This is a genomic window from Halomonas faecis (assembly GCF_010993975.1).
Taxonomy (GTDB): Bacteria; Pseudomonadota; Gammaproteobacteria; order Pseudomonadales; family Halomonadaceae; genus Halomonas; species Halomonas faecis.
In genome coordinates, this window is record NZ_JAACZO010000022.1 from 171,075 (window position 1) to 226,237 (window position 55,163).

Below are 55,163 nucleotides of genomic sequence, written 5' to 3' on the forward strand. Positions count from 1 at the left end.
TTCACGTGCCAGCGCACGCGTGAACCCCTCCATGCCTGCCTTGGCAGCCGCATAGTTGGTCTGCCCCAGGTTGCCCATCGTGGCCACTACCGAACTGATGTTGACGATACGCCCGAAGCGCGCCCGGGTCATCCCACGCAGACACGCCTTGGTAACGCGGTAGACCGACTTGAGGTTGGTGTCGAGCACCGCATCCCACTCGTCTTCCTTCATGCGCATCAGCAGGTTGTCGCGAGTGATGCCGGCATTGTTGACCAGAATGGCGGGAGCGCCGAACTCGTCGCCAATGCCCTTGATCAGCGCATCCACACTGGCCGGGTCGGTGACGTCCAGGGCACGCCCCGCCCCCTCGATGCCCTGGGCGCGCAGATATTCATCGATCTTCGCCGCACCGTCTTCGGTGGTGGCGGTACCGATCACCACGCGCCCCTGGCGTCCCAGCTCGTGGGCAATGGCGCGACCGATGCCACGACTGGCACCGGTGACCAGGGCGATTCTGCGTTCGCTCGTCATAGGTGTTTCCAATGGTTGTTTGGTTCCATGCCGGACTCCTGAGCCCAGCCTACTGATCCAGCGTCTCGCGGGCGAGCTCCAGGGCCGCCTCGAGGCTGTCCGGATCATTGACCGCCAGCCCCTTGCTGCCCCGCGCGATGCGTTTGCTCAGCCCGGTCAGTACCTTACCCGGCCCGCACTCGATGAAGACCTCGGCGCCATCGGCAGCCATCGCCTCGACGCAGGCCGTCCAGCGCACCGGCTGGTAAAGCTGCTCGATCAGGCGCGTGCGTAGCGTCTCCACGTCGGCATGCGCCTGAGCATCGACGTTCTGATAAACGGTGTAGCGCGGCGGACGCATGTCGAGCTCGGCCATGGCCGCTTCGAGCCGCTCGGCGGCGGGCCGCATCAGCTTGCAGTGCGAGGGTACCGATACCGGTAGCGGCATGGCTCGCTTGGCACCGGCTTCCTGGCAGGCTGCGATGGCGCGCTCCACGGCATCCGCGCTGCCGGCGATGACCACCTGACCGGGAGCATTGTAGTTGACGGCGGCAACCACATCACCCTGCGCCGACGCGGCACAGGCCGCCTCCACCTGCGCATCGTCGAGTCCCAGGATCGCCGCCATGGCACCCTCACCCTCCGGCACGGCCGCCTGCATCGCTTCCCCGCGAAGCCTCACCAGGCGAACCCCGTCGGCGAACCCCAGCACGCCGGCACTCACCATGGCACTGTACTCACCCAGACTGTGACCGGCCATGGCAGTGGGTCGCGGCCCTTCCAGTTCCTGCCACACGCGCCAGATCGACACGCTGGCCGTGAGCAATGCGGGCTGGGTGCAGGCCGTGGCGTTGAGACGTGTCTCCGGCCCTTCCTGGACCACTTTCCAGAGGTCGTAGCCCAGCGCATCGGACGCCTCCTCGAAGGTGGTGCGTACCACGCTATAGCGCTCGGCCAGCTCACGCAGCATGCCGACTTGCTGGGAGCCCTGCCCGGGAAAGACGAGGGCGAGGGGTTGAGTCATGTCATTCACCTTTACTCTTGTTGAGTGCTGTCCTGCCATTGGGACCGACCGCCGGCCAGCTCGCTGGCCAGATGCGACGGCAGATCCTGGTTCACCTCGCGAACGGCGCGCTGCACCGCATAGGCGAAACCGGTGGCCTCGGCGCTGCCGTGGCTCTTGATGACGATTCCGGCGAGCCCCAGCAGGCTGGCGCCATTGTAGCGGACCGGGTCGAGCTCGCTCTTGAGGCGACGCAACGCCGGCCGCGCCAGCAGCCCCAGCAGGCGACCGCTCCAGCGGGCCTCGAAGGTAGCCTGCACCCGCTCGATGAGCATGCGCGCCAACCCTTCACTGGCCTTGAGCACCGCATTGCCGACGAAGCCGTCGCAGACGATGACGTCGGCGGCACCGGCGAACACGTCGTCACCCTCGACGAAGCCGCAGTAATTCAGTGCCGCCCTGTCACGCAACCGCGCATCGGCCTCACGAACGACGGCACTGCCCTTGGTCCCTTCACTACCGACGTTGAGCAGGGCCACGCGAGGGGCGGCCAAACCATCCACATGCCGTGCCATGGCCTCGCCCATGAACGCGAAATCGACCAAGCGAGCGGCATTCACGTCAACGTTGGCGCCCAGATCGAGAAGGTAGCAGCGCCCTTCATTCCGGGTGGGAATCGCCGTGCTGATAGCAGGGCGGGGCATGTCCGCCACCATGCCGAGCTCGCGGCGCGACAGCGCCATCAGGGCAGCGGTGTTGCCGGCACTGACCCCAGCGTCCGCCCGCCCTCCGGCCAGATGCGCCAGCATGCGAGCCATGCTGGTATCCGCACCGCGACGCAGCGCTTCGGAGAGACGCTGATCCTGACGAATCACGTCGGGAGCATGATAGACGGACAAGCGCGACTCTGCCGCAGCGAAGTGCCGCGGCAGATTGGCGAGTTCGACTGCAAGCTGGTCATGCGGGCCGAACAGATCGACATGCAGACCCGGATGGTTCAGCGCGGCCAGCGCCGCACCCTGCACCACCGCACGGGGCCCTGAATCCCCCCCCATGACATCGATGGCGATCCGCACGCAGCACGACCCGGCGTTATCAACGAAACGTCAGCTCAGGCGTCCACGACCTTGCGGCCACGATAGAAGCCATCGGGAGAGACGTGATGGCGCAGGTGAGTGGTACCGGTCTCCTTGTCCTGGGACAGGGTCGGCGCACTCAGGGCGTCGTGGCTACGACGCATGCCGCGCTTGGAACGGGTCTTGCGGTTCTGTTGAACTGCCATGGGATCACACTCCAGAGTGAATCGATCAAGAAATCAGGTTTTGTCCTTGAGGCGCCGCAGCACCTCGAAGGGGCTGACGGCAGCCGGCGCCGGTGACTCCGCCGCCTTACCGCTGCTCAGCTGGTCGCGCGAAACGCTGCACTGCGCCTCGTCGTGGTAGACCGACTGGGGCAGGCTGAGGATCAACTCATCCTCCACCGTCGCCAGCAGGTCCAGCTGTTCGTTTTCCACCAGCACCGGTTCGTGGGTACTCGGCAGGTCGGCCGCCAGCGCATCGCTGGTTACCATGCCCAGCAAGAATTCGCTCTCGACCTGCTGAGCCATGGGCACTAGGCAGCGCCGACAAGGCAGCTGCAACTCGGCCTTGAGGCGACCGTGAATCTCACGCCGCCCCTGGGCATCGATGGCGAAGTCGAGCCACACCGAACAGTCGCCTCTCTGCTCTCCCACCTGTTCAGCCAGACGCACGAACCCACCCAGGGCCACCAAGCCCTCGAGGCGTTCGGCACGGGCAGCGAGCTTGTAAGGCTCGACCCAGTCGGGAAGTCGTGAGGTCAACATAGGCGCGCAATGATAGGCACTCCCCCCGCCCCTGTCAAAGCCGCTGCGTCGGCAGCGTAACATGGCATACTGACTCGCCACTCGAGCGTTTCGCTCACCCACTTACCGTTTCAGGAGCCATGCATGTCGCGCCTCGTTCTCGCTTCCGGCTCGCCTTTCCGCCGCCAGCTACTCGACCGCCTTGGTCTGTCCTATGCATGGGCCAGTCCGAACATCGACGAGACGCCCCGGTCCGGAGAGTCGCCACAAGCCTTGGTACACCGCCTGGCGCTGGCCAAGGCCAGCCACCTGGCCGACGACTATCCGGCCCACTTGATCATCGGCTCCGATCAGGTTGCCGCGTTCGATGGCGACATCCTCGGCAAACCCGGCGACACCGAGAGCGCATGCGCCCAGCTAATGCGTTTCTCGGGGCAGCGGGTACGCTTCCTTACCGGACTGGCGCTGCTCGACACAGCCAGCGGCCGGCATTGGGTATGCCACGAGCGTTTCGACGTGGTGTTCCGCGAGCTGAGCGAGGCCGAGATCGCCGCCTACGTCGAGCGCGAACAGCCGCTGGACAGCGCCGGCAGCTTCCGCATGGAGGGGCTGGGCATCGCCCTGTTCGAACGCCTGGAGGGAGACGACCCCAATGCCTTGATCGGCCTCCCCTTGATCCGCCTGTGCGCCCTGCTGCGCGAAGCGGGGCTGGACCCCCTCAAGCCATAAGCTGGAAGCTGGCAGCTGGAAAACAGCATGTTGCCTCCGCAACCAGAGCCCGGGGTTTTCTTCCAGCTTCAAGCTTAAGCCTGCGAAGCAGGCGTGCTTCCAACTCCAGCTCGCCCTAGGGGGCGAGCTGGTAACGTACCGGCGAACCACTTTCCGGCACGCCCAGCCACTCCAAGGCCACCCGACCGAAGCGCCGGCCCAACCGCTCGAACGGATCGAGCTTGGGCGTGTAGTCGTGCAGCCGCACTTCGCCGAGACGGCTTCGCGCCACGCCTTCGATGCTGTCCAGACCATCGATCAGCCCCAACGACAGCGCCTGCTCACCGCTCCAGATGAGCCCGCTGAACAGCGCCTCGTCATCCGCCAGGCGATCTCCTCGGCCTTCGCGCACGGCGTCGATGAACTGCCGATGCGTGGTCTCGAGCACCGACTGCCAGAAACGACGCTGATCCGGGGCCACCTCGGAGAAAGGGTCGAGAAAGGCCTTGTTTTCGCCGGCGGTATAGACGCGGCGCTCCACGCCGAGGCGATCGATGGCCTCCTCGAAGCCGAAGCCGGAGAAGATGACCCCGATGGAGCCCACCAGGCTGGCCGGTGAAGCGACGATCTCATCGGCCGCCGCGGCAACATAGTAGGCCCCGCTGGCACCCACGTCCTCGATCACCGCGATGATCGGCTTGTCGCCCTGCTCGCGCAGTCGCATGATCTCGTCGAACACCCGCTGCGACTGCACCGGACTGCCACCGGGGCTATCGATGTACAGCACCACCGCCTCTGCACCCGGCGACTCCCAGGCCCGGTTGAGCCCGGCGATGAGCCGCTCGGCGCTGGCCGGCGCTTCCGCGTCGATGGCTCCCCTCAACTCCACCACCCCCAGGTGCGGGCGCTCGGGCTCACCGGTCATCGCCCCAGCGAAGAGGAGACCGTACAGCGTGGCGGAGAGCGCGCCCAGAATCAGCACGACGAAGACGAAACGGAAGAAGAGTTTCCAGCGACGACTGCGACGCTGCTCGGCCAGCACGCCGCCCACCCAGCGGTCGAGCATCTCCACCTGAGCCAGCCGCTCGCGAGCCTGCAGCGTCTCGGCGTCTTCGCGGCCGGACTCCGTCTCCGCCGAGGACGGTAGTGGCTCGCGCCCCCCACTCGGTGGCGATGCCTCGCCTTGGGTCCAGGGATCGTTGCGCTTGTCGTCGCTCATTTCAACGCGTACTCCTGTTGACGAATTGCCAGGTCATGGCGAACCGAAGGGACAGGCTCAACGATCCAGCCAATCGAACAGTGCCGCAACGCTCTCGGCCGTGTAAACGGGGCGACTCGCCTCGAGCCGCGCCGGTGCGTGCACACCCCAGGTAACGGCTACCCGGTCCATGTCCATTGCCCGCGCCATTTCCAGGTCGTACTCGGTATCGCCCACCATCACCGCCGCGCCGACATCGACGCCCAGCTCGGCCAGAAGCTCCTCGAGCATCAGCGGATGGGGCTTGGAGCGTGTCTCGTCGGCGGTTCGACTGGCATGGAACCAGTGGCCGCTATCGCTTTCACGGAAGCCGCGATCGAGCCCTTTGCGACTCTTGCCGGTGGCCACTGCCAAACGCCGCCCGGGCGGGACGCGCAAACGCGCGACCCCCTCGTTCACACCGGGGAAGAAGCGCATGGGAGTGGTATCGCCCTGCACGAAATGGAACGCGTAACGGCTGCGCAGCAGCTCCGCGCGTTCGGCATCGATGCCGGGACAGAGACGTGCAATCGCCTCGGGCAGCCCCAAGCCGATGATGTCGCGCACCGCCTCGTCGGACAGCGCTCCCCAGCCCGCCTCGTGGGCAGCTGCCTGCATGCTGGACACGATGCGAGCGGCAGAGTCCATCAGGGTGCCGTCCCAGTCGAAGATCACCAGTCGGTAACGCATCGCCTCTCCGCTTTGTCATCGGCAGTCGTGTATTGGCTGACCCGGCGCCTAACCGAGCGTCCTGGCGCGCATGAGCACGCCCTCCAGATCATCGGGCAGCGGCGCGCGAATCTGCACCGGCCGACCGCTGGTCGGCTCCGGAAAGGTGAGTGCCGCCGCATGCAGGAAGAGTCGCGACAGACCCAGTTGCCTGGCCAGCGCCTTGCCCTCGCGGGAACCGTACTTGTCATCGCCCAGCAAGGCATGCCCGGCATGCACGGCATGGACGCGAATCTGGTGGGTGCGACCGGTGAGCGGCTCCGCCTGCACCAGGGTGACCTGGGGCATGGCCTCACGCACCGCGAAGCGAGTGCGCGCCACTTTTCCCGCGGGGTCGACCCGAACGCGACGCTCGCCGTTCCCCAGGGTATAGCGGTCCAGGCGTGCGCTGACGAAGTCGCGACGGGTCGGCCAGCGCCCCGCCACCAGGGCGAGATACTGCTTGTCCATGCGCTGCTGCTTGAGCGACTCGTTCAGCGCCAGCAACGCCGGGCGCGATTTGGCCAGCAGCAGGCAACCGGAGGTATCGCGATCGAGACGATGCACGAGTTCCAGAAAATCGAGATCCTCGCGCACCTGACGCAGCGCCTCGATCAGTCCGATCTTGACGCCGCTGCCACCATGCACGGCCAGCCCCGCCGGCTTATTGATCACCAGCCAGTCCCGTCCTTCGAGCAGGACGCTGCCGGCCAGCAGGTTGCGCAGATTGTCGCTGACTTCGCGGACCGCCTCACGAGGCGACAGCCTGAGCGGAGGAATGCGCACCATGTCGCCGGTCGCCAGACGCGTATCGGCCTTGACGCGTTTCTTGTTCACCCGCACCTCACCCTTGCGCACGATACGGTAGACAAGCGCACGCGGCACGCCCTTGAGACGCGTGACCAGGAAGTTGTCGATACGCTGGCCGGCCTGGCCCTCGCCCACTTCCACCCACTGCACATCGCGTCCTTCGGTCATGGCTCTCCCGCTCGAGAAGTCGTTGTGAATCGGCATTCTATCGCACTGCAGTACATTCTGCGCCAATTGCCGCTCCCCCCCATTGCTGCTATATTGCCAGCTCGCTCGGATGGATCCCTTCGGTCCCCTAGCGCCTGCCCGACAGACACGCAGGCCGGAGCGACGAAATCGGGCCGCGACGACCCACCCGAAGATGCTGCACATATCGACGAATGAGACGAGTCGCAACGCCGCCATTCGCTCATGCAGGCATTTGTGCCGCGTTTCCGGGACGGTCCCGCCGCCGACGAGTGGACCCAGAAACAGACAAGCAGTAACGCCACGCCCGGATCCCGCTTGCCCCCACGGGCGCGAGCAGTGGCCACGGGAATCGTTCAACATCGTGTCGGTGGCCGGCGTTGGCGAATCGATGAATGCCAGGTGTCTGGTGGAGACCGCAGGGCCGGATGGGCATAGAACCCCACCGAGACACGTCTTGCCTCCACCGCGTACTCAACAGGATCATGTCGTATCGGGCTCAAGCGACCCGGTACCGATCGGGCGCCACTGCGCATCCGCGACATGCGCTGAGCACAAGCACGCAGCACCAGCGGTTCGCCGTCGCCAAGGCTCGCCGACGCATTCAGTTTGCGAGACGACATGAAACGCATGCTCATCAATGCGACCCAGCCGGAAGAGCTGCGGGTCGCCCTGGTCGATGGACAACGCCTCTACGACCTGGACATCGAGTCCGGTGCCCGGGAGCAGAAGAAAGCCAACATCTACCGCGGCCGCATTACCCGCGTCGAACCCTCCCTGGAAGCCGCCTTCGTCGATTTCGGCGCCGAACGCCACGGCTTTCTGCCCCTCAAGGAAGTGGCCCGTGAGTACTTCCTCAAAGAGACCTCCGGGCGACCCAGCATCAAGGAGGTGCTCAAGGAAGGCCAGGAAGTCATCGTGCAGGTGGACAAGGAAGAGCGCGGCAACAAGGGAGCGGCGCTGACCACTTTCATCAGCCTGGCCGGACGCTTCCTGGTGCTGATGCCCAACAATCCCCGCGCCGGCGGCATCTCGCGGCGCATCGAGGGTGAGGAGCGCAGCCAGCTCAAGGACGCCATGGGTCAGCTCACGGTGCCCGACAAGATGGGCGTCATCGTACGCACCGCCGGCATCGGCCGCTCCCCCGAAGAGCTGCAGTGGGATCTCGACTACCTCGTGCAGGTGTGGGAAGCGATCACCGAGGAGGCCGGCAAGCGCCCGGCCCCCTTCCTGATCTACCGCGAATCCAACGTCATCATTCGTGCCATGCGCGACTACCTGCGCCAGGACATCGGCGAGGTACTGATCGATAGCGAACAGGTGCATCAGGACGCGCTCTCTTTCATCCGCCAGGTGATGCCCTCCTACCAGCAGAAAATCAAGCTCTACGCCGACGAGGTACCGCTGTTCTCGCGATTCCAGATCGAGTCGCAGATCGAGACCGCCTACGAGCGCGAGGTCAAGCTGCCCTCCGGCGGCTCCATCGTCATCGACCACACCGAAGCGCTGGTTTCCATCGACATCAACTCGGCGCGCGCCACCCGCGGCAGCGACATCGAGGAGACGGCCCTACAGACCAACGTGGAGGCCGCCGACGAGATCGCCCGTCAGCTGCGCCTGCGCGACATCGGCGGTCTCGTGGTTATCGACTTCATCGACATGAGCCCCGCGCGCAACCAGCGCGAGGTCGAGAACCGCATGCGCGACGCGCTCAAGCTCGACCGCGCTCGGGTTCAGATCGGCCGCATCTCGCGCTTCGGCCTGATGGAGATGTCGCGTCAGCGGCTGCGCCCTTCGCTGGGCGAGACCAGCGGCGTGGTCTGCCCGCGCTGCAACGGCCAGGGCACCATTCGCGACGTGCGCTCCATCTCGCTGTCCATCATGCGCCTGATCGAAGAAGAGGCCATGAAGGAGCGCAGCGCCCAGATTCGCGCGATCCTGCCGGTACCCGTCGCCACCTATCTGCTCAATGAAAAGCGCAACGTGCTGGCCGACATCGAGCGCCGCCAGGAAGTGCGTCTGCTGGTGCTGCCGAGCCCCGACATGCACACACCGCACTACGACGTGCAGCGCCTGCGCGACGACCACGTCGAGGAAGAAGGCATCCTCGACAAGTCGAGCTTCGAGCTCTCCACCGACAGCGAAGTCGGCAAGGAACCGGATACCGGCACCGCCAAACCCGCCGCGCGTGCCGAAGCCGCGGTCAAGACGGTGATCCACAACGAGCCGGCTCCCGCCTCGCTGCAGCAGCAGCCCCCCAGTCCGCCAGCGACGTCCCCCTCTCTGCCGGCTCCCGCCGGCGTACTCGGTCGTCTGGTGAAAGGCGTCGCCAAATGGCTCGGCAGCGACGAGGCCAGCGAAGCCGAAGCCCCGGCCGCGAGTCCCAAGCCGAGCGACAAATCCACCCAAGACACGCGTGGCAGCAGAGAGTCGCGCAGCGACCGTGGCCGAAACCGTCCGCCGCGCAACGATGCACGCAATGAAGGCCGTCATCAGGGCAATCAGAGCCGCTCTTCGGAAGCCGGCCGTGGCGATGCGCGCAGCGATGGTGACGAAGGACGGCGCGGCAGCCGTGGTGGCCGTGGACGCGACACGCCCCAGACGGACAAACCGTCAGCACGAGACAACAATCGCGGACGCGATGCCACCCGCAAGACACCAGTCGACAAAACGGCTGACAAGCCCTCCGGCAACGGCAAAGCGAGCGAAAAGCCAACCCGCGAAAAAGCGGCAGACACTGCCAAGGGCGACAGCGGCAAACCCAAGCGCACGCGCAATAACCCGCGCAGCCGCACTCGCCAGCACGCCATCAAGCCCGAGGCAGAAGCCGAGCAGCAGCGCCTGCAGGCAGAGGCCGACGAGGCCAAGGCAGCGGACCCCACCACCGAAATAACGGCAGAGGTCGCCGAGGCCAGGCCGGCAAACAAGCCCGCCGAGCCCAAGGCCGACGCACCCAAAGCCGAGGCCAAACCGGCAGACAAGACCGCCGAGCCCAAGGCCGATGCGCCCAAGCCTCAGGCCAAGCCGGCAGACAAGCCCGCCGAGCCCAAGGCCGAAACGCCCAAGCCCGAGGCCAAGTCGGAAGACAAGCCCGCCGAGCCCAAGGCCGATGCGCCCAAGCCCGAGGCCAAGCCGGCAGACAAGCCCGCCGAGCCCAAGGCCGACGCGCCCAAGCCCGAGGCCAAGCCGGCAGACAAGCCCGCCGAGCCCAAGGCCGAAACGCCCAAGCCCGAGGCCAAGCCGGCAGACAAGCCCGCCGAGCCCAAGGCCGACGCGCCCAAGCCCGAGGCCAAGCCGGCAGACAAGCCCGCCGAGCCCAAGGCCGACGCGCCCAAGCCCGAGGCCAAGCCGGCAGACAAGCCGGCAGACAAGCCCGCCGAGCCCAAGGCCGACGCGCCCAAGCCCGAGGCCAAGCCGGCAGACAAGCCCGCCGAGTCCAAGGCGGAGGGCACCAAGAAAACCGCAACGGAGTCCCCCGAGTCCAACCGCCGTCGGCGGCGCCGGGCACACAATGACCCGCGCGAGATCCGTCGCCGCGAACAGGAAGCCAAAGCGCAGCAAGGCAACCAGGGGTAAGGCTCCGCGCGTCACCCACCATCGCCCGCTTGCCAGCGGGCGATGGTGTTTTAGGGGGCTATCAAACGCGGCTCGCGCTGCAGGGTCACACCGAAACGAGCCTGCACTCGCTCGATGATCCGTTCGGCAAAGGCCAGCAGCTCCACGGCACTCCCCCCACCGAAGTGCACCAGTACCAAGGCCTGACGGTCGTGGACGCCGAAGTGCCCTTCACGCCAGCCCTTCAGGCCGCACTGGTCGATTAGCCAGGCGGCGGCGAGCTTCACCCGGCCATCAGCCTGAGAAAAGTGTGGCAGCGCCGGATATTCGTCCAACAGGCGCTGAGCCAGCTCTGCCGGCACCACGGGATTGTGGAAGAAGCTGCCGGCATTGCTGAGCTCGGCAGGATCGGGAAGCTTCTCGCGACGCACGGCGCACACCGCCCGGGCCACTGCCATCGGCGTGGGTTTTTTCACCACGCGGCTCGCCAGATCGCCATAGTCGAGGCGCGGCCGAGGCGTGCGGGACAGGCGTAGTACCAGACGCACGATCACCACCCGGCCACTCAGCTCACGCTTGAAGATGCTGTCACGATAGCCGAAGCCGCACTCGCCAGCCCTCAATACCGCCTCATGCCCATCATCGAGATGCAGCAGATGAACCGACTCGAGTACCTCGCCGAGCTCCACGCCATAGGCGCCAATGTTCTGGATCGGCGCTGCCCCGCAATGGCCGGGAATCAGCGCCAGGTTCTCGGTTCCCCACAGGCCACGTTCGGCCAGCGCCATCACCAGATCATGCCAGCCGACGCCAGCTTCGGCAGTCACTCGCACCGTATCGCCTGCCCCGGCCTCCACCCACCAGCGGTCCATGGCCGGCTGGATCACCAGGCCCGGCAGACGTTGCGGCAATATTAGATTGCTGCCGCCACCCAGCAGGGTCAGCGGCCAGCCCTGCACACGCCCCTCGGTCAACGCCTCACGAAGCTCACCGAGATCCCGCGGGGCGGCAAAATGCTCGGCCAAGCACGGCAGCCCCAGCGTATTGGCACCGCTCAGATCATGCTCGGCGTGGATCGCAACGCTCAAGACCGCTGTGCCTCCAGGCGTTCGCGCAGGGTTTCGACGAGCCCGCGGGAGGCCTCCTCGACCAAGTCGATCACCTCCTCGAAACCGGGCTCTCCACCATAGTAAGGATCGGGTACGGCACGCTCGGAATAGCCGGCATAGGTCAGGAACAGTACCGCCTCGGCCCGGCTGTCGGCCGGCCGCTGTGCTTCGATGGCCGCCAGGTTGTCATGATCCATGGCCAGCAGATAATCGAAGCGGTAGAAGTCCTCGACGGCCAACTGGCGAGCCCGCTGAGCGGAAAGATCGATGCCGCGGCGCAGCGCCGCCGCCTGGGCGCGTGAATCCGGAGCCTTGCCCACGTGCCAGGACCCGATGCCGCAGGAATCCACGCCGACGATGTCTTCCAGACCGTCCTTGGCCAGTTGGCGGCGAAACACCCCTTCGGCGGTGGGCGAACGGCAGATGTTGCCAAGACACACGAACAGCACTCGCATCATCCTTCTCCTTCCGGTGCTCCAAACAGCTTGCGGAGTCGCGCCAGGTCCTCTTCGGTATCGACGCCGCCCGGGTTGGGCTCGGCAGCCATGGCCACCTGGATGGCGTGACCATGGTGCAGCGCGCGCAACTGCTCGAGCTGCTCGAGCTGCTCCAGCGGCGCCGGCGCCCAGTCGCGATAGTCGGTGAGAAAGCTCGCCCGGTAGGCATAGAGGCCGATATGGCGCAACCAGGCATCGGTCGCCAGCATCTCGGGGCGCGCGACGAAGTGCTCGCGATCCCAGGGGATAGGCGCGCGGGAGAAGTAGAGCGCCCGCCCGGACAGGGCGCGCACCACCTTGACCACATTGGGATTGAATAGCGTCTCGACGTCCATGATCGGCTCGGCCAGGGTGGCAATGGACGCCTCGGGATCATCATGCAGGCGCGCCGCTACCTGATTGACCAGGGCCGGCGGAATCAGCGGCTCGTCGCCCTGAACGTTGACTAGCACGGCCTCGTCGGCCAGCGCCAGCGTCTCGGCCACTTCGGCGAGACGGTCGGTGCCCGAGGCATGATCGGGGCGCGTCATCACCACCTCGGCACCATAAGGGGCCAGGGCCTCGCGGATACGCTCGTCATCGGTGGCCACTACCACGCGAGAGGCCGAACTGCCACAAGCGCGACGCCACACGTGGGCTATCATGGGTTCGCCGGCGATCTCGGCCAGAGGCTTGCCGGGCAGCCGCGAGGAGGCGTAGCGGGCGGGAATGACCGCCAGAAAGGAACGCTTCGACACCTCCATCACCCCTCCCCGAGGCGCCCGGGAGACTCGGGCAGCTTCTCGTCGGCATCCATGCGCCGCGCCTCTTCGGGCAGCATCACCGGAATGCCGTCGCGCACCGGGTAAGCCAGGCCATCGAAGTGGCACCGCAGTTCATGGGTCTCGCGGTCGTACTTCAGCTTGCCTTTGCACAGCGGGCAAACCAGCATCGCCAGCAATTCCTTGTCCATCTTCTACCTCCGCCATTCAAAAGGGAGCGTCTCTTCATCCATTGGCACCGGGCCGGCAGCACGCATTCAGTCGCTGGTCGAGCCAGGCGACGAAGCCGGCGTCCGGCTCGGCTTCCACTTCCAGCACCCAGGTGTCGGCGGGCGCCAGGTCGTCACACTTTTCGGCATCCTTGGCCGTCATCACCACTGGCCGGCCGTCGTCAAAGGTCAGATCCGCAGCGGTATAGCGATGGTGATCCCCCAGGGCATGAGGCACGCTCGTCACGCCCAGAGCCTTCAGCGTGGCGAAGAAGCGCTGAGGGTGGCCTATGCCGGCCACCGCATGCACCGGGCCGACGAAGGGCAGCGGTGCCAACCCTCGAACTTCCCCGTCCGCGAGGCGTCGCCAGCGTGCCGGCTGTAGACGAAACGTCCATGCGCCAGGCGGCGACGTGAAGGCCGGTTCGCCGTTGACCAGCACCGCATCCACCGTATCCAACCGCGACAGCGGCTCGCGCAGCGGTCCGGCGGGCAGGCAGCGACCGTTACCGAACCCCCACCGGCCATCGACCACCACCAGTTCCAGATCGCGCCCCAACGCCAGGTGCTGCAAGCCATCATCGCTGATCAGAATATCGCAGCCGGCCTCGATCAACGCCCGGGCGCCACGCGGTCGATCCGGATCGACCACCACCGGTGCACCGGTCTGCCGCGCCAGCATGCGCGGTTCGTCGCCACACTCGGCAACCGGTGTCTCACGAGTCACCGCCAACGGATAGTGCAGCGCACGGCCACCATAGCCGCGCGACACGATGCCAGGCCGCCATCCGCGGGCAGTGAGATGCCCCACCAGCCAGGCAGTGAGCGGCGACTTGCCGCTGCCACCCAGCGTCAGATTGCCGACCACGATCACCGGCACGCCAGCCTGCCACACCGCACGCCGACCGGCATGGAAGCTCGCGGCGCGATGCGTTACTCCCCAGCGATAGAGCGCTTCCAGCGGGCACAGCAGGTTGAGCCATGGGGCCCCGCGGTAAGCAGCCTTTAGCCAACGCTCGCCCAGCGAACCGCTCATGTCGCGTTCGCCTCCTGAAACTGCAGCCGATGCAGAGCGGCATAGGCGCCATCGTGGGCCAGCAACTCGGCATGGGTACCCTGCTCGATGATGGCCCCCTGCTCCATCACCAGAATGCGATCGGCACGCTCGATGGTGGAGAGGCGGTGGGCGATCACCAGGGTGGTTCGCCCACGGCACACCTCTTCCAGTGCCGCTTGGATATAGCGTTCCGATTCGGTATCCAGCGCCGAGGTAGCCTCGTCGAGCACGAGTAGCGGCGCATCCTTGAAGATTGCCCGGGCAATGGCCAGACGCTGGCGCTGGCCGCCGGAGAGCATCACGCCGTTATCGCCCACTACCGTATCGTAGCCGTTCGGCAGCCGCTCGATGAACTCATCGGCATGGGCCGCGCGTGCCGCGGCACGAATATCGGCCAACTCGGCATCGGTCTCGCCATAGGCGATATTGTCGGCGATGCTGGCATTGAACAGGGTGACCTGCTGGGAGACCAGCGCGATCTGGCGACGCAACGGTGCCAGGCGGTACTCATCCAGGGGCACGTCGTCGATGAGCACGCGCCCGGCAGTCGGCCGGTAGAACCGCGGCAGCAGTCCCACCAGGGTCGACTTGCCGCTTCCCGAGCGGCCGACGATGGCGATCATTTCGCCCTCGTGCACGCGCAGGTCGATGCCCTTGAGCACCTCGGGCTGGTCGGCGCCATAGCGAAAGCGGACTCCCTCGAAGCACACCCGGCCAGCCAGGCGGCCCGGAACGTACCGACCTTCATCCGGCTCGGCGGGCTCATCGAGCAGGCCGAACAACTCGCCGGTGGCTGCGATACCCTTCTGAACCTCGCTGTTGATCTCGGTGAGCTGGCGTACCGGCTTGGCCATCAGCGAGGCCGCCGTGATGAAGGCCACGAACTCGCCAGGGGTCATCTCGGCCATCAGCGTCGGCGACATGGCAAACCACACCAGCACGGCCAGCGCCAGGGCCACCAGCAGTTGGATTACCGGCGTGCTAACTGCCTTGGTCAGGGCCTCCTTCATGCTCTGCTGGCGGTTGTAGTCGCTGGCGGCAGCGAAGCGTGCCTTCTCGAACGCCTCGGCACCGTGAGTGCGCACCACGCGATAGCCGGAGAGGGCCTCGGAAGCAACGTGGGTGACGTCGCCCATGGAGTGCTGGATGCGCTGCGACAAGCGTCGAAAGCGCTTGCTGGCATAGCTGACCACGCCGGCGATCAACGGCGTTACCGCCAGGAACAGCAGCGTCAACATCCAGTTGGTCCATATCAGATAGCTGATCAGCCCGATCACGAAGAGCCCCTCGCGCAGCAGAATGGTCACCGCCTTGGTGGCCGCCCCGGTCACCTGTTCCACGTGGTAAGTAACCCGCGAGATGAGATGACCGCTGGAATGGGCATCGAAGAAGCGCCCCGGCAGGTGCAGCATATGATCGAAGACGTTGCAGCGCAGCGCGTGGACCACGTTGCGCGCCACGCTGCTCATGAAGTACGTGCCCAGAAAGGTACCGAGCCCGCGAGCGGCGAACATGCCGACCACGAAGAGCGGCAGGAAGAGGCGAAAGGTGGCATCCGGATTCTGGATGCCGTCGATGAGCCGTTTCATCATCTCCGCCAGAGCGGTGCTCGAAGCGGCATAGATGGCGTAGCCCAGAATGGCCAGCGCAAACGCACGCCAGTAGGGCTTCACGTAGCCGAGCAGGCGCTTGTAGAGGCTCCAGCCGGAGTGAGAATTCACGGACGCTCCGCTTGGGTGGTTGATGACTGTATTTCCCGGGTGGCGATGCGCACCTGACGAATGTCCAATGCCCCTGCCCTGTCGAGCGCCCGCACCACGTCGGCATGGGCGGCACGCGCATCGGCCTCGAGCACCAGGCCGTGCTCTCGGGCCTGGGAGGCCCGTTCGTCCATCGCTCCGGCAAGGGCATCGGCCGACAGGGTCCTCTCACCGAGACGATAGTCGCCCTTGGCGGTGACCACCAGCGTCACCGGCGCCGTCTCCAGGGCCGCACCGGTCTCGCTCTCGGGAAGCGTGAGCTCGAGAGCCTGGCGGGTCTCGAACGTCGTGGAAACCATGAAGAAGATCAGCAGCAGGAAGACGACGTCGATCAACGGGGTGAGGTTCACCTCCACCGGATCACGGCGCCGGCGCACGAACTTCACGGGCGCTTCGCTCCCGCCGCGCGGCCATCGTCCACGGTTGCCGAGACGTCGGCTGACGGTGCAGGCGCCGCTGTCTGGCGTTCGGCAAGATCGAGGCGGTCCGGGTGATGGGCGAGAAACTCCACCACCTGGCTCGCCTGTTCCTCCATGCGCACGGTGATGTCCTCCACGCGACGCAGGAAGTAGCGATGGAACATCAACGCAGGAACGGCCACGGTGAGCCCCGCCGCCGTGGTCACCAGTGCGCGCGAGATACCGCCGGCCAGGTCGGCGGTGCGTCCGGCTCCGTCTCCGGCAACGATCACCGAGAACACCTCGATCATCCCCACGACGGTACCCAACAAGCCGATCAAGGGAGCGATGGCCGCAATGGTGCCCAACGGGCTCAGGAAACGCTCCATATCGTGAATCACTGCCGTGGCGGCTTCCTGTAGCCGTGCGCGGACCTGCTCGTGCCCCAGCCGCACGTTGCGCAGGCCCACCGCCAACACGCCGCCCAGCGGCGAGTGCGCCTCCAGCCAGTAAAGGTTGACCTGGCCTCGCGATACCAGCGAGCACACTTCCTGGCCCAGTCCATAGGGGGCGATTCGAGCGGAACGCAGGGTCCACAGCCGCTCGATGATGATCACCGTGGCCACCAGCGAGCAGCCCAGCAGGGGCACCATCAGCCACCCCCCGGCAACGAGCGCCTCGATCATGTCCATGGTCAACTCTCCTCATGGCCGCGGCGGCAGCCGGGCGAATTCAGTGAGGCGATTCTACCGCATGGCAGACGCCTTCGACACCGCCGCGCCGCGACACCGCCGGGCGCGAGGCGCTGACGACATCGCCCTGACCCCGCCCCAGCCAGACGGTCAGCGCCCCGTCCAGCGCCGTGCTCCACAGGCAACTGCCGGAACGTCTGAAACGCCGCACCACCTCATCGGCAGGGTGTCCGTAACCGTTGAAGCGCCCGGCACTGAACACCGTATGACGCAGGGAGAGGGTCTGCACGAACTGGGCCCCCGAGCTGGTCGCGCTGCCATGGTGACCGGCCACCAGCAGCGTCACCGCCCCCCCGACGTCTTCGACGAAAGCACGCTCCCACTGACGCCCCACATCGCCGGTGATCAGCAACCGCTCGTCTCCGGCAGTGACCTCCAGGACGCAGGAACGGTCGTTGCTGGACAGGTGGGCGGCCCGCGGTGGCGGCCACAACACGCGATAATGCACGTCGTCGCGCTGCCAACTCAGGCCACGCCGACAGGGCCTCACCGGCACACCCAGCACCGCATCGACGGGCGCCAGGTAAGCATCGACGGAGTGACGTTCGACCAGTGCTCCCAGCCCGCCGGCATGGTCTCGATCGGCATGGCTGACGAGCACGGTGTCGAAGTGCTGCCCCGGCGGCCACAGGGCCTGGATTGGCGCGAAGCCCGAGCCGAAGCGTGGGCCAGTGTCGTAGAGCAGACGATAACCGGCACTGCGCAGCTCGATCAGTTGCCCCTGCCCCACGTCCTGCACTCGCACCCGCAGCACACCGGGTGGAATGTCCGGCGTCTCCAGACCGATGAGCGCCATGCCCAGTAGCAGCGTGCCCAACCAGCGAAGGCTGGCGGCAACTCCCGGCAACGCCCACAGCACGGCGATCGCCCCCAGCAGCAAAGCCAGCGGCAGCACCGTTTCGGGCTCGGGCCACCACAGCGGCAGCCAGGCGACGGCCATCTTCAGCAGGTGAGCCAACCCCTGCGCCAACCAATCGAAGCTCTGCCAGCACAGGCTCGACAGCGGCTCGATGGGCAGCAGCAGCCATCCAGCCAGCCCGAGCGGCACCATCAGCGTGCTGACCAGTGGCACTGCCAGCAGGTTGACCAGCGGTGCCGCCGGCGCCATTCGTGAAAAGGCGAGCAGCACGGCCGCAGCCATCAGTGGCGCCAGCAGAAGCTGTGTGCGCACCAGCGCCCAGACCCAGCCGCTCAGACCTCCAGGCCGAGGTCGCCCTTGCCAGATGAGGATGAGCAGCGCCACAGCCAGGAAGGAGAGCCACAACCCGGGGCGCCATGCCGCCAGCGGATCGCACAGCACCACCAGCCCTAGCGCCAACCACCAGCCCTGCCAGGGACCCGGGGCATGTCTACCGCTGGCGACCCACAATCCGACCAGCGTCATCAGCATGGCTCGCAGCGCCGGTGGCTCCATTCCGGCCAGAGCGGCATAGCCGACGGCAGCCGCTCCGGCCAGCCACCAGGGCCACACGGCCAGCCGCCAGCGACCCGGCGCGAGCATTCGTGCGATCCCGCGCGCTATCAGCAACGCGACGGTGGCCACCAGTCCCACATGGAGTCCGGAAATCACCATCAGGTGAGTGGTGCCGCTGGCATTGAGAAGGTCCCAATCGTCACTGGCCAATTGCTCGTCGGCGCCCAGCGTCAGCGCCGCCAGCCAGCGCGAACCCAACGGCGACAAGGCGTGCGACTCCAGTTGCTCCAGAGCGCGGGATGACAGCGACGCGCTCGCCGCGACCAACCGCCGAGGGGCCGGGTCACGCCGCACGTAACCGGTCGCATGAATGCCTTCGCGCCATAGCCAGGCGCGATAGTCGAAGGTTCCGGGGTTGGCGAAACCGCTCGGCGGGCGCAGGCGCACCGTCAATGCCCAGCGCTCGCCAGGCTGCATGGGTGGCGCCGCATAGTGGTTCAGCCGAATCCGCCCCAGGGAGTCGCAAGAGGGGCGTTCGGCTACCAGAGGCCGACAGGAGTCGACGTGCAGCGTCAGTCGGGTGAGCTCACTCTCGCGACTCACTGTCTCCAGGCGCCCCTCGACGGCCAGGTCATCACCCAGCAGCCCCTGCGGCAGCTCTGCCGCTCTGGCCGACAATACGCCATGGGCCGTCGTGGCCATCGCCAGGGCCAGGAACAGGCAGCGCCAGCGCCCCGCTGCTGCCATCATCAACACCGCCAAGGCCCAACCGATGGCCAGCCCGGGCGGCGCCAGCCAACCCAGGCCCACGCCAGAGAGGGCCGCCAACGCCAGAGGCATCGCCATGCCGGTCTCCCATACCGGCTCAGACGCGCACGCATCCTTGTGCATCGTGGCCTCTCCCAATCGCTCTATGGAGATCGGTGGCCAAGCCGTGACATGGCGAGGCCCCCGCCATCCATGGATAATAGCGCGAATCCCGTCAGTCGCGAGCCGAGTCGCCATGCCGCGCCGATTCCTGCAGCGCTACTTGCCCCACCCCGAAACGCTGCGACGCCAACGCTCGCTGCGTTTGCTCGGCGGCCTGACCGCCGACCCGGGCCTATGGGTGCTTTCGCGACGTAGCGTGGCCAACGCGTTTTCGGTGGGGTTGTTCAGCGCCATGCTGCCGATCCCCTTTCAGATGGCACTGGCCGCCTTCGGCGCCTGGCTGATCCGCTGCAATCTGCCCCTCTCGGTAGGCCTGGTCTGGATCACCAATCCATTGACCATGCCGCTGATCTTCTATGGCAACTATCGGGTCGGCACCTGGGTGATGGGAACGCGGGCCAGCGAAGCGCCGGCGCGACTATCGACGCGCTGGATCGCCGAACGCATGGCCGACATCCTGCCCGCTCTTGCCGTCGGATCCGTGATCATGGCCTGCGTAGCCGCCCTGCTTGGCAACGTGATGATCCGGCTGATCTGGCGCTGGCAGGTCTCACGCAGTTGGAAACGGCGCCGTCTGCGCCGCCGCCGGCCTCGTCGCGACGAGGCCGACGAGTGACGAGGCTACACCGTCGCCAGCGCCCCTCAGCTGCCCTGGCACTGTTCGGTCAGCCGTCCGCCGTCCAGCTTCAGCACGCGATCCTGATGGGCGGCCAGCGCCGTATCGTGGGTCACCACCACGAAGGCGCAGGCAGTGGTGCGGGCCAGTTCATCCATCATCGCCAGGATGCTCGCCGCCGTGGCCTGATCGAGATTGCCGGTGGGCTCGTCCATCAGCACCAGGCTGGGATCGGTGACCAGCGCCCGGGCAATGGCCACCCGCTGGCGCTCACCGCCGGAGAGCTCCCCGGGCTTGTGATCGGCGCGTGCTGCCATGCCCACTTTGTCCAGCAGCTCGAGAGCGCGTGACTCAGCGGCCTTCTTGCGCAGACCGCGCACGATCAGCGGCAGAGCCGCATTCTCCACGGCCGTGAACTCCGCCAGCAGATGGTGAAACTGATAGACGAAACCGATGTGGCGGTTGCGGAAGCTTCCCAGCTCGGCACTGCCGAGGTCGAGCAGTGTCTCTCCGGCGATGCGCACGTCACCGCGGCTCGGGCGGTCGAGTCCGCCCAGCAGGTTGAGTAATGTCGTCTTGCCGGAGCCGGAACTGCCCACCACGGCCACCCGCTCGCCGGCATGCACCTCGAGCGACAAACCATCCAGCACGGTAACGTCCTGGGGGCCTTCGCGATAGATGCGCGTCAGGTCGTGGCAGGCCAGCATCACGGTCCGTTCGCCGTCGGTCTCAGGGGGTGCCATGGCATGAGCCTCCTTGGGAATGGCGCGATCATTCATAGCGCAGCACCTCCGCCGGCTGGACTCGCGCCGCGCGCCATGCCGGATAGAGCGTCGACAGGAAGGTGAGGCCGAAGGCCGCGGCGACGATGTTGCGGACGTCCTCCCAATGCAGACGCGACGGCAAATCGCTGATGAAGTACACCCCGGCATCGAGGAACTGGAAACCCAGCACCGACTCCACCCAGCCGATCACATCGGCAATGCTCAGTGCCAGCACGACACCCAGTCCAACGCCCACGGCGATACCGATGGTGCCGATGGCCAGTCCCTGGACGATGAAGATGCCCATGATCGAGCGCGGCGTGGCGCCGATGGTGCGCAGGATGGCAATGTCGGCATGCTTGTCGGTCACCACCATCACCAGCGTCGAAACGATGTTGAACGCCGCCACGGCGATGATCACGGTGAGCAGCAGACCGATCATGCGCTTCTCCATCTGGATGGCTTGGAAGAGATTGCCGTGGGAATAGGTCCAGTCCAGCCCGCGAAAATCCGGCCCCAGCTCGTTGACGATGGCCCGCGTCTCGCTGCTCGCGGCGAACAGGTCGTCGAGCTCCAGACGCAGGCCGCCCACGGTATTGCCCAACCGGGCCAGCGACTGCATGTCCTCGATATGGGCATAAGCCAGGCTGGCATCCAGATCGGCGCCCACGCTGAAGATACCGCTGACGGTAAAGCGCTTGAGACGCGGAAAGACGCCCGCCGGCGTAATCGAGGCCTCGGGCACCAGCAAGGTCACCCGGTCGCCGACGCCGACCCCCAGACGGCGAGCCAGGATCGAACCCAACACTACGTTCCATTCGCCGGCGACGAGATCGTCGAGGCTGCCCTGGCGCATGTGCTCGTCGATGATCGAGACGCGCCCCTCCCAACTGGGTACGACGCCGTTGACCATGGCGCCTTCGTTGCGCCCGCCGACCGAGAACATACCTTGCTGTTCCACATAGGGAGCCGCGCCGATCACTCGCTCGCGCTCCATCAGTTGCTCAGCGAGCCCCTCCCACTCGACCAAGCCGGTACGCGACTCGATCTTGGTGTGCGGCACCATCCCCAGAATGCGGGTGCGCAGCTCGTGATCGAAGCCGTTCATTACCGAGAGCACCAGAATCAGCACCGCCACGCCGAGCATCAGCCCCAGCATGGAAGTCAGCGAAATGAAGGAAATGAAATGGTTGCGACGCTTGGCCCGCACGTAGCGCAACCCGATCAGTAAAGGTAGGCGGTCTAGCATGGTGGCGTTCCTTGTCAGCGGGAGCTCATGGTACGGTTTTTTCTCCGCGGCTGCATCGGTACGCAGTGCCTTGCGCAATGCTTGCAAGATACTCGCTGTCGACCTACATTTCGCCAGCACCGCTGCCTCCGCTCCACGCCGACCACGAGAATCTCCCCATGGCCAATCGCCTGCTACCCGAGTGGCATCCCCAGGATGCCGTGCAACTGACCTGGCCGAGCCCCCATGGCGACTGGGCACCACTGCTCGAACGCATCGAGGGAACGCTGGAAGCGCTGGTGGTGGCTACTGCCCGCTATCAACACGTGCTGATCAGCGTGCCCGATGCGGCGACCCGTACCCACTTGGCACGGCGTTTCGCGAACCTGGGGGTCGACGCCGCGCGCCTCCATCTGGTGGTGCTCGAGGCCGACGACACCTGGACCCGCGACCACGGCCCACTGGGCGCCGAGTGCGACGGCGCACTGACCCTCCTCGACTACGTCTTCACCGGCTGGGGGGACAAGTACCCGGCCCGCCGCGACGACACTCTGACCCAGCGCCTGGTCGAGGCCGGCACCTTCGCCTGCCCGGTGATCTCCCACGACCTGGTGCTGGAAGGCGGCGCCATCGATACCGACGGCGAGGGTACCCTGCTCACCACCGAATCGTGCTTGCTCAACGACAACCGCAACCCGGGCCTGGGGCGCGAGGCGCTGGAGACTCGCCTGCGCGAGGAGCTCGGCATCGAGCGTGTGCTGTGGCTTAGCCAGGGGCATCTGGAGGGAGACGACACCGATGGCCACATCGACACTCTGGCCCGGTTCGTCGACCCCGAGACCATTGCCTACGTCCGTTGCGACGACGATAGCGACCCGCATTACCCGGCCCTGGCGGCCATGGAAGTCGAGCTCAAGGCACTACGGCGCCGGGTTGGCGAACCGTATCGCCTGCTACCGCTACCCTGGCCGCGCCCCGTCTACGACCCGGTGGACGGTCACCGCTTGCCGGCCACCTATGCCAACTTCTTGATCATCAACGGCGCCGTGCTGGTGCCCACCTATGGCGATGCCGCCGATGGCCGTGCCCTGGCCGCTCTGGGCGACGCCTTCCCGGACCGCGACATCGTACCCATCGAGTGCACCAGCGTGCTGCGTCAGCACGGCAGCCTGCACTGCCTGACCATGCAGCTACCGGCCGGCAGCCTGGCCCGCAATGCCGCCACCGTTGCCTGATGCGATAGGCACAAGCCACGGAAGGGCTCCTGCACCAGGGGTGAGGCGGATTCCGCCGAACGGATTGGCCATGAATGGCCAGCACCGGCCCTGCCAGCGGAGCCGGCTGCGAGAGCGTCCCTTCGGAGGCCTGTCGCCGGATACGCCTTGAGCATTGAAACATACGAGGAGACTGTCTATGTCCCGTCATCTCGAGGTCGGCCTGGTGCAACAAGCCGCCTGGCCCGACAAGGAGAAGAGCCTGGCCGAGAGCGAAGCCGGCATCCGCGAGCTGGCTGCGTCCGGTGCCCGGCTGGTGATGCTGCAGGAACTGCACGCCACCCACTACTTCTGCCAGAGCGAGGATCCGGCGATCTTCGATCTCGCCGAGCCGCTGGACGGCCCCACGGGCCGCCGCCTGGCAGCGCTCGCCGCCGAGCTCGACATCGTGCTGGTGGGCTCGCTGTTCGAACGCCGCGCTCCCGGGCTCTACCACAATACCGCCGTGGTCTACGACGGCGACCGCGGCAGAGTCGGCCACTATCGCAAGATGCACATCCCCGACGACCCGGCCTTCTATGAAAAATTCTACTTCACGCCTGGCGATGTGGACGACGCCCGCGGCGACGGTTTCACGCCCATCGACACCTCGGTGGGGCGACTCGGCGTGCTGGTCTGCTGGGATCAGTGGTATCCCGAAGCGGCACGACTGATGGCGCTGGCGGGCGCCGAGATACTGCTCTACCCCACCGCCATCGGCTGGCACCCACCGGACGACAAGCCGGAAAAGACCCGCCAGAAGGATGCCTGGACGCTGATCCAACGCAGCCATGCCGTGGCCAACGGCATCCCGGTGCTGGTCGCCAATCGCGTCGGCCACGAGCCGGATCCCTCGGCCACCGGCCCCGGTATCGACTTCTGGGGCGGCAGCTTCATCTGCGGGCCCCAAGGGGAACTGCTGGCCCACGCCGGCGGCGAATCCGAGCGAATGCGGGCCACCCTCGACATGGGCCGCAGCGAGGCAATCCGGCGCATATGGCCCTATCTACGCGACCGCCGCATCGACGCCTACGGCGACCTGACTCGACGCTACCGGGACTGAGCGCGCTTTGCGCGCTCAAGCTGGAAGCTGGAAGCTGGAAGCTGGAAGCTGGAAGCTGGAAGCTGGAAGCTGGAAGCTGGAAGCTGGAAGCTGGAAGCTGGAAGCTGGAAGGCAGCATGTTGCCACCGGTCCTGGCATCAAGGTCTTTCTTCAAGCTTCCAGCTTAAGCCCGCGGAGCGGGCACTCTTCCAGCTTCCGGCAAAGCCGGTCACTTCCAGAAATCGCGGATCGAGGCGATTCCCTGGGCGCCCACGGCGCGGGCATGATTGGCGTCGAAGCGGGTCATGCCACCCAGCGCGAAGACCGGCATGGCCGCACGTTCGACCAGTTGCTGGAAATCGTGCCAACCCAGCGGCGCCACCTCGGGATGCGAGGGTGTAGTGCGCAGCGGCGAGAGGGTCACGAAATCGCAGCCGATGAGGCCGGCCTGGGCCAACTGACGGCTGTCGTGGGTCGACGCCGACAGCCACTTCTCCTCGGCAATGGGACGCCGCTCCAGCTTCATCAGCCGCTCGCTGGTGAGGTGAATGCCATCGGCATCGATGCGCTCCAACCGCTCGGGGTCGCCGTTGAGCAGCAGTCGCGCTCCGTGTTCCCGGCACAGCGCCAGCGCCCGTTCGGCGCGGGCCAGGTAGGCACCTTCGTCGAGCAGCTTGGCGCGTAGCTGCACCATGCGTACGCCATCCTCGACCAGCGCCCGGGTCAGGCTGGCCTCGAAGCGCGCCTCGTCGTCTTCCTCGCCGGTAATCAGATATTCGGTGGGCAACATGACGGCACGCAGGATCGGCAGGTTGGCCGCCGGGAAGGGGTATCCCGCCAGCTCGTCCATGGGCACCCAGCGTACCGCTTGGCCTTCGCGCCCGAAAGGCTCGCCGGCAAAGGCGTGCACCTGCCAGACATCGAGCAGGATGTGCTTTTCGGGATATTCGTGATGCACGCGAATCAGCGGCTGGGCACGCTGTATCTCCACGCCCAGTTCCTCGTGCAACTCACGCTTAAGGCCTTCGAGCCCCGTTTCGTAGGGCGCCAGCTTGCCGCCCGGAAACTCCCACAACCCGCCATGGTCGACGTTGGACGGCCGACGCGCGATCAGCACCTTGCGGCCATCCTCATTGATGATGGCGGCCGCTGCCACATGCACCCTTCTCTTCACCATTGCGTTCATTAACCTCTATCCCGCTGTGACCGCGCCTCGCGGAGCGCGGGGCTGATTCATCCGTCGCAACCGCCGTCAGCTACGATAGTCGGCGTTGATGCTCACGTAGTCGTGCGAGAGATCGGAGGTCCACACCGTGGCATTCTCCGCGCCTCTCCCTAGGGCAATACGGATCGTGATTTCCTCGCTCGCCATCACCTCGCTGCCGGCTTCCTCGGTGTAGCCAGGGGCGCGCCCGCCGTTCTCCACCAGCCGCACATTGCCCAGATCGATGGTCACCCTGTCCACATCGAACTCCGTCACCGGCGCCCTTCCCACGGCGGCAAGTATCCGCCCCCAGTTAGCGTCCGATGCATACAATGCCGTCTTGACCAGCGGCGAATGGGCCACGGTGAATGCCACCGCCAGCGCCTCTTCACGGCTCGTCGCCTCGTTGACCTGCAGGGTGACGAACTTGGTCGCCCCTTCGCCGTCACGGATGATGGCCTGGGCCAACTCGGTCATCACCCGCTGCAGGCCGTTGCGAAACACCGCCACCTGCTCGTCGTCGTCCACCCTGGCCCCGCGCCCGGTGGCGACGAGCATACAGGCATCATTGGTGGAGGTATCGCCGTCCACGGTGATGCAGTTGAAGGAGCGCTCGACGGTGTCGCGCAGCAGCGACTCGAGCAGCGGTTGCTCGATGTCGGCATCCGTGGCCACGTAGGCGAGCATGGTAGCCATGTTGGGCTGGATCATCCCCGAGCCCTTGCTGATTCCGTTGATGGTCACGGACCGCTCGCCGAGCTCCACTGTCACGCTCGCCCCCTTGGGGCGGGTGTCCGTGGTGAGGATGCCTTCACCGGCCAGCTGCCAGGCCTCGGCGCTGTCGTCCAGGGCGGCAAGCGCCGCCGGCAAGCCTCCCAGCAAGCGCTCCATGGGCAGTGCCTCGCCGATCACCCCGGTCGAGAATGGCAGCACGCTCTCCTCTTCCACGCCCGCCAGCCGAGCCAGCTCGGCACAGGTCGCGCGTGCATCGCGCAGGCCGGTTTCGCCGGTACCGGCATTGGCATTGCCAGTGTTGATCACCAGATAGCGCGGCGCCGATGAGCGGGCCGTGCAGGCCGCCAGATGCGTGCGCGCTACGGTGACGGGGGCTGCACAGAAGGCGTTGCGCGTGAAGGTGCCGGCCACCCGGGCGCCCTCGGGCACCTCGATCACCACCAGATCGCGCCGGTCGGGCTTCTTGATGCCCGCCATGGCGGTGCCCAGGCGCAAGCCTTCGATCACCGGCATCACCGGAAAGCGTGATTCACCCACTGCCATGCTTGTCTCTCCTGGTTGGAATCAGCTTCGAGCTTCGAGCTTCGAGCTTCGAGCTTCGAGCTTCGAGCTTCGAGCTTCGAGCAGGATGCTACCCCCTGGCAAAGGGGGCGCAACCGGTAGCCCGTAGCCCGTAGCCCGTAGCCCGTCAGTTGAGCTTGCCGCAGCACTGCTTGTACTTCTTCCCCGAGCCACACGGACAGGGATCGTTGCGGCCCACCTTCGGCCCTTCGCGGCGCATCGGGCGACCATCGGCACCCGGCGGCAGCGGTGCCGACTCGTCCTCCTCCCCGGCAGTGGCCATCGCCGGAGCATCATGACGACTCGCCGCAGATGCCTTCTCGCGCTCCAGAGCCTCACGACGCTTGCGCTCCAGCGCCTCGACCTCTTCGGGCTGACGCACATGAACGTGGCTGAGAATCCGCGTGATGTCCGACTTGATGTTGGCCAGCAGGGTCTGGAACAGCTCGAAGGCCTCGCGCTTGTATTCCTGCTTGGGGTTCTTCTGCGCATAGCCGCGCAGGTGAATTCCCCGACGCAGGTGATCCATGGCCTGCAGATGCTCCTTCCAGCGCGTATCGAGCACTTGAAGCATGACCTGCTTCTCGAAACGACGAATCAGCGCCTCACCGGCCTGCTGCACCTTTTCGTCGTAGGCCTCGCGATGCATCGCCTGCAGGCGCTCGCGCAGCTGTTCCTCGTGAAAGCGGTCGTCCTGCTCGGCCCACTCCACCACCGGCGCTTCGAGGTTGAACTCGTTCTTCAGGTGGTCCTGCAGACCCGCCAGATCCCACTGTTCGGGCAGGCTCTGGGGCGGCACGAACTCGCTGATCGCGGCATCGAGCACCTCTTCGCGAATGCCCAGCACGTTCTCGGAGACATCCTCGGCGCCGAGAATCTCGTTGCGCTGCTCGTAAATCACGCGACGCTGGTCGTTGGCCACGTCATCGTACTCGAGCAGCTGCTTGCGGATGTCGAAGTTGCGGCTCTCGACTTTCTTCTGGGCGCGCTCCACGGCGTTGGTGACCATCTTGTGCTCGATCGCCTCGCCGCGCTCCAGGCCCAGCGCCTTCATCATGCGCTGCACACGGTCGGAGCCGAACAGGCGCATCAGGCTGTCTTCCAACGACAGGAAGAAACGCGTCGAGCCGGGATCGCCCTGACGGCCGGAACGGCCGCGCAACTGGTTGTCGATACGCCGCGATTCGTGGCGCTCGGAACCAATGACGTGCAGCCCGCCGGCGGCCACCACTGCCTCATGGCGTTCGCGCCACTCTTCCTTGAGCACTTCGACCTGCGCTTCCGAAGGGGCATCCAGCTTGGCCATCTCGGCCTCCCAGTTGCCCCCCAATACGATGTCGGTCCCGCGACCGGCCATGTTGGTAGCAATGGTCACCGCGCCGGGCCGGCCGGCCTGGGCGATAATCTCGGCCTCGCTCTGGTGCTGCTTGGCGTTGAGCACGTTGAAATCGAGGCCTTCCTCCTGCATCAGCTGTGCCAGGTACTCGGAAGTCTCGATGGAGGCGGTCCCCACCAGCACCGGCCGTCCGGCTTCGGTCTGCGCCTTCACGTCCTCGATGATCGCCTCGAACTTCTCCTCGGCGGTGAGGTAGACCAAGTCGTTGTGATCCGCGCGGATCAACGGCTTGTTGGTGGGGATCACCACCACGTCGAGGCCGTAGATCTGGCGGAACTCGAAGGCCTCGGTATCGGCGGTGCCGGTCATGCCGGCCAGCTTGTCGTAGAGACGGAAGTAGTTCTGGAAAGTGGTGGAAGCCAGCGTCTGACTCTCGCGCTGAACGGTGACCCCCTCTTTGGCCTCGACCGCCTGGTGCAGACCTTCGGACCAGCGACGTCCCGGCATGGTACGGCCGGTATGCTCGTCGACGATCACCACTTGACCTTCACTGACGATGTAGTCCACATCGCGGTGGTAGAGGTGACGGGCACGCAGCGCCGAGTGCATGTGCTGCAGCAGGTTGAGGTTCTGGGCCGAGTAGAGGGAGTCGTGCTCACCGAGCAACCCCTCGGAGCGCATCAGTTCCTCTACCTTGTTGTGCCCCGCCTCGGTGATCTCCACCTGCTTGTGCTTCTCGTCGAGGGTGAAGTCGCCGCTAGTGGGATCCTCCTCGTCCTCGCACGGAACCAGGTGGCGGGCCAGACGATCCACTACCGAGTAGAGCTCGGTGTTCTCGTCCACCGCACCGGAGATGATCAGCGGCGTACGCGCCTCGTCGATGAGAATCGAGTCCACCTCGTCGACGATGGCATAGTGCAGGTCGCGCTGCACCTTGTCCTCCAGCGAGAACGCCATGTTGTCGCGCAGGTAGTCGAAGCCGTACTCATTGTTGGTGCCGTAGGTGATGTCGCAACCATAGGCGGTGCGCTTCTCCTCGGCATTCTGGCCGGCGTAAATCACCCCCACCGACAGGCCGAGGAATTCGTACAACGGGCGCATCCACTCGGCATCGCGGCGGGCCAGGTAGTCGTTGACCGTGACCACGTGCACGCCCTTGCCGGGCAGGGCATTGAGGTAGACGGCCAGGGTGGCGACCAGAGTTTTGCCCTCGCCGGTCTTCATCTCGGCGATGCGTCCGTCGTGCAGCGTCATGCCGCCGATCAACTGCACGTCGAAGTGACGCATGCCCATGACGCGCTTGCTCGCTTCGCGCACCGTGGCAAAGGCCTCGGGCAGCAGTGAATCCAGGTTCGCGCCGTCGTCCAGGCGCTCGCGGAAGGCCGCCGTATGCGCCTGTAGCGCCGCATCGTCGAGCGTCTCGTACTCGCTCTCGAAGGCATTGATCTGCGCCACGCTTCTGCGCATGCGCTTGACGACACGGTCGTTCTTGGAACCGACCACCTTGCGTAACAGAGAATTGATCATGAATCGTCCACAGTCTGCGAATGGCACGCTGCCGACGGCCGGCGACACGAGGTCGGTCTCGGGGCGCTTGGCCGGCGGGCTCGAAAGGTCGATGGTGTCAGCAAGACCGTGGTGGGCCGCGGCGGGTCAGCACATCCAGAGCTGCGGCCCAGCGCAGGACGGGCAACGCCCGCAACGCCGTAAGGATGACCAAGCTGGGTTGCCGCAGTATCGGCCAGCGCAGTTGAGCCCTCCGGCGCGCCTCGCGGCGACAGCGTACGCGCATCAGGGCCGGTGCCAGAATGCAGATTTGAGCGATGCGCTCGGTGAGACGCGGCGACTCGACGCTGCTCAACCCCACGGGCAGCAGACAGCTCACCAGCAGTCCCGCCAACCACCAGCGCGACGACGCCCGGGGCGTCGCCGTGCGGCGCGCAGCCGGACACTCCACAAGGCCGGCGTGTGACGGTTGATCGGTGGCCATGATGTCGAGGCACTCCTCAGCGTGCTAGGCTCAGGCAAAATCCGGGCGCCAGGCGGGCACCTGCCGTAAAAACGTTGCCGCCGGCACAAGCCAGCGCCCGGCGGGTTAGCAACCCGCGGTTCCAGCGACTGCCCCGGGAAAGCAAGCACATGAGTATAAAGGTTAAGCGTTCACGCGCCCAGCCCATGTCACGACTGCTGGGCGGCCAAGGCGAGCTGGCGCCGCTGATGCGCACGGCCCGGCTCATCGACCAGGCCCAGTCTCACCTGCGGGGGCACCTACCCGGTGAGGTAGGCGAACATCTCTACGTCGGCGGCTTCCACAACGGCAAACTGACCCTGATCACCGACCGCGCCGTGTGGCTCACCTGGCTACGCTACGAGCAGGCCCGCCTGCTCGAGCTACTCCATCAGTTACCGGCCTTCACGGCGGTGACCGGCTTCACCTTCAAGGTGCGGCCGGTGCACCCGGTCAAGGCCCCGCCCCGTCAGGCTCGGCAGCTCTCCGGCCCGGCCGGCGACGAACTGACCGCCTGCGCCGAAGGTACCGACGACCCGCGCCTCAAGAGCGCCCTCGAACGCCTGGCCGCCCATGCCGACCGCGGCGATGACGCGCCGCCGCAGCGGTGAGGCAGCGAGGACCGAGCAGGGTGTGGCGACGCAACGCCGTTTCCGCGATAGTCTGAAGAAGGGATGCAAGCTTCGAGGGTACGCCATGAAGCACCTGTACCTGATCCGCCATGCCAAGGCGCGCCAAGCCGACCGCGACCGGGCGGATCGCGAACGCCCGCTGAGCCGACGCGGCCACCATCAGCTCGCCGCCATGGCCCACTCCCTCGAGCGAATCGGCGCCTTCGACGGTGCGCTCTACGTGAGCAGCGCCACCCGCGCCCGGCAGACGTTGCTGGGCCTCGCCGTGGCACTGCCGACGCAGGACCTGACCAAGCGGGCCCATCATTCCGACGACCTCTACACTTTCGATGCTCGCCAGCTGCGCCGCTGGTTGCAGGAGAGCGCCCCGGAAGACGCCGCCCTCACCCTCATCGGCCACAATCCCGCCCTTCTGGCGCTGGCCCAGTGGCTCGCCCAAGCGTCCCCCGAGCGGTTACCCACTGCCGGCGCGCTGCATCTGGCTCTGCCCGTCGACCGCTGGGAGCAGCTCGGCAAGCACTGCGGCACCCTCGTGGCCAGCCTCGCGCCGACCGAGGTCAGCCATGCGCTGTTCAAGGGCAGCGCTCCCGATGCGCCGGCCCTGAAAGGACTCTCACTGGCCCAGCGAGTCCATGGCCGGCTCGTCCACCACTACCAGCGGATACGAGCACTGGGGCCGGGCGTGAAAGCCGGCTGGGATCCCGAGTTCCTCCACCAGTACCGAGTCAACCTGCGGCGTAGCCGGGCCATCGCCGAGTCGTTGCTCTCCATCACGCCCAAGCCCAAGGTCAAGAAAGCTCTCGAGGGCGTGAAGCGCAGCGCCCGCGCCACCAGCCGACTGCGCGACCTGGACGTCTTCCTCATGGGCCTGGAGGGAAAGCCTGAAGGCGAGCGAGGCGCCATCGAGCCGGCCGTGGCCGCCTGGCTGCGTGAGCAGGCCGAGGCCGAGCATCGCGCACTCTGCCAGCGCATGGCCAGCCGTGGTTACCGGAAGCAACTGCGCCGCTGGCGCGACGCGCTCGACGCCAAGCCGATGCGCAACCTGCTCGACACTCTCGAGCCCGACGCCATCGAGCAGGTGCTCACCGAGCGCATGGCACGACACGACGCTCAGTGGCGGGCGCTGGATGACACCGCTCCCGATGAGGCGATCCACACGCTGCGCAAGACCGTCAAGCGAGTTCGCTACCTGGCCGAACTGGCGCCCGATCGGCACCGCGACCTGCTCGACCGTCTACCCACACGCCAGACGCTGCTCGGCGATTTCCAGGACATCGCCAGCCAGCGCGGCCTGCTGGCGGAGTTTCGCGAAGCCCCGGCAACCGCCTCCCTCTCACCGCAGGCCGACGATGCCCTGACCGCCTGGGACCGGGCGCTGAGCGACCGCATGGCCGAACTGCGAAGCCGGATCCTGGCACTGCCACCGCTCACAGAAGCCCAGGCGGCCAGCGCCTGAGCATCGCCGCACTGGCCCTGGCAGCGTCTGTTACGCTGAATGCAGAGCCGTACCCAATGAGGAGGTGACCCATGAGCCTGACGCCTTCCACCATGATCGAGCTGGGTAGCTCCCTGCCCACTTTCCGCCTGCGAGATCCCGAGGACCGCGAGGTCGGCAGCGACGACTTCTCCGGCCAGCCGCTGCTGGTGGTGTTCATGTGCAACCACTGCCCCTTCGTCAAGCACGTTGCCGACGCCCTGGCCGAGTTCGCTCGCGAGTACCAGGCCAAGGGGCTCGGCGTGGTCGGCATCAACAGCAACGACTACGCCAGCCACCCCGACGACAGCCCCGAGAGGATGCGCGAGGAGATCGAGCGGCGCGGCTACACGTTTCCCTATCTGGTGGACGAAAACCAGGAGGTGGCCCGTGCCTTCGAGGCGGCTTGCACGCCGGACTTCTTCCTGTTCGACGCCGATCACCGTCTCGCCTACCGCGGCCAGTTCGACGACAGCCGCCCCAGCAAGCCGACGCCGGTGACCGGAGCCGACCTGCGCGCCGCCGCCGACGCCGTGCTCGCTGGCGAGGCACCGAACAACGACCAGAAACCCTCCATGGGCTGCAATATCAAGTGGCGGGAATGAGCCAGCTCCGACGCCTCTGGCCGGTTGACCGCGCTCACCACAGGCCCAATTGGGAAGCGACCCAGCGACCCGGCATGAGGGTGCCGGCAAAGGCGGCGACCAGACCCAGGTAGGCACCCAGCACCCACTCGCGATGCTGGCGTACCCGGCCCTTCACGATGGCGACGACGGCTGCCGTCAGCGCCACCAGCACCCACAGCGACAACAGGTGGATGGGCCCCAGGTGAGCCACCAGGGGCAGCACGCCGCCGCCCAGCCAGAACGAACTCAGCGCCGAGAGCGCCATGGCCGCCACCCAAGTGCTCCCCAGCAGCCGGTGCGGTTTCGTTCCCTTGCGCATCGACAGAATCAGCCCGCCGAGCCCTAGGGCCACGAAGGATGCGTAGAGGTGCAGCGTAAATGCCATGTGGCCTCCGTTGGTCATGCTGTGCCGGGGTTAGTGCAACTTGTTGCATAACACTAGCCTCGCGCCGACCTATATGCAACCATGTGCATATCAATTAGCAACGAACCGGCCTCTCCATGTCCCTGCGCGCCGTACTACTGATCACCCTGCAGCAGGAGCCCGGCACGGGTTACGACATCCTGCAGCGCTTCAAGGCCGGGCTCGCCCATGTCTGGCAGGCCAGCCACCAACAGCTCTACCGGGAGCTCGACCGCATGCGCGGCGACGGCCTGCTAACCTGCGAGACGATGCCCCAGGCAGAGCGCCCCGACCGCAAGGTCTACCACCTGACCGCGGCCGGGGGGGAGGCCCTCGACACCTGGCTCGCCGAGCCCCTGGCGGCCGGCCCCGTGCGCGAGCCCCTCTTCGCCAAGTTTTTCGCCTGGGAACGGTGGCCCGCCGACGCCCGCCGACGGGAGTTCAGCGACCTGCACGAGCAACTCACCCAGCGCCTGGCCACCTATGCCGCCATCGAAGAGGAGTGGTTCGCCGCCCCCGAGCGCCTCACCCCCGCCCAGCGCGCGCCCTGGCACACGCTGCGGCTCGGTCAACGGCTCACGCAGACCTGGCGGGAGTGGGTCGAGGAAGTGCTGGAAGAAGGGGAATGATCGCTGTCGCCAGAGCCAGGCCTTCGACTTTATGCTGTGGGTCAATGCAGTCATCCACGGGAGAGTCCGCCATGATCGATGCCAATGACATGAAACACCTCGAGCGCTGCGTGGCACTGGCGGAGAAGGCGCTGGAGACCGGCGACGAGCCGTTCGGATCGGTGCTGGTGAGCGGCGCTGGCGAGGTGCTCGCGGAGGACCACAACCGCGTCGCCGGGGGCGACAGTACCCAGCACCCGGAATTCTACCTAGCGCGCTGGGCGGCGCAGCATCTGACACCCGAGGAGCGGGCGCGGGCCACGGTTTACACTTCCGGGGAGCACTGTCCGATGTGTGCGGCGGCCCACGGCTGGGTAAGGCTAGGGCGTATCGTCTACGCCAGCTCGTCGCAACAGCTGGTGAGCTGGCTCGAGGCGATGGGCGCGGGTCCGGCGCCGGTGGCGCCGCTGCCGATCCAGACCGTGGTGCCGAGAGCATGGATCGAGGGGCCGGTGCCTGAGCTGGCCGAGCGCATCCGCGACCTGCACCAGCGCCGGCACCATGCTAGCCGGTCAGGCTCCGGAGAGGCATAGAACCGGCGATGGGCGGCAGCCTGTTGACCCCAACGCCCTTGAAGAAGCCACCCCTCGCCCGCAGGCAAATGACACCCCAAAGGGCTCATTCACCAAGAGCTCATCCCCGACGACGAAGGAGCAGTCCATGACGCGCATTCCCAATCCCGGTTTCGGCACCTTCCGCCTGGAAGGCGACGTACTCGAGAACGCGGTGAAAAGCGCCCTGGCAGCGGGCTATCGCCATATCGACACCGCCCAGATGTACGGCAACGAAACCGAAGTGGGCGAGGCCATCCGGGAGAGCGGCATTCCGCGCGACGAGATTTTCCTCACCACCAAGGTATGGCACGACCGCCTGCGCCCCGGCGATCTGGAAGCCAGCGTCGACGAAAGCCTGGACCGGCTCGGCACCGAGTATGTCGACCTGCTGCTGATACACTGGCCATCCCCCGATGGTGAAGTGCAGATGGACGACTACCTGAACGCCCTCAAGGCGGTGCAGGACGCCGGCAGGGCCAAGCACATCGGCATTTCCAACTTCACCCGCGCCCAGGTCGACCAGGCCATCGGCATTCTTGGCGAGGGCACCCTGCTGACCAACCAGATCGAGGTGCACCCCTTCCTGCAAAACCGTGCTCTCGTCGAACACTGCCAGTCACGCGGCCTCGAGGTCACCGCCTACATGCCGCTGGCCGTCGGCAAGGTGATGAAGGACACCACCCTGGAGCGCATCGCCCAGGCCCACGATGCCAACCCGGCGCAGGTCGCACTGGCGTGGATCAAGGCCCGCGGCCTGGTGACCATTCCCTCCTCCACCAAGGCCGAACACATCCGCAGCAACCTGGCCGCCTTCGAGATCGCGCTGAGCGACGACGAAATGGCTCAGATCGCCGAACTCGACTGCGGCGAGCGCATCGCGAACCCCGACTTCGCCCCCGCCTGGGACTGAACTCGCCGCCAAGGCTACGCCACGTGCCGCCGTTTCCGCTCGCCGGAAGCGGCGGCCTCGAATTCGACCGCCCTATCCGCCATGTACCGATTGGCACGTCACCGTTCCGGCTCGCTCAACCTGTCGACAATGCGATAGGCCGTAGGCATCGTCTCCGCCTCATCGAGGAGAGGGCGGGAGACGGTGGCGGCCTTCAGAGTCAGGGACATCGCGGCCCTGCCGCGAGCGATCTCGTCGTGCAGTTGGGCTTGCATGGCCGGGCGCTGCAGAGCTTCCTGTGCCTTGAGCATGGCGAATTCGCTGCCGGCGATGCCGGCCAGGGTCGCCACGGTGGTCACGGTACCTGCCACCAGGGCGCCCGGGCCACTGGGAGCGCTGACCGCCGCAACCGAGCCGCCGCCCAGCAGCGCCCGCGCGGCGCCGGCACCCAGGCGCGATGCCAGGCCGCGCACGGCCAGGCGACTGCCCTGCCCCGCCGCCGTGCTCCCCAGCCGGACCGCCAGAGCCCGGCCGGCCAACAACCCCACGCCACCGCCACCAGCGGCGGCCAAGTTCCAGCGTACACGGTCACGGCTGTCGCGCAGCGAACGCTGCAACGTCTCATCCAGGTCGAGAGCGGGTGGCTTTCCGTCATCCGCCGCCGCATCGACCTGAAGTGGGGCATAGCGGGCCTGCAAGGTGGCGGCCAGTTCGTCGACGAGCCGCCGCCGTTCACGGGCCAGGCGCAGCGGGTAGTCTACCTGGAGCTTGGCCAGGGCCGACTCGATACCGCTCGGCTCGATCAGGCGCGCGTGAAGTTGGCCGTCCAGCCAGTCATCCAGATCGCCGAGCAGGGCCACGCCGAGGCGAGCGTAGCTACCGCTCGGCGAGAAGTACCAGTTCAGGTAGCCGGGCACCGCGGCCTCCAGCGGCGCGTAAGCCGCTTCGAGTCGCCTCTCGACCCACGGAGTCATGCGTGCTGCGAGCCGCCCGCGAGAGTCATCGACGAACGCAGCCACATCGCACGAGAAGTCGGCATGGGTCTCGGCATCCAGGGTCAGCGACTCCCCCGCCACGATCACCCGGTACAACGGCGCCTCACTGCGCGATTCGAGCCAGCGATGGCCGGCTTCGAGCAGCGACAGCAACAGCACCACGACCAGCAGCGTGGGCCACCAGCGGCGCCAAACGGGCGTCGCAGACTTCCGCCGACGGACCGGAAGAGACACATCGCTCGACGGGGTCATGGGGCGTTCCCTTGGCGGCGGTGCGCTACCCCGCTCTGGCCTGGCTCGCCGGCACCGAGCAGCGCCTCGGCCCCCAGCAGCAGGCGGACGTAGGCCCAGGCAACGGCGCCCTGGGTCGCCAGCAGCATCAGCCAGCCCAGCAGAGCCACGGGGGTACCCAGTCGCAGACGTTCCACGGCGTTCTGCATGGCCCAGGCCTGGGTGATCTCGGCAGCGCCGGCCAGCCGTTCGAAGAATGCCAGCAGCGAACCGCCCCTGCCGCCCGGCAGATGGCGCGCAACGGCTTCCTCCCAACCCAGCCCCACCAGCCACGGCTGAGGTAGCCATAGCGCCAGCCCCACCAAGGCCAGGGCCAGCAGACACGCCAGGGGCGCCGTCAACAGTTGCCGGGACACCGGCACCAGCCGTTCGCCAATGACGTGCGGGACCAGGCGCCGGCGAAGCCATCGGGCGACCAACGCCAGGCCGAGCGCCGTCGCCAGCAACAGAGGCCAGGCGACGGGCGGCAGCAGGCGCAGCTTGACCAGCAGCACCAGCGCCAGCACGGTCCCGGCCACCTGATGACGCAACGCCATCAGTATCCCGCCACGCAGCCGGCGCTGCCAGGGCGACTCACCACGCAGGTACTGGCCGAGCCAGGCCCGGCGACGCAGGCGCGCGGTTTCCAGGCTGCCGGCAACGATCAACTGGGTGGTCAGCACCAGCGCCGGAAGGAACAGCCAGCCGGCCAGAGGACTACCGGCCAGCGACCAGAGCCACAGCGCCACCATCATCACGACGAGGTAGCCGTGGCCACCCCGCCACGCCTGCCGGCCGGCACTCATCCAATCAAGCATGTCACGCTCCCCTGCCCGTTCACTAACAGAGTAACGCCTGCAGGTATCGATTTCTCCAGTAGCCCGGCCGGGCCACTACGCCAGTCCGACACGCAATCGGATCGAACCACTTCTTCTGCAGGACCTGATTCATGTGCGAGGCACCGGCATTCCACCAGGGACCGCACCCACCTCCTGCCGACTTCCACACCCGATACTCGTCCAGACCCAGCGCCAGGAGTTTCCGGCGCCGGTTGAACCGCCCCCCAAGACCCACCCCGGGAACAGCGCCAAACTGACACACCATGGAAAAGTCCGCCGAGCGCTTGGCGGACATGAATTACGCCGCAGCGACTTCCATCCTACTGGCGCCACCGGGAAGCGGTAACCGCGAGTTCGAGGATCATGCCACGAATTGGCCCGTAGCCGTCATTACAGGACGGCCAGCTCTATGATGTCATTCAGACTGGCATCGTCCATCGGCTGCCCTTGTCGCATGTGGAATTCATAGACCAGGCGGATGACCCGAGCCTCGACCTCCGGCCGTAGGGAAAGACGTTTCTGATCGAGGATTCGACGTATCCTGACGATGCCCCCCTCCAGGGCCTCTAGATCGATATGACGCTGTCCCTGTATTGGCGAGCGCCCCTCCGGATTCCCCTCACCGGTGACGAACCACTCCACGGAAAGTTCAGCAGCCCGTGCCATCCGAACCAAGCTACTCAGGGTCGGCTCCGACAGTCCCGCCCGCCACTTCCGAAGCACCGATGTGGAAACCCCAGCCTTGTTCGCCATGATCGTGGCGCCTCCGGCTCGCTTGATCGCCATGTCCATGCGCTTCTCGAACGCGTCGACCTGCCCATCCTCGAGAGCACTACTGAATCCAATAAAGGTATGACGCGTCATGATTTATCCTGCTGAGAATTGAGATGCACAAATTCCCCTGGGCAACACAAATGCGTCGACTCTAGTCGTTTAATCGCCTCATACGTATTGACAACCGATCCATTCATGCCGTACAGTACGTTCTACGTACCCAAAGAGGCTTCGACGCCATATCGCACTGCTACCGGGGTCCGCCGAATCGAAACGGCGGCCAACAGTCAGGCACCGCCCACCCAGGAGGTGCCGTGAGAGCGGTCGAAACTGAAGAGCGAACGAGCTGTGGCGGCCGATCGAACCGCCTAGTGCTCATTTGTTTGTCGAAGCGACATGGATGCAAGGATAGCACCGCGATGGGGCGCAAGATATTCAGCTAGTACGAACGCCGGAGTCTGGACTGCTATCAAGGCGATTCACGATGGGACGATTGTTGATTTTCGAGCACGACGCACAGGTAGCTCAGTTCGCGGCGCGGATAGCGGAGAATGCAGCGTTGCAGGTACGGACAGCGGAGAGTGTCGAAAGTTTTTTGCGAGTCTTGGACGAACAGCGTTCGACTTGTGTACTGATAGACCTTTCCATGTCCGGTGCCGATAGCCTCGACATCATCCAGCTACTGGCCGATCGGGGATGCGAAGCCGGCATCATTCTGACCAGCGATGTTTTGACCAGCAATACCGACCCGCTAGTGCTCGATGCCGCGGCGCGGGTGGCCTCGGCACGCGGCCTGCGGGTCATCGGCCATCTGGCCAAGCCCTTTTCCGCAACCGGACTGCACGGGTTGCTGCGACAGGCAGGCAGCCCCCCCTCCACCGTGGGCATCTTGCATGCCTCCAGACCCCACCCCGAGAGAGAACTGAACCCCGCCCTGCTGCGCCAGGCCATCGAGAACTGCGAATTCAGCCTGGCCTATCAACCCCAGATATTCTGCCGCGACGGTCGATTGTCGGGATTCGAAGCTCTGGCGAGATGGCACCATCCGGTGGACGGCCTCATCGTGCCCGACCGCTTCATCCCTGCGATCGAACGAGCCGGGCTGATGCCCGAGTTCACCGCGAGGATCATCGAACAAGCGTTCTCGTGGTTCCACGCGAACATCCTCTCCCCTCCCGGAGGCGGCACGCTGCAAGGTAGCCCCTCCTTGTCCATCAACATCTCCGCCCGCAACCTCACCCAACCGGACTTTCCCGAGATCATGATCGACCTGTGCCAACGCTACGCCGTTCCCCCCCGCCGGGTGGTCCTCGAGTTGACCGAGACCAGCGCCCTGGACGATCCCGTGCTCTCCCTCGAACTGCTGACGCGTCTGCGGATGCAGGGGTTCCAACTCTCCATCGACGATTTCGGTGCCGGCTACTCCTCGATGCAGCAACTGGCGAGGCTGCCGTTTTCCGAAATCAAGGTGGACAAAACCTTCGTCGCCACGGCCTTGCAGTCGGCCACATCGCGCACGGTAGTCAAGAGCATCGTCGAACTGGCCCGTTCTCTGACGCTACGCTCGACGGCGGAGGGCGTCGAGGACGAGGCGACCCTGCAATTCCTCGACTTCATTGGCTGCGACCTGGCTCAGGGGTTCTTCATCGCACATCCCATGTCCGGAAAGAACCTCGCCGATTGGTTGAACGACGCACCACGGTGCTCATGGCAAGCGCCGGGAGCACCCCGCCACTGAAACCTCGGCTTGCCTATTTGCGGATTACACGCCATGAGATGGAGATCAATGTCTGCACACGCCGGTCAGGCCATCCACACCGTCGCTCGAATCGTCGAGGAGAAACATGATGTCACCATTTTCTCCGGTGCCCAGACTCATCCGCTAGCGGCCCAGGTGGCGGGTGTCGACATCGAGAAAAGCCTTCTGGTACTGCGTGTCTTCTGCCCGACAGGCGACATTAGCGCCCATCTGCTGGCTGAAGGATTGATCTCCTTCGATCTGGAAAAGGTCAACAGGGACGATCCGCCGCTATTGCTGAGCTTCGAAAAAGTTCGGGCAACCCACGAACGGCTCGACAGCAACCTGTTCGAGATCCGCTGCACCTTAGCGGACACATTGCTGATCACCGAAAAGCCCGGCGGCGCCAGGGTGCCCTTCATCCAGGGGATGTCCGCTGCAGCCTTCCTAGACATGTACGCGGGACGCCTCACCGTCCGGGCCCAACTGTGCAACCTTTCGATGGGCGGCTGCATGGTCCAAGTTCCACTGGAAGAGAGTACACCGCTGACGGTGCATCAGCGGATCCCCTCCCTGTCCCTCGAATTTCCCAACGGAGAGGGCCTACGCATCCAGGGTTCCATTCGCAACATGCGCCCCTTTGGTCGCGCTCGGCACATGGCGATCGGCATAGGCTTCGTCGAGCTCGACCACAAGACGCGGCAGCGCCTGCGTCACTTCGTCACCGAATGCGAACTGGAGCTGGCCAGACGCGCGGGAACGGAGTACAGACGCTCGGGAACCTCGCCACTTTTTCTCGTCAATTCCGGTTATAGAAAGAAGATCGCTTCGGAAAACAGACGACGCAGCAAACAACCGCCCATGGTCCATGCCATCAAGGAAGTGGCTCGACAGCAGCATATCATTCTGCACTGTATGAAGAATGTGTTGCCCTTTCCCAGGGACGTGCTTTACGACAGCGCGGATACCCTGCTGCACCTGGCCGAGAGCGACCGCAACCAGTTCTTGTATGTGCTGCGCTATCTCAACGAAGAGGCACCCTGGGTGCAGCACTCCGTACGGGTCGCGGCCCTGCTGGGAGATACCTTGCTGGCACATGCGAACCTAGCCGACGACGCACAGGAAGCAGTGGCCGGCGCCCTGCTGCACGTGATGGGAAAACCCTTGCTACTCAACGAGCGACTACCTACTCTGGACAGCTGCCTCACAACATCGCAGAGAAACATCCTGAGAGAGCATGTGGAAACCCTGCAGCGACGCCTGCGTGAGATCGACTGGACCCCCGGGCCGGTGCTGGACCGGATCATCAGCGACATCAACGAACGGCTCAACGGCAGCGGCTATCCGCAAGGTAAGGCGGTCGCAGCGTTGCCGGAGACGGTACGCATCGCCTCGGTCATCAAGGTCGTCGACACCCTGACTCACGCACGCAATGGCCGCTCCGCGCTGGCGCCCCTGGAAGCCTACCGGCAGGTATACAACCACGAGGGCTACGACAGGGAATGCCTGATCCGATACGTCCACCGCTACGGCTTCTATCCAGTGGGCAGCTTGGTCAAATACTCGGGCGGGTTTCTCGCCTGGGTCATGGCATCCGACCGCAAGGGCGTCCCGAGGCAGGTCCGCGTCGTCAAAAACTTGGCGTTCGAGGATTCGATGCTCGATACCGTGCTCAGCGATCCGGATCTGCGGGCGATCGGTACGCTGGAGGGCGTGGCCGACCCCGCCGACTTCCAGCTTTGAAGCCAGGCAGAATCGGGTAGGGCGCCGGGGTCACCCCCCCCCCCCCGGCGCCCTACCACACCACTGTACGTACCGTTCGGTATACGGCGGTTCATGAAGAACGAGTAAGCCATCTTATCGTATCGAGCACCGAAATCTGGCCCCGTTGATCGGACTACCTCCTAAGCAGGGCCTGATTCATGTGCGAGGCACCGGCCTTCCACCAGGGACCGCGGCCATTTCCCACTGGCTTCCACGCCCGATACTCGTCTCGACCCAACACCAGGGTCCGCAGACGCTTCCACTACCGCCAGAACACGCAACGCAGTCGGCGATGCATCCCTCGATCCAGCCCTTCCAAGGGACGCTTCACGTCGACGAGACTGAAGTAGCTGGCCCAGCCCCGCAGGACTGGTGTCAGTTCACCGATGCCTCGCTGAATATGGCGCGCGGCCCGTGCCATCAGCAGGTCGTGGTTCACTCAAACGAAGAAGGCTTCCAGGTTGAGGTCGACCACCCAGCGGTGGCCGGCGGTGACATGGGCCTTCATGGCCGAGACGGTCTGCTGTGCGTTGCGTTTGGGGCGGTAGCCGTAGCGCGATTCGGAGAAGTCCGGGTCGAAGAGCGGCGTCAGCACCTGCAGCAACGCCTGCTGGATCAGCCAGTTGCTGACCGTGGAAATGCCGAGCTGTCGTGTCCCACCTTGGGTTTGGGGATCTCGACGGCCCGGACTGGGCTGGGGTAGGGGTGATGTTAGCGCCCGTTGCTGTCTTCACGATCGATCCTCGAGACGTCATCGCCTACTCGCTGTTCTTCATGTTCGGCCCTTGGTGTCGGGGTGAATCGACACTTACGATGACGTCTGATGGCCCGTCCCGTCGCCTCTCGACGCCAGTAGCACTAGCGCCAGTCAGGCGCTGCGCGCCATGCCTGGCGCACACCAAAAAACGGCGGGCCATCGCCCGCCGCAAGGAGTCGATCGAAACCCGATCGAGAGAGAAAGCTGGCGTTCAGATCTCGAAACCGCGACCGAAGTCCTCCGCGGAGATCGCCATCAGCGACTCGGCGCCGGCCTCGATGGCCTGCTTGTGGCTGCGGGTGCGCGGCAGCAACCGCTGGTAGAAGAAACGTGCGGTATCGAGCTTGGCGCGGTAGAAGGCGGCGTCTTCGGTGCTCTCGGCCAGCGCTATCCTGGCCTGCCTGGCTGCCCGGGCGAACAGATAGGCCAGGGTGACGTAGCCGGCATACATCAGGTAGTCGACGCTGGCCGCCCCCACTTCCTCGCGGTCGGTCATGGCCTTCATGCCAATGCCCATGGTCAGCTCGCCCCACTCCTGGTTCAATTTGGCCAGGGGCCGCACAAACTCGGCGAGCTCGCCGTTGCCCTCCTCGGCCTGACAGAACTTGTGGATCTCCTTGGTGAAGACCTTGAGCGTCTCGCCCTGGCTCATCAGCACCTTGCGCCCCAGCAGGTCGAGGGCCTGGATGCCGGTGGTGCCCTCGTAGAGGCGAGTGATGCGGGCGTCGCGCACCAGCTGCTCCATGCCCCATTCCTGGATGAAGCCGTGGCCGCCGAATACCTGTACGCCCTCGTTGGTGGCCTCGAAGCCGGTTTCGGTCAGGAACGCCTTGACGATGGGCGTCAGCAGGCCCAGCAGGGTCTCGGCGCGCTCCTTCTCGGCGGCATCGCTGCCATGCTCGACGATGTCGATCATCTGGGCAGTATAGAGCGTGAGCATCCGACCGCCCTCGGCGAAGGCCTTCTGGGTCAGCAGCATGCGGCGCACGTCCGGATGAACGATGATCGGATCGGCGGGTTTCTCGGGAGCCTTGGGGCCTGCGAGCGCACGCATCTGCAAGCGGTCGCGGGCGTAGGCCAGGGCATTCTGGAAGCTCGCCTCGGTAAGGCCCAGACCCTGAATGCCCACGCCGATACGGGCGGCATTCATCATGGTGAACATGCAGGCCAGCCCCTTGTTGGGCGCACCGACCAGGAACCCCTTGGCCCCGTCGAAGTTCATCACGCAGGTGGCGTTGCCGTGGATGCCCATCTTGTGCTCGAGCGAGCCGCACACCACGCCGTTGCGCTCGCCGGGCTCCCCCGCCCCGTTGGGCAGGAACTTCGGCACCACGAACAGCGAAATGCCTTTGGAGCCCTCCGGCGCATCGGGGAGCTTGGCCAGCACCAGGTGGACGATGTTCTCTGCCAGGTCATGCTCGCCGGCGGAGATGAAGATCTTGGTGCCGGTGATATCGAAGGCGCCGTCGTCGGCTGGCACGGCGCGGGTCTTGATCAGGCCCAGGTCGGTACCGCAGTGCGGCTCGGTGAGGCACATGGTGCCGGTCCAGGTGCCCTCGACCAGCTTGGTCAGGTAGGTGGCCTTCTGCTCATCGGTACCGTGGTGGCGAAGCGCGTCAGCGGCACCGTGCGAAAGCCCCGGATACATGCCCCAGGCCAGGTTGGTGGCACAGATCATCTCGTTGAGCACCATGGCCAGCGAGTGCGGCAGCCCCTGCCCGCCGTGCTCGGGGTCGGCGGCCAGGCTCGGCCAACCACCCTCCACGTACTGGGCGTAGGCTTCCTTGAAGCCCTTGGGCGCCTTCACGTCGCCCCCTTCCAGCAAGCAGCCTTCCCGGTCGCCGCTCTGGTTCAGCGGCAGCAGCACCTCCCGGGCGAAGCGCGCCCCCTCCTCGAGAATGGCCGCCACCACATCCGGGGAGGCGTCGTCACCGCCGGGCAGACGAGCGTAGTGGGCCGGATAGTCCAGCAGTTCGTCCATCACGAAGCGCAGGTCGCGCAGGGGGGCCTGATAGTCGGGCATGTCGATCTCTCCAAAAGCCGTCGGGCGCACGCAGCCGCAAGCGCCATTTTTCAAACGAATGTTTGAAACCTAGCGATCGACACGCATCAAGTCAAGCGTTCGTTTCAAAACGCCGTTGAGAGCGTAATGCCATTCATGGCATGGCTTCCTTGAGCCGCCCCCGCAACGTTTCCAGCCGCTCCTTGAGCTCGTGGAGTTCGTCGAAACTCTGGCCGCTGGCCATCACCACGCAGTCAGGGATCTCGCGGGCGCGCTCCTGCAGGGCTCGTCCGGCATCGGTCAGGTGGAGCTCCACCACGCGCTCGTCGCGCTCGCTTCGCACGCGTTCGAGCAGCCCTTCCCGGGCCAGGCGCTTGAACACCGGCGTCAGCGAGCCGGTATCGGTGTAGAGCCGCTGACTGACCGTACCGGCACTCAGGCCGTCCTCCTCCCACAGCACCATCATCACCAGATACTGCGGATAGGTGAGATTGAGCGCCGTGAGCAGCGGCTTGTAGAACTTGGTCATCAATAGCGAAGTGGAATAGAGCGCAAAGCAGAGCTGGTGGTCGAGCTGCAAGTCGCTGCAGACATCCGAGTCGGCCATGGCGGGGCCTCCTTTATCCATCCCGAAAAAAGCTGATGCGCTATACGTTAGCGCACCAGCTTCTGGATGAACAGTCAGTTGCCTCGGCTTGCCCTCACTGCATGCGTATGCCGCCGTCGAGGCGGATCGTTTCACCGTTGAGCATGGGGTTGGTGAAGATCTGTTCGGCCAGACGGGCGAACTCGTCGGGCTTGCCGAGCCGCTTGGGGAACGGCACGGCGGCGGCCAAGGCCTCGGCAGCCTCGTCGGGAATCTCGCTCATCATCGGGGTCTCGAAGACGCCGGGGGCGATGGCCATTACCCGAATGCCGTGTCGCGAGAGTTCGCGTGCCGCCGGCAGGCTCATGCCCACCACCCCGGCCTTGGAGGCGCTGTAGGCGCACTGTCCCACCTGCCCGTCGAAGGCGGCGATGGAGGCGGTGTTGACGATCACCCCGCGCTCGCCATCCTCGCCGGGGGCGTTCCTGGCCATGGCCGCGGCAGCCAGGCGCATGACGTTGAAGGTGCCCACCAGGTTGATCTGCACGGTGCGGTCGTAGGCGTCGAGATCGGCGGGATTGCCCTCGCGATCGACCAGCTTGGCCACGCTGACCACGCCGGCGCAGTGCACCACGCCCGCCAGACCGCGACCACCGCTGAGCTTGACGGCCGCATCCACGGCGGCCTGGATATCGTCGCCCGAGGTAACGTCACCACGCACCGCGCGAGCGCTCTCCCCGAGCTTTTCGGCGTGGGCCTCGACGGCGTCGCTCAAATCGCAGAGTACCACCCGGCCGCCGCCGGCGATCAGCCGCTCGGCGGTGGCCCCCCCCAGCCCGGAGGCGGCGCCGGTGATCAGGAAGGTGTTGTCCTTCACTTGCATCTATCGTGTCTCCCAGTTCATTTCGCGGGCTCGGCGTCCGCTTTGTCGGCGGCGTCGGCACGCAGCTTGAAGCGCTGGATCTTGCCGCTCGGTGTCTTGGGCAAGACCTCCACGAACTCGATCACCCGCGGGAAGGCATGGGTGGAAAGTCGTTCGCGCACCAACTGGCGGATCTCATCAGCCAGGACATCGCTCGCCTCGAAACCGTCGCGCAGCACCACGTAGGACTTGATGATCTCGCCGCGGATCTCGTCCGGCTGGCCCACGGCGGCGGACTCGGCCACCGCCGGGTGAGTCATCACGCTGTTCTCCACGTCGGTAGGGCCGACACGGTAGCCCGCGGTGGTGATGATGTCGTCGTCGCGGCCGGCGAACTGGAAGGTACCATCCTCGTTCTTGATCACCACGTCACCGGTCAGATAGAAGCCCTCGGCGAAGGGGTGCTTCTCCTGCCAAGTGTAGCCGGGGAAGAAGTGCGCCGGCGAGTTGGCGATGTCCACCGCCAGCACGCCGGGTTCGCCCGGAGGCAGCTCCCGGTACTCGGCGTCGAGGATCGCCAGTCGATAGCCAGGCATCGGCACGCCCATGGCACCGACGTGCTTGGGATGCGCCAGCGCATGATGGTTGCAGCAGGTCATGCCGGTTTCGGTCTGGCCGTAGTGGTCCATGACCGGGCAACCCAGCGAACGCTCCACCCAGGTCACCACCTCGGTGTTGAGCGGCTCGCCAGCGGAGCTCGCCACGCGCAGCTCGAGCGTCTCGTAGGCATCGTCGAACAGCCCCGACGCCTTCATCAAGCGGTAGGCGGTGGGCGCGGCGGCGAAGTTGGTGATGCGATGGCGCCTCATGAAGTCGAGCGCCCCTTCGGCGCTGAAACCCGCCTCACAGAAGTGAGTGGTCACACCCAGCAGCAGTGGTCCGGCAATGGCGTAGTAGAGGCCGTAAGCCCAGCCGGGGTCGGCCATGTTCCAGAAGCGGTCGCTGTCGCGCAGGTCGATGGCCAGCTCCATGTAGAGCGCGAAGGCCGGCATGCCGGAGAGCGGCACCGCCACGCCCTTGGGCTTGCCCACGGTGCCGGAAGTGAACATCTGCAGGAAAGGGGCATCCGGCGCCAGGCGCGGCGGCGTCTCTTCCATCGGCGAGTGGGCCAGGGCTTCCGACCAAGCCAGGTCGTCGCCGTGCTCGCCTTCCGGGCCGCCTACGGCAAGCACCGGCGGACACTGCGAGAGGCCGTCGAACTTGAAGCGGTTGGCCTGATCGGTGATCACCACTTGGGTATCGGCGCGCCCCAGACGATAGTCCACGGCGTCCGGCCCGAAGGCGGTGAACAGCGGCTGATAGACGGCACCGATGCGCCAGGTGGCAAGCACCGCTACCAGCAGCTCGGGCGAGCGCGGCAGCATGCAGGCAATGCGGTCGCCCGCGCCGAGGCCGCGCTCGCGGAACCATCCGGCCAGCCTGGCGCTCCGGGCGTCCAACTCAGCATAGCTGAGGGTAGTGACGCTGCCCGCGGTGTCCTCGTGAACCAGCGCTGTCACTTCGCCACGACCGGCTCGCAGATGACGGCCACAGCAGGATTCGAAGGCATTGAAGCGGCCATCGCGATGGTCGTCGAGCCGGGCGATGACCTCGTCGATGGAAAAGGTCGCGAGATAGTCTTGATAGTCGGGTAGGGTCGCGGCGTGACTCATGGAGGGCCCTCTTGTGCTGTTGTGATTGTTCGATGCCGTGATGGCAGAAACGCAGAAAGCTACCGGCAGTCTTGATGTCAGTTGACGTAAACGTCAACATAGCAAGCGCTAGGTACAAGCTAGAAGCAAAGCCGCCGCGGAGCAACCCCGCAGCGACGGCAACGAACTAGACCATGGTCGATGCCGACGACGGGAGAGTCACCGGCGAGGTGAGCATGGCGATCAGCTCACGAGCGAGTTCTTCGGGGGTGCGCGGCCCCTCGGGATCGTACCAGCGCACCGTCCAGTTGAGCGCGCCCATGACGAAGCGGGATACGAGAAAGCGGTCGCCGTGGATCAGGCCAGCGTCCAGGGCCTCGTCGATGACCTCTTCCCACAGCGCCTCGTAGGCGTCGCGCAGGTGGCTCAGGTGATCTCGCGCTTCCGAATCGAGGCGACGCCACTCATAGAGCGCCACCACGTGAGCGTTGCGGTCGGTCAACAGGGTTTCGAGATGCGCACGCGCCATGGCATGCAACCGCGCTTCGGGCGTGCTGTCACAGCGGTCGAGGGCACGGCGCGCGATGGTCAGCGCATTCTGAGTGCCTTCCTCGATCACCGCCGCGAGGATCTCCTGCTTGTCGCGAAAATGATGGAACAGGCTGCCGGACTTGATGCCCATCTCGTGGGCGAGCATGCGCACCGTGGTCCGGTCGAAGCCCTCCTGGACGAAGAGCTGGGCGGCCAGACGGGTCAGTTCCTTACGGCGCGGGGACTCGTTTACGACATTCATCGGGTTTACACTAGCGCTTGCTTGGTTGACCTTGAGAAAACCACAGGCCTGCCGGGAGGTCAACGCGACTGATGCATACGCGGTCGGCGGGATTGCCGCCATGACGCCCCAGCCAGACGCCGCCAACGATCACGAGCCAGGAGTCACGCCATGAGCCACGCCAACGACATCGTCTTTCTTTCCGCCGCCCGTACGCCCATGGGGGGAATGCTCGGCAGTCTATCGAGCCTCACCGCTCCTCAGCTCGCCGCCACCGCCATTGGTGCCGCCATCGAGCGTGCCGGCATCAAGGCCGCCAGCATCGACGAGGGTATCCTGGGCTGCGTGCTGCCCGGCGGCGTCAAGCAAGGGCCGGCACGCCAGGCCATGCGCCAGGCCGGCATCCCCGACAGCATCGGCGCCACCACCATCAACAAGCTGTGCGGCTCGGGCATGAAGGCCGCCATGCTCTGCCATGACCTGATTCGCGCCGGCAGCGGCGAGGTAATGCTCGCCGGTGGCATGGAATCCATGTCCAACGCGCCCCACGTGTTGACCAAGGCACGCACCGGCTACCGTCTGGGCCATGGCGAACTCAAGGACCACATGTTCTTCGACGGCCTGGAGGATGCCGAAACCGGCAAGCTGATGGGCGTGTTCGCCCAGGACATCGCCAGCGCACGCGACTATTCTCGCGAGCGCCTGGACGACTTCGCCATCGCCTCGCTGGAGCGCGCCATGGAGGCCACCAACGCCGGCCACTTGAGTGCCGAAATGGCACCGGTCACGGTCACCGACCGCAAGGGCGAGACGCTCGTCGAGCACGACGAGCAGCCGTTCCAGGCCAAGCTCGACAAGATCCGCAGCCTGCGCCCGGCCTTTGCCAAGGACGGCACCATCACCGCCGCCAACTCGAGCTCCATTTCCGACGGCGCCTCGGCGCTGATCCTGGCCAGCCAGTCGGCCGCCGACAAACTCGGCGCCAAACCCATTGCACGCATGCTTGGCCACAGCACCCATTCGCGCCATCCCAGCGAGTTCACCATCGCCCCGGTGGGCGCCATCGACAAGCTGATGAAACGACTCGACTGGGGCGTGAGTGACGTCGACCTGTTCGAGATCAACGAAGCCTTCGCCGTGGTCACGCTAATGGCCATGGACGACCTGGGCCTGCCCCACGACAAGGTCAACGTCTTCGGCGGCGCCTGCGCCCAGGGCCACCCCATCGGCTCCACCGGCTCGCGCATCATCGCCACCCTCATCCACGCCCTGCGTACCCAGGGCGGCAAGCGCGGCATCGCCAGCCTGTGCATCGGCGGCGGCGAGGCCACTGCCGTGGCCGTGGAGCTGATCGACTGAATGGCCACGCTCCATCGGGTCGACACCGTCGAGGGGCCCCTGCACGCCGTCCGCTGGTCGCCCCCAGCGGCCGCAGACGGCGTGGCTCCCATCGTTCTGCTGCACGACTCGCTCGGTTGCATCACCCTGTGGCGGGACTTTCCCGAGCGCCTGGCAAAAGCCACCCGACGCGAGGTGATCGCCTACGATCGCCTGGGTTATGGCAAGTCGGCCCCCTACCCCGGCCCACAGCCGGAAAGCTTCATCGTCGACGAGGCACAGCATGAATTCGACGCCGTTCGCGAGCAGCTGAACGTCGAACGCTTCGCGCTGCTGGGCCATAGCGTGGGTGGCAGCATGGCCGCCGTCACCGCCGGCCGATTTCCCCAGGCCTGCGAGGCACTGATCACGGTGGCGGCCCAGGCCTTCACCGAGCCGCGCACCCTGGCCGGCATTCGCGAGGCGGAGCGGGCCTTCCTCGAGCCCGGAGGCCTGTCACGACTGGAGAAGTACCACGCCGACAAGGCCGAGTGGGTGCTGCGCTCCTGGGTCGACAACTGGCACTCCGAGGCCTTCCGCGAGTGGCGGCTGGACGACGCCCTGACCCGGGTGCACTGCCCGACGCTGGCGATTCACGGCGAGCTCGACGAGTACGGCTCGCGGGAACAGCCAGCACGCATCGCCGCGCTGACACCGGGCCCCAGCGCGCCATACCTGCTCACCGACTGCGGCCACGTGCCGCATCGCGAATGCCCGGAGCGACTAATCGGCGCCATCGCCGACTTTCTGGGATGAATCGCTAGCCGGGGGCCGACAGGCGATCCAGGCGCAATCGCTCACGGCCGTCGAACAGCCGGCGGCTGCCCGCCGCCACCGCCGCCAGGGTGCCGAAGCCGGTACCCAGGGTGATGGTGAACATGACGAGTATCTGATATTTCACTGCTAGGGCCGGTGGACTGCCGGCCAGTATCTGGCCGGTCATCATGCCCGGCAGGCTCACCACCCCGGCGGCAGCCATGGCGTTGATCATCGGCATCAGACCGCTGCGCATCGCCTCGCGGCGGATGTCGCCGGTGGCCTCCTGCCAGCGCTGGCCGAGCATCAGGCGGTTCTCGATCACCCCGCGCTGCCGCCAGGCGGTATCGGTGAGCCGATCCAGCGCCAGGGCCACGCCGGTCATGGTGTTGCCGAGCATCATGCCCAGCAGCGGGATGGCGTACTGTGGCCGGTACCAGGGCTCCGGACCGATGATCACGGTGAGGGTGAGCACGGCCACGCTGAACGACGACAGAAACATCGAGACGGTACCGATACCGAAGGCCCAGCCGCCCAGCAGTCGGCGCTTCTGGCGCGCCATGACCTCGCGCCCGGCGATCAGCAGCATGCCCACCGCCATCAGTACCACCCAGTGCAGCGCCTCGGCGGCAAACAGTGCTTCGAGCACCAGGCCGACGAGCGCCAGCTGGATCACGGTCCGCGCCGCGGCGATCAGCAGGCTTCGGCTCATGCCCAGCCGCGCCCAGGCCGTACAGCCGGCCAGCGCCACCACCAGCAGAGCCGCAGCGGCCAGCTGCCACCAGCCGAGATCGATCACGTCCATGCGCCCTCCATCTCGGTCTCCAGCACTCCACCTTGGATACGCGCGTGGCGATCCGCCACCCGGGCGATCTGCGCCATGTCGTGGGCGACCCACACTGCCGGCCAGCCACGCACGCGTATCCGCTCCCTGAGCCAGGCCTCGACGCGGCTCGCCGTGGCATCGTCCAGGTTCGCCGTCGGCTCATCGAGCAACAGCGCGGAAGGCGACCGGCTCACCGCCCGCAGCAATGCCAGCCGCTGTTTCTCGCCGGACGAGAGGTGAACCACCGACCCGTCGAGCACCTCGGGCCGGAATCCCAACGACTCGAGATCGGCCGGCGTGGCATCGGGCAGGTGCTCGCCCACGCGCTCGGCCCACCAGTGACTCTCCGCCGGCACCAGCATCACTGCCTGGCGCCAAGCATGGCCGGGGATGGACGACTGGGCCCGGTCGCCCAGCCACACCTCCCCGTCATGCGGCTCCAGGTCGGCGATGGCACGCAGCAGCCGGCTCTTCCCGGAGCCGCTCACCCCGGAGAGACAGAGGATCTCACCGGAAGCAATGGCCAGGGTCACCGGACACAGTTCGCCGATGGCCAGACCGTCGAGTCGCAGGGTGTCAGGGGTGGGCACGGCGTCTCCTCGTTTCATGCGGCAATGCCGACTACGATAGCGCAACCGCAGCGCGCCGGTCGTTCGGCGATTCTACTGGCCGGTAGCCATGCCGCCTGTCTCTCCGTATCATATACGGAGTTCCATATATTCCATCGTCTTTATCCAACAAGGAGCCGTGGCATGACCGCGCACCAGGAATCCAACGCCCCGAGTACCTCGGAGGGCATGGGGCTGTTCGAGCGCTTTCTCTCCGTCTGGGTGGCGCTGGCCATCGTCGCCGGGGTGCTGCTCGGCCAGTTCGCCCCAGCGGTGCCCGAGACGCTGTCACGCTTCGAGTATGCCCAGGTATCGATCCCGGTGGCGATTCTGATCTGGGCGATGATCTTTCCCATGATGGCGCAGATCGACTTCACCGCCGTGCTCAGCGTGCGCCGCCAGCCCAAGGGGCTGGTCATCACCACCACGGTGAACTGGCTGATCAAGCCCTTCACCATGTTCGCCATCGCCTGGTTCTTCCTGATGGTGGTGTTCCGGCCCCTCATTCCGGAACCCCTCGCCAGCCAGTATCTGGCCGGCGCCATTCTGCTGGGAGCCGCCCCTTGCACCGCCATGGTCTTCGTATGGAGCTACCTGACCCGCGGCGACGCTGCCTACACCCTGGTGCAGGTAGCGCTCAACGATCTGATCATGCTGTTCGCCTTCGCGCCCATCGTGGTTTTCCTGCTCGGCGTCTCCAACATCCAGGTGCCCTGGGATACGGTGGCGCTATCGGTGGTGCTCTACATCGTGATCCCGCTGGCCGCCGGCTACCTGACCCGGCGCACCCTGATCGCCCGCCGCGGCATCGAGTGGTACGACAACGTCTTCATGAAGCGTATAGGTCCAATAACCCCTGTTGGACTCATCATTACGCTGGTACTGCTGTTCGCCTTCCAGGGTGAAGTGATCCTCGAGGCGCCGCTGCACATCGTGCTGATCGCCATCCCACTGATCCTTCAAACCTTCCTGATCTTCTTCCTCGCCTACGGCTGGGCCAAAGCGTGGAAAGTGCCTCACAACGTCGCCGCCCCCGGTGCAATGATCGGCGCCAGCAATTTCTTCGAACTGGCCGTGGCGGCCGCCATCGCCCTGTTCGGGCTGCAGTCCGGCGCGGCACTGGCCACGGTGGTGGGCGTGTTGGTGGAGGTGCCGCTGATGCTCGCCCTGGTTCGCATCGCCAACAATACCCGGCACCACTTCCCCGAGGCCGTGACGCAGGCCCCCGCCGAGGCCCAGGGCTGACCCATGGCCATCGAGGTGACCGCCGCCGCCCGAGCGTGGCTCGTTAGCAAGGGCGGCGTGGCTACGGTGCGGCTATCGCCCCGCCACGGCTGCTGCGGCGGCGGGGTCGATATCGCCGTGGCCGAAGCGAGAACGCCGAACGACCCCAAGATATATAAGCAACTGACTCAAGATGGTCTGACGCTATTCATCGAGCCATCGCTGGCCGACCAGGGACTCGTCATCGATGCCTCGAGCCTTCTGGGTTTCACATCGCTGTTCGTAGAAGGGGCGTCACCCCATTCACACGGAGAATGACGCATGACGTTCACCAAAGGCACGTTGCCCTGCATCGAATCCGCCTGGGAAGCGCATCACGACGAGCTCAGGCGCTTCCTGCTCAAGCATTGCGATGACCGCGATATCGCCGATGACGTGCTGCAGAACGTCTATTCCAAGGCACTCACGCACCGCCAAACCTTCTGCAAGCTCGACACCCCCCGAGCCTGGCTATTCAAGGTCGCGCGCCACCAGTGGATCGACCGGCAGCGTCGCGACGGCCGCCTGGTGATGGACGAAAGTCACGAGCCAACGGCGCCCGACGACGCCGAGACCGCCCCGCTGGACAGCCTCGCCGGCTGCATCGCCCGCGCCCTGCCCCACTGCGTCGCCGTGGATCGCGACATCCTGACACGCTGCGACCTCGAGGGCCTCCGGCAGGCCGACTACGCCAGGCGCAACGGCCTGAGCCTGCCGGCGACCAAGGCGCGGCTGCGCCGCGCCCGGCAGCGTCTGCGCGCGCGGCTGGTCGAGCAGTGCGATATCGTCTTCGACGATCAGGGCCGTGTCTGCTGTCACCGTGCCCTCGAGGCATAGGGCTCAAAAAATCGAGACCTCCCGCATCCTTTTGCCCGGTGCGGCGTCTTCTGGAGAGAGACGCCACTGACACGGGGAGTCACTGACATGTTGGAGGTCTTTACCTGGTTGGCCGACTGGCTGGTCTATGGCCTTGCCGGCCTGGATCCGGCCAGCAAGCTCGGCAGCTCGCTGCATTTCTTCGTCGAGGACACCACCAAGATCTTCGCCCTGCTGGTGGTGATGATCTACGTCATCGCCCTGGCTCGCGCCTCGCTCGACCTCGAGCGGGTGCGCCATTACATCCAGCGGAAGAACCGCTTGGCGGGCTACGGGCTGGGTGCCGGATTCGGGGCCATCACACCCTTCTGCTCCTGCTCGAGCATTCCGCTGTTCCTGGGCTTCACCAGCGCCGGCATTCCGCTGGGCATCACCATGGCCTTTTTGTTCACCTCGCCGATCATCAACGAGGTGGCGGTGATCATGCTGTGGAGCCTGCTCGGCTGGGAGTTCACCCTCGTTTATATCGTCATCGGCATGGCGGTGGGCATCGGTGGCGGCATGGTGCTCGATGCCTTCCAGGGGGAGCGCTGGCTCAAGGATTTTGCCGCCAAGGCCTACCAACGGGCCACCGAGTCGCCGCCAAGTGACGCACCAGCCCCCGAGGTGCCCTCGCTGACGCTCAAGGATCGCCATGCCTTCGCGCGAGACGAACTCAAGGAGATCGTTGGGCGAATCTGGAAGTGGGTGATCATCGGGGTGGGCCTGGGTGCCAGCCTGCACGGTTTCGTCCCCGACGGCTGGTTCGCCGACAACCTGGGCAGCGGCCAGTGGTGGAACGTACCAGCCGCCGTCTTTGCCGGCCTGCCGCTCTACTCCAATGCCACCGGCGTCATCCCGGTCATGGAGAGCCTGATCATAAAGGGCTTGCCGGTGGGCACCACGCTGGCGTTCTGCATGAGTACCGTGGCCGCCAGCTTCCCCGAGTTCATCATGCTCAAGCAGGTCATGCAGTGGCGGCTGCTGACCCTGATCTTCGTCATCCTGCTGATCAATTTCATGATCG

At 65.9% G+C, this 55,163-nt stretch carries 55 protein-coding genes (2 of these 55 cut by a window edge); 19 read left to right on the forward strand and 36 right to left on the reverse strand.

The features are described 5' to 3' along the window. The 5 genes in view from fabG to GFD32_RS10955 are tightly spaced (at most 49 nt apart) and all read right to left on the reverse strand, a layout consistent with a single transcriptional unit that may run on beyond the window. Positions 1-513: the 5' portion of a 3-oxoacyl-ACP reductase FabG gene (fabG, locus tag GFD32_RS10935; protein WP_163576561.1), read on the reverse strand. Its footprint begins 231 nt before the window's first position; the window shows 513 of its 744 coding nt (coding positions 1-513); its start codon is at positions 511-513; the stop codon falls past the left edge of the window. Between the two features lie 49 nt (positions 514-562). After that, positions 563-1,516 carry an ACP S-malonyltransferase gene (fabD, locus tag GFD32_RS10940; protein ID WP_163576562.1) on the reverse strand — a complete coding sequence of 318 codons (954 nt, stop codon included), beginning with the start codon at positions 1,514-1,516 and terminating at the stop codon, positions 563-565. Positions 1,517-1,527: 11 nt separating this feature from the next. Further along, positions 1,528-2,571 (reverse strand): phosphate acyltransferase PlsX, encoded by a 1,044-nt coding sequence (gene plsX / locus GFD32_RS10945; RefSeq protein ID WP_163576564.1) that lies wholly within the window; start codon positions 2,569-2,571, stop codon positions 1,528-1,530. 35 nt (positions 2,572-2,606) lie between these two features. Beyond that, positions 2,607-2,777, reverse strand: coding sequence for a 50S ribosomal protein L32 (gene rpmF / locus GFD32_RS10950; protein ID WP_021820795.1), 171 nt, complete (start codon positions 2,775-2,777; stop codon positions 2,607-2,609). Positions 2,778-2,810: 33 nt separating this feature from the next. Continuing rightward, entirely contained in the window at positions 2,811-3,338 is a 528-nt protein-coding gene (locus GFD32_RS10955; RefSeq protein ID WP_163576566.1) for a YceD family protein, read from the reverse strand. A 123-nt stretch (positions 3,339-3,461) separates the two neighbouring features. On the opposite strand from GFD32_RS10955, the gene GFD32_RS10960 reads away from it, so the two are divergent. Beyond that, a complete protein-coding gene (locus GFD32_RS10960) occupies positions 3,462-4,046 on the forward strand; it encodes a Maf family protein (RefSeq protein WP_163576569.1) in 585 nt (194 codons plus the stop codon). A 115-nt stretch (positions 4,047-4,161) separates the two neighbouring features. On the opposite strand, the gene GFD32_RS10965 is transcribed toward GFD32_RS10960, so the two are convergent. Genes GFD32_RS10965 through GFD32_RS10975 form a run of 3 tightly spaced genes read right to left on the reverse strand, consistent with a single transcriptional unit; the run spans position 4,162 to position 6,948 of the window. Then, positions 4,162-5,244, reverse strand: coding sequence for a S49 family peptidase (locus GFD32_RS10965; protein ID WP_163576571.1), 1,083 nt, complete (start codon positions 5,242-5,244; stop codon positions 4,162-4,164). Positions 5,245-5,301: 57 nt separating this feature from the next. Continuing rightward, entirely contained in the window at positions 5,302-5,952 is a 651-nt protein-coding gene (locus tag GFD32_RS10970; RefSeq protein ID WP_163576573.1) for an HAD family hydrolase, read from the reverse strand. Between the two features lie 48 nt (positions 5,953-6,000). Beyond that, complete coding sequence (locus GFD32_RS10975; protein ID WP_163576575.1) at positions 6,001-6,948, reverse strand: RluA family pseudouridine synthase; 948 nt, start codon at positions 6,946-6,948, stop codon at positions 6,001-6,003. A 639-nt stretch (positions 6,949-7,587) separates the two neighbouring features. On the opposite strand from GFD32_RS10975, the gene rne reads away from it, so the two are divergent. Next, positions 7,588-10,542 carry a ribonuclease E gene (gene rne, locus GFD32_RS10980; RefSeq protein WP_163576577.1) on the forward strand — a complete coding sequence of 985 codons (2,955 nt, stop codon included), beginning with the start codon at positions 7,588-7,590 and terminating at the stop codon, positions 10,540-10,542. A gap of 50 nt (positions 10,543-10,592) precedes the next feature. Here rne and murB read toward each other — a convergent pair whose 3' ends face one another. From murB to GFD32_RS11025, 9 genes are read right to left on the reverse strand one after another with little or no spacing between them, the layout of a single operon-like run. Beyond that, positions 10,593-11,609, reverse strand: a complete 1,017-nt coding sequence (gene murB, locus GFD32_RS10985) for a UDP-N-acetylmuramate dehydrogenase (protein WP_163576579.1) — start codon at positions 11,607-11,609, stop codon at positions 10,593-10,595. Beyond that, positions 11,606-12,085, reverse strand: coding sequence for a low molecular weight protein-tyrosine-phosphatase (locus tag GFD32_RS10990; RefSeq protein WP_163576778.1), 480 nt, complete (start codon positions 12,083-12,085; stop codon positions 11,606-11,608). Before GFD32_RS10990 ends, murB begins: the two co-directional genes overlap by 4 nt. Then, the gene (kdsB, locus tag GFD32_RS10995; RefSeq protein ID WP_163576581.1) at positions 12,085-12,870 is read right to left on the reverse strand and encodes a 3-deoxy-manno-octulosonate cytidylyltransferase; all 786 of its coding nucleotides are present in this window, start codon (positions 12,868-12,870) and stop codon (positions 12,085-12,087) included. The genes GFD32_RS10990 and kdsB overlap by 1 nt, the downstream gene beginning before the upstream one ends. After that, the gene (locus tag GFD32_RS11000; RefSeq protein ID WP_163576583.1) at positions 12,870-13,079 is read right to left on the reverse strand and encodes a Trm112 family protein; all 210 of its coding nucleotides are present in this window, start codon (positions 13,077-13,079) and stop codon (positions 12,870-12,872) included. The genes kdsB and GFD32_RS11000 overlap by 1 nt, the downstream gene beginning before the upstream one ends. 34 nt (positions 13,080-13,113) lie before the next feature. Next, on the reverse strand, positions 13,114-14,133 hold the full coding sequence (lpxK, locus tag GFD32_RS11005) for a tetraacyldisaccharide 4'-kinase (protein WP_163576585.1): 1,020 nt from the start codon (positions 14,131-14,133) through the stop codon (positions 13,114-13,116). Next, positions 14,130-15,875: a lipid A export permease/ATP-binding protein MsbA gene (gene msbA, locus GFD32_RS11010; protein WP_163576587.1), complete on the reverse strand. Its 1,746-nt coding sequence runs from the start codon at positions 15,873-15,875 to the stop codon at positions 14,130-14,132. Before msbA ends, lpxK begins: the two co-directional genes overlap by 4 nt. Further along, on the reverse strand, positions 15,872-16,300 hold the full coding sequence (locus GFD32_RS11015; protein WP_163576593.1) for an ExbD/TolR family protein: 429 nt from the start codon (positions 16,298-16,300) through the stop codon (positions 15,872-15,874). Before GFD32_RS11015 ends, msbA begins: the two co-directional genes overlap by 4 nt. Then, on the reverse strand, positions 16,297-17,004 hold the full coding sequence (locus GFD32_RS11020; protein WP_240455609.1) for a MotA/TolQ/ExbB proton channel family protein: 708 nt from the start codon (positions 17,002-17,004) through the stop codon (positions 16,297-16,299). The genes GFD32_RS11015 and GFD32_RS11020 overlap by 4 nt, the downstream gene beginning before the upstream one ends. A 40-nt stretch (positions 17,005-17,044) precedes the next feature. Next, positions 17,045-19,324, reverse strand: coding sequence for a DNA internalization-related competence protein ComEC/Rec2 (locus GFD32_RS11025; protein WP_163576595.1), 2,280 nt, complete (start codon positions 19,322-19,324; stop codon positions 17,045-17,047). A 157-nt stretch (positions 19,325-19,481) separates the two neighbouring features. On the opposite strand from GFD32_RS11025, the gene GFD32_RS11030 reads away from it, so the two are divergent. After that, on the forward strand, positions 19,482-20,024 hold the full coding sequence (locus tag GFD32_RS11030) for a DUF2062 domain-containing protein (protein WP_163576597.1): 543 nt from the start codon (positions 19,482-19,484) through the stop codon (positions 20,022-20,024). 26 nt (positions 20,025-20,050) lie between these two features. Here GFD32_RS11030 and GFD32_RS11035 read toward each other — a convergent pair whose 3' ends face one another. Together GFD32_RS11035 and GFD32_RS11040 are read right to left on the reverse strand one after the other, a co-directional pair. Then, a complete protein-coding gene (locus tag GFD32_RS11035; RefSeq protein ID WP_240455624.1) occupies positions 20,051-20,767 on the reverse strand; it encodes an ABC transporter ATP-binding protein in 717 nt (238 codons plus the stop codon). Positions 20,768-20,795: 28 nt separating this feature from the next. Further along, positions 20,796-22,037 carry a lipoprotein-releasing ABC transporter permease subunit gene (locus GFD32_RS11040; RefSeq protein ID WP_163576602.1) on the reverse strand — a complete coding sequence of 414 codons (1,242 nt, stop codon included), beginning with the start codon at positions 22,035-22,037 and terminating at the stop codon, positions 20,796-20,798. A 158-nt stretch (positions 22,038-22,195) separates the two neighbouring features. Between GFD32_RS11040 and GFD32_RS11045 the strand changes: the two genes are divergently transcribed. Both GFD32_RS11045 and GFD32_RS11050 read left to right on the forward strand, forming a co-directional pair. After that, positions 22,196-23,251 carry an agmatine deiminase family protein gene (locus tag GFD32_RS11045; RefSeq protein ID WP_163576604.1) on the forward strand — a complete coding sequence of 352 codons (1,056 nt, stop codon included), beginning with the start codon at positions 22,196-22,198 and terminating at the stop codon, positions 23,249-23,251. Between the two features lie 178 nt (positions 23,252-23,429). After that, positions 23,430-24,332: a carbon-nitrogen hydrolase gene (locus tag GFD32_RS11050; RefSeq protein ID WP_163576606.1), complete on the forward strand. Its 903-nt coding sequence runs from the start codon at positions 23,430-23,432 to the stop codon at positions 24,330-24,332. Positions 24,333-24,540: 208 nt separating this feature from the next. Here the strand turns inward: GFD32_RS11050 and GFD32_RS11055 are convergent, their stop codons facing one another. From GFD32_RS11055 to GFD32_RS11070, 4 genes are all read right to left on the reverse strand, one after another. Then, on the reverse strand, positions 24,541-25,497 hold the full coding sequence (locus GFD32_RS11055; RefSeq protein ID WP_240455610.1) for a Nudix family hydrolase: 957 nt from the start codon (positions 25,495-25,497) through the stop codon (positions 24,541-24,543). 66 nt (positions 25,498-25,563) lie between these two features. Next, positions 25,564-26,793 (reverse strand): bifunctional glutamate N-acetyltransferase/amino-acid acetyltransferase ArgJ, encoded by a 1,230-nt coding sequence (argJ, locus tag GFD32_RS11060; RefSeq protein WP_163576608.1) that lies wholly within the window; start codon positions 26,791-26,793, stop codon positions 25,564-25,566. A 145-nt stretch (positions 26,794-26,938) separates the two neighbouring features. Beyond that, entirely contained in the window at positions 26,939-29,674 is a 2,736-nt protein-coding gene (gene secA, locus GFD32_RS11065) for a preprotein translocase subunit SecA (protein ID WP_163576610.1), read from the reverse strand. 97 nt (positions 29,675-29,771) lie between these two features. Continuing rightward, a complete protein-coding gene (locus tag GFD32_RS11070) occupies positions 29,772-30,137 on the reverse strand; it encodes a hypothetical protein (RefSeq protein WP_240455611.1) in 366 nt (121 codons plus the stop codon). Between the two features lie 149 nt (positions 30,138-30,286). Between GFD32_RS11070 and GFD32_RS11075 the strand changes: the two genes are divergently transcribed. From GFD32_RS11075 to GFD32_RS11085, 3 genes are all read left to right on the forward strand, one after another. After that, positions 30,287-30,766, forward strand: a complete 480-nt coding sequence (locus GFD32_RS11075; RefSeq protein WP_163576611.1) for a DUF721 domain-containing protein — start codon at positions 30,287-30,289, stop codon at positions 30,764-30,766. Between the two features lie 85 nt (positions 30,767-30,851). Continuing rightward, a complete protein-coding gene (locus tag GFD32_RS11080; protein WP_163576613.1) occupies positions 30,852-32,243 on the forward strand; it encodes a CHAD domain-containing protein in 1,392 nt (463 codons plus the stop codon). A 71-nt stretch (positions 32,244-32,314) separates the two neighbouring features. Further along, positions 32,315-32,866: a thioredoxin family protein gene (locus GFD32_RS11085; protein ID WP_163576615.1), complete on the forward strand. Its 552-nt coding sequence runs from the start codon at positions 32,315-32,317 to the stop codon at positions 32,864-32,866. Between the two features lie 34 nt (positions 32,867-32,900). Here GFD32_RS11085 and GFD32_RS11090 read toward each other — a convergent pair whose 3' ends face one another. Continuing rightward, positions 32,901-33,272, reverse strand: coding sequence for a DUF2306 domain-containing protein (locus tag GFD32_RS11090; protein ID WP_163576616.1), 372 nt, complete (start codon positions 33,270-33,272; stop codon positions 32,901-32,903). Positions 33,273-33,388: 116 nt separating this feature from the next. Here GFD32_RS11090 and GFD32_RS11095 point away from each other — a divergent pair, with 116 nt between their 5' ends. From GFD32_RS11095 to dkgB, 3 genes are all read left to right on the forward strand, one after another. Continuing rightward, a complete protein-coding gene (locus GFD32_RS11095) occupies positions 33,389-33,919 on the forward strand; it encodes a PadR family transcriptional regulator (RefSeq protein ID WP_163576618.1) in 531 nt (176 codons plus the stop codon). Positions 33,920-33,990: 71 nt separating this feature from the next. Then, the gene (locus tag GFD32_RS11100; protein ID WP_163576620.1) at positions 33,991-34,491 is read left to right on the forward strand and encodes a nucleoside deaminase; all 501 of its coding nucleotides are present in this window, start codon (positions 33,991-33,993) and stop codon (positions 34,489-34,491) included. Between the two features lie 127 nt (positions 34,492-34,618). Beyond that, complete coding sequence (dkgB, locus tag GFD32_RS11105) at positions 34,619-35,422, forward strand: 2,5-didehydrogluconate reductase DkgB (protein ID WP_163576621.1); 804 nt, start codon at positions 34,619-34,621, stop codon at positions 35,420-35,422. Positions 35,423-35,520: 98 nt separating this feature from the next. Here the strand turns inward: dkgB and GFD32_RS11110 are convergent, their stop codons facing one another. The 3 genes from GFD32_RS11110 to GFD32_RS11120 form a co-directional block, all read right to left on the reverse strand. Beyond that, on the reverse strand, positions 35,521-36,648 hold the full coding sequence (locus GFD32_RS11110) for a hypothetical protein (protein ID WP_163576622.1): 1,128 nt from the start codon (positions 36,646-36,648) through the stop codon (positions 35,521-35,523). Then, positions 36,645-37,484: a hypothetical protein gene (locus GFD32_RS11115; protein WP_163576624.1), complete on the reverse strand. Its 840-nt coding sequence runs from the start codon at positions 37,482-37,484 to the stop codon at positions 36,645-36,647. Before GFD32_RS11115 ends, GFD32_RS11110 begins: the two co-directional genes overlap by 4 nt. A gap of 411 nt (positions 37,485-37,895) precedes the next feature. Continuing rightward, positions 37,896-38,369, reverse strand: a complete 474-nt coding sequence (locus GFD32_RS11120; protein WP_163576626.1) for a helix-turn-helix domain-containing protein — start codon at positions 38,367-38,369, stop codon at positions 37,896-37,898. 556 nt (positions 38,370-38,925) lie between these two features. Between GFD32_RS11120 and GFD32_RS11125 the strand changes: the two genes are divergently transcribed. Together GFD32_RS11125 and GFD32_RS11130 are read left to right on the forward strand one after the other, a co-directional pair. Next, positions 38,926-40,017, forward strand: a complete 1,092-nt coding sequence (locus tag GFD32_RS11125; protein ID WP_163576628.1) for an EAL domain-containing response regulator — start codon at positions 38,926-38,928, stop codon at positions 40,015-40,017. A gap of 48 nt (positions 40,018-40,065) precedes the next feature. Continuing rightward, on the forward strand, positions 40,066-41,760 hold the full coding sequence (locus GFD32_RS11130) for an HD domain-containing phosphohydrolase (RefSeq protein WP_163576631.1): 1,695 nt from the start codon (positions 40,066-40,068) through the stop codon (positions 41,758-41,760). A 283-nt stretch (positions 41,761-42,043) separates the two neighbouring features. Here the strand turns inward: GFD32_RS11130 and GFD32_RS19965 are convergent, their stop codons facing one another. The 7 genes from GFD32_RS19965 to GFD32_RS11160 form a co-directional block, all read right to left on the reverse strand. Then, positions 42,044-42,202 carry a group II intron maturase-specific domain-containing protein gene (locus GFD32_RS19965; RefSeq protein WP_240455625.1) on the reverse strand — a complete coding sequence of 53 codons (159 nt, stop codon included), beginning with the start codon at positions 42,200-42,202 and terminating at the stop codon, positions 42,044-42,046. Between the two features lie 18 nt (positions 42,203-42,220). Next, entirely contained in the window at positions 42,221-42,376 is a 156-nt protein-coding gene (locus GFD32_RS19970; protein ID WP_240455612.1) for a hypothetical protein, read from the reverse strand. A gap of 373 nt (positions 42,377-42,749) precedes the next feature. After that, on the reverse strand, positions 42,750-44,561 hold the full coding sequence (locus GFD32_RS11140) for an acyl-CoA dehydrogenase C-terminal domain-containing protein (RefSeq protein WP_163576633.1): 1,812 nt from the start codon (positions 44,559-44,561) through the stop codon (positions 42,750-42,752). 133 nt (positions 44,562-44,694) lie between these two features. After that, a complete protein-coding gene (locus GFD32_RS11145; protein WP_163576634.1) occupies positions 44,695-45,147 on the reverse strand; it encodes a MarR family winged helix-turn-helix transcriptional regulator in 453 nt (150 codons plus the stop codon). Positions 45,148-45,241: 94 nt separating this feature from the next. Then, a complete protein-coding gene (locus GFD32_RS11150; RefSeq protein ID WP_163576636.1) occupies positions 45,242-46,009 on the reverse strand; it encodes an SDR family NAD(P)-dependent oxidoreductase in 768 nt (255 codons plus the stop codon). 17 nt (positions 46,010-46,026) lie between these two features. After that, the gene (locus tag GFD32_RS11155) at positions 46,027-47,700 is read right to left on the reverse strand and encodes an AMP-binding protein (protein ID WP_163576638.1); all 1,674 of its coding nucleotides are present in this window, start codon (positions 47,698-47,700) and stop codon (positions 46,027-46,029) included. Between the two features lie 166 nt (positions 47,701-47,866). Beyond that, positions 47,867-48,472: a TetR/AcrR family transcriptional regulator gene (locus GFD32_RS11160; protein WP_163576640.1), complete on the reverse strand. Its 606-nt coding sequence runs from the start codon at positions 48,470-48,472 to the stop codon at positions 47,867-47,869. A 150-nt stretch (positions 48,473-48,622) separates the two neighbouring features. On the opposite strand from GFD32_RS11160, the gene GFD32_RS11165 reads away from it, so the two are divergent. Further along, positions 48,623-49,810 (forward strand): acetyl-CoA C-acyltransferase, encoded by a 1,188-nt coding sequence (locus GFD32_RS11165; RefSeq protein WP_163576641.1) that lies wholly within the window; start codon positions 48,623-48,625, stop codon positions 49,808-49,810. Continuing rightward, positions 49,811-50,584: an alpha/beta fold hydrolase gene (locus GFD32_RS11170; protein WP_163576643.1), complete on the forward strand. Its 774-nt coding sequence runs from the start codon at positions 49,811-49,813 to the stop codon at positions 50,582-50,584. A 4-nt stretch (positions 50,585-50,588) separates the two neighbouring features. On the opposite strand, the gene GFD32_RS11175 is transcribed toward GFD32_RS11170, so the two are convergent. Together GFD32_RS11175 and GFD32_RS11180 are read right to left on the reverse strand one after the other, a co-directional pair. Further along, complete coding sequence (locus tag GFD32_RS11175) at positions 50,589-51,389, reverse strand: ABC transporter permease (protein WP_163576646.1); 801 nt, start codon at positions 51,387-51,389, stop codon at positions 50,589-50,591. Beyond that, the gene (locus GFD32_RS11180; RefSeq protein WP_240455613.1) at positions 51,380-52,000 is read right to left on the reverse strand and encodes an ABC transporter ATP-binding protein; all 621 of its coding nucleotides are present in this window, start codon (positions 51,998-52,000) and stop codon (positions 51,380-51,382) included. Before GFD32_RS11180 ends, GFD32_RS11175 begins: the two co-directional genes overlap by 10 nt. Positions 52,001-52,162: 162 nt before the next feature. Here GFD32_RS11180 and arsB point away from each other — a divergent pair, with 162 nt between their 5' ends. The 4 genes from arsB to GFD32_RS11200 form a co-directional block, all read left to right on the forward strand. Continuing rightward, entirely contained in the window at positions 52,163-53,263 is a 1,101-nt protein-coding gene (gene arsB / locus GFD32_RS11185) for an ACR3 family arsenite efflux transporter (RefSeq protein WP_163576649.1), read from the forward strand. A gap of 3 nt (positions 53,264-53,266) precedes the next feature. After that, entirely contained in the window at positions 53,267-53,560 is a 294-nt protein-coding gene (locus GFD32_RS11190; RefSeq protein ID WP_205599103.1) for a CC/Se motif family (seleno)protein, read from the forward strand. 3 nt (positions 53,561-53,563) lie between these two features. Then, complete coding sequence (locus tag GFD32_RS11195) at positions 53,564-54,118, forward strand: sigma-70 family RNA polymerase sigma factor (RefSeq protein ID WP_163576651.1); 555 nt, start codon at positions 53,564-53,566, stop codon at positions 54,116-54,118. Between the two features lie 87 nt (positions 54,119-54,205). Further along, on the forward strand, positions 54,206-55,163 hold the 5' portion of the coding sequence (locus tag GFD32_RS11200; protein WP_163576652.1) for a permease. 50 nt of this gene lie beyond the right edge of the window; the window shows 958 of its 1,008 coding nt (coding positions 1-958); it begins with the start codon at positions 54,206-54,208; its stop codon lies off the right edge, out of view.

What these genes read in the sequence shown, in the direction of transcription:
- GFD32_RS10960 (WP_163576569.1), top strand. Translation starts at nt 3,462, where the DNA reads ATGTCGCGCCTCGTTCTCGCTTCCGGCTCGCCTTTCCGCCGCCAGCTA.
- GFD32_RS11125 (WP_163576628.1), top strand. Translation starts at nt 38,926, where the DNA reads ATGTCCGGTGCCGATAGCCTCGACATCATCCAGCTACTGGCCGATCGG.
- argJ (WP_163576608.1), bottom strand. Translation starts at nt 26,793, where the DNA reads ATGGCAGTGGGTGAATCACGCTTTCCGGTGATGCCGGTGATCGAAGGC.
- fabD (WP_163576562.1), bottom strand. Translation starts at nt 1,516, where the DNA reads ATGACTCAACCCCTCGCCCTCGTCTTTCCCGGGCAGGGCTCCCAGCAA.
- GFD32_RS11050 (WP_163576606.1), top strand. Translation starts at nt 23,430, where the DNA reads ATGTCCCGTCATCTCGAGGTCGGCCTGGTGCAACAAGCCGCCTGGCCC.
- GFD32_RS11190 (WP_205599103.1), top strand. Translation starts at nt 53,267, where the DNA reads ATGGCCATCGAGGTGACCGCCGCCGCCCGAGCGTGGCTCGTTAGCAAG.
- GFD32_RS11100 (WP_163576620.1), top strand. Translation starts at nt 33,991, where the DNA reads ATGATCGATGCCAATGACATGAAACACCTCGAGCGCTGCGTGGCACTG.
- GFD32_RS11035 (WP_240455624.1), bottom strand. Translation starts at nt 20,767, where the DNA reads ATGGCACCCCCTGAGACCGACGGCGAACGGACCGTGATGCTGGCCTGC.
- GFD32_RS11195 (WP_163576651.1), top strand. Translation starts at nt 53,564, where the DNA reads ATGACGTTCACCAAAGGCACGTTGCCCTGCATCGAATCCGCCTGGGAA.
- GFD32_RS11155 (WP_163576638.1), bottom strand. Translation starts at nt 47,700, where the DNA reads ATGAGTCACGCCGCGACCCTACCCGACTATCAAGACTATCTCGCGACC.
- secA (WP_163576610.1), bottom strand. Translation starts at nt 29,674, where the DNA reads ATGATCAATTCTCTGTTACGCAAGGTGGTCGGTTCCAAGAACGACCGT.
- GFD32_RS10975 (WP_163576575.1), bottom strand. Translation starts at nt 6,948, where the DNA reads ATGACCGAAGGACGCGATGTGCAGTGGGTGGAAGTGGGCGAGGGCCAG.
- GFD32_RS11070 (WP_240455611.1), bottom strand. Translation starts at nt 30,137, where the DNA reads ATGGCCACCGATCAACCGTCACACGCCGGCCTTGTGGAGTGTCCGGCT.
- GFD32_RS19965 (WP_240455625.1), bottom strand. Translation starts at nt 42,202, where the DNA reads ATGGCACGGGCCGCGCGCCATATTCAGCGAGGCATCGGTGAACTGACA.
- GFD32_RS11045 (WP_163576604.1), top strand. Translation starts at nt 22,196, where the DNA reads ATGGCCAATCGCCTGCTACCCGAGTGGCATCCCCAGGATGCCGTGCAA.
- GFD32_RS11120 (WP_163576626.1), bottom strand. Translation starts at nt 38,369, where the DNA reads ATGACGCGTCATACCTTTATTGGATTCAGTAGTGCTCTCGAGGATGGG.
- GFD32_RS11175 (WP_163576646.1), bottom strand. Translation starts at nt 51,389, where the DNA reads ATGGACGTGATCGATCTCGGCTGGTGGCAGCTGGCCGCTGCGGCTCTG.
- GFD32_RS11080 (WP_163576613.1), top strand. Translation starts at nt 30,852, where the DNA reads ATGAAGCACCTGTACCTGATCCGCCATGCCAAGGCGCGCCAAGCCGAC.
- GFD32_RS11055 (WP_240455610.1), bottom strand. Translation starts at nt 25,497, where the DNA reads ATGAACGCAATGGTGAAGAGAAGGGTGCATGTGGCAGCGGCCGCCATC.
- GFD32_RS11030 (WP_163576597.1), top strand. Translation starts at nt 19,482, where the DNA reads ATGCCGCGCCGATTCCTGCAGCGCTACTTGCCCCACCCCGAAACGCTG.
- rne (WP_163576577.1), top strand. Translation starts at nt 7,588, where the DNA reads ATGAAACGCATGCTCATCAATGCGACCCAGCCGGAAGAGCTGCGGGTC.
- GFD32_RS10970 (WP_163576573.1), bottom strand. Translation starts at nt 5,952, where the DNA reads ATGCGTTACCGACTGGTGATCTTCGACTGGGACGGCACCCTGATGGAC.
- GFD32_RS10990 (WP_163576778.1), bottom strand. Translation starts at nt 12,085, where the DNA reads ATGCGAGTGCTGTTCGTGTGTCTTGGCAACATCTGCCGTTCGCCCACC.
- GFD32_RS11115 (WP_163576624.1), bottom strand. Translation starts at nt 37,484, where the DNA reads ATGCTTGATTGGATGAGTGCCGGCCGGCAGGCGTGGCGGGGTGGCCAC.
- GFD32_RS11150 (WP_163576636.1), bottom strand. Translation starts at nt 46,009, where the DNA reads ATGCAAGTGAAGGACAACACCTTCCTGATCACCGGCGCCGCCTCCGGG.
- rpmF (WP_021820795.1), bottom strand. Translation starts at nt 2,777, where the DNA reads ATGGCAGTTCAACAGAACCGCAAGACCCGTTCCAAGCGCGGCATGCGT.
- arsB (WP_163576649.1), top strand. Translation starts at nt 52,163, where the DNA reads ATGACCGCGCACCAGGAATCCAACGCCCCGAGTACCTCGGAGGGCATG.
- GFD32_RS11020 (WP_240455609.1), bottom strand. Translation starts at nt 17,004, where the DNA reads ATGGACATGATCGAGGCGCTCGTTGCCGGGGGGTGGCTGATGGTGCCC.
- GFD32_RS11170 (WP_163576643.1), top strand. Translation starts at nt 49,811, where the DNA reads ATGGCCACGCTCCATCGGGTCGACACCGTCGAGGGGCCCCTGCACGCC.
- lpxK (WP_163576585.1), bottom strand. Translation starts at nt 14,133, where the DNA reads ATGAGCGGTTCGCTGGGCGAGCGTTGGCTAAAGGCTGCTTACCGCGGG.
- GFD32_RS11095 (WP_163576618.1), top strand. Translation starts at nt 33,389, where the DNA reads ATGTCCCTGCGCGCCGTACTACTGATCACCCTGCAGCAGGAGCCCGGC.
- GFD32_RS11075 (WP_163576611.1), top strand. Translation starts at nt 30,287, where the DNA reads ATGAGTATAAAGGTTAAGCGTTCACGCGCCCAGCCCATGTCACGACTG.
- GFD32_RS10965 (WP_163576571.1), bottom strand. Translation starts at nt 5,244, where the DNA reads ATGAGCGACGACAAGCGCAACGATCCCTGGACCCAAGGCGAGGCATCG.
- GFD32_RS11085 (WP_163576615.1), top strand. Translation starts at nt 32,315, where the DNA reads ATGAGCCTGACGCCTTCCACCATGATCGAGCTGGGTAGCTCCCTGCCC.
- GFD32_RS10955 (WP_163576566.1), bottom strand. Translation starts at nt 3,338, where the DNA reads ATGTTGACCTCACGACTTCCCGACTGGGTCGAGCCTTACAAGCTCGCT.
- GFD32_RS11040 (WP_163576602.1), bottom strand. Translation starts at nt 22,037, where the DNA reads ATGCTAGACCGCCTACCTTTACTGATCGGGTTGCGCTACGTGCGGGCC.
- GFD32_RS11140 (WP_163576633.1), bottom strand. Translation starts at nt 44,561, where the DNA reads ATGCCCGACTATCAGGCCCCCCTGCGCGACCTGCGCTTCGTGATGGAC.
- dkgB (WP_163576621.1), top strand. Translation starts at nt 34,619, where the DNA reads ATGACGCGCATTCCCAATCCCGGTTTCGGCACCTTCCGCCTGGAAGGC.
- kdsB (WP_163576581.1), bottom strand. Translation starts at nt 12,870, where the DNA reads ATGGAGGTGTCGAAGCGTTCCTTTCTGGCGGTCATTCCCGCCCGCTAC.
- GFD32_RS11110 (WP_163576622.1), bottom strand. Translation starts at nt 36,648, where the DNA reads ATGACCCCGTCGAGCGATGTGTCTCTTCCGGTCCGTCGGCGGAAGTCT.
- GFD32_RS11000 (WP_163576583.1), bottom strand. Translation starts at nt 13,079, where the DNA reads ATGGACAAGGAATTGCTGGCGATGCTGGTTTGCCCGCTGTGCAAAGGC.
- GFD32_RS11130 (WP_163576631.1), top strand. Translation starts at nt 40,066, where the DNA reads ATGTCTGCACACGCCGGTCAGGCCATCCACACCGTCGCTCGAATCGTC.
- GFD32_RS11025 (WP_163576595.1), bottom strand. Translation starts at nt 19,324, where the DNA reads ATGGCGATGCCTCTGGCGTTGGCGGCCCTCTCTGGCGTGGGCCTGGGT.
- GFD32_RS11165 (WP_163576641.1), top strand. Translation starts at nt 48,623, where the DNA reads ATGAGCCACGCCAACGACATCGTCTTTCTTTCCGCCGCCCGTACGCCC.
- GFD32_RS11145 (WP_163576634.1), bottom strand. Translation starts at nt 45,147, where the DNA reads ATGGCCGACTCGGATGTCTGCAGCGACTTGCAGCTCGACCACCAGCTC.
- GFD32_RS11160 (WP_163576640.1), bottom strand. Translation starts at nt 48,472, where the DNA reads ATGAATGTCGTAAACGAGTCCCCGCGCCGTAAGGAACTGACCCGTCTG.
- GFD32_RS11090 (WP_163576616.1), bottom strand. Translation starts at nt 33,272, where the DNA reads ATGGCATTTACGCTGCACCTCTACGCATCCTTCGTGGCCCTAGGGCTC.